The sequence below is a fragment of the Pseudomonas sp. SJZ077 genome (assembly GCF_007993905.1).
In the GTDB taxonomy this organism is placed as follows: domain Bacteria; phylum Pseudomonadota; class Gammaproteobacteria; order Pseudomonadales; family Pseudomonadaceae; genus Aquipseudomonas; species Aquipseudomonas mandelii.
Genome location: NZ_VIUJ01000014.1, coordinates 115343 through 170284, shown reverse-complemented (window position 1 = coordinate 170284; position 54942 = coordinate 115343). Strand labels below are relative to the sequence as shown.

Here is a 54942-nt window from a genome sequence, read left to right as displayed (position 1 = left end):
CCCTGGATGCCGGCAGCTGGTTCAACGCCGCGTACCCGGATCGCGCACGTCCGTCCTTCGTCGGCCTGAAGATCCTGACCCTCGACGAAATCATCGACATCGCCCAGGGCAATCCGCTGCACAAGCCCGGCCTGTACATTGAAACCAAAGAACCAAAGCAATTCCCCGGCCTCGAACGCGACCTCAAGGACAAATTGCAGGATCGCGGCTGGCTGAGCCCGGCCGGTTCCAAACTGGCGAAAAGCAATCTGGCGGTCGGCCAGGGCAAGGGCAAGGTCGTGCTGCAAACCTTCGAGAAGAGCAGCCTCGAACTGCTTGAGAAGGAAATGCCACAAGTGCCGAAGATCCTGCTGCTGTGGGTCGGCGAAGGCAGTATCGAGCCTAAGTCCAAAGTGACGTTTGCCGAGTCCGGCGACAAGGACAAGGCCACCTACTACGCCAAACAGGAACCGAAAGACAAAGCCGAATTCCAGCAATGGGTCGAGTACGCCAAGGCCCAGGGTGCGATCGGCACCGGTCCTTCGGCCGCGTTGACCAAGGGTGGCGATCAGAGCTATTCGGACCTGGTGAAACCGTGGATGAACCAGTACACCCACGATCAAGGCCTGCTGGTGCACGTCTACACCATCGACGAAGCGGTTGATTACCAGAAAGTCATGGACGCCGGCGTCGATGGCATCTTCACCAACCGCGCCAGTGAATTGCTGAAGTTCTACAAGCGCCCGGCCGCCGGGACGGTGGCGCAGTTGCTGCAGAACAACGGGTACTGATCGCCAGCTGACACGACACCGCGTCGTCTTCTTCGCGGGCAATCCGATTTGCTCGCGAAATCTTCCAAACGACACGGTGATTGGAATTAAGGGTGAATTAAGTTGCCACAGTTAATCTGGACTCACTTAAACAGATCACCCCAAGGAATGAACCCATGAAAACCCTGACTGCCCTGTTCACCGCTGCTGCCCTGACCCTCACCGCTGGCCTGGCTCAGGCTGACGTTCGTGTCGACCAGATCCCTGAGCTGGTCAAGAGCGGCAAGATCAAGCCACTGGAAGAAATGAACCAGGAGGCTCTGAAACGGCACCCAGGCTCGACCATCACCGACACGGATCTGGACAACCACTTCAACAACTACGAGTACGAAGTGGAACTGAAAACCGCTGACGGCAAAGAATTCGACGTGGACTTCGATGCCACCACCGGCAAAGTCCTGAGCGACAAACAAGACACCTGATACCCGTATCAAACAAAGCCGCACGATCTTCGGATCGTGCGGCTTTTTTGCATGCCGGATTCGCATAATCAACACGCGCCAACTCGGCGGTAGCCCGCTAGAATCCCTCAACGGTGATTACACAGAGATGGATTGAGATGGGGCAAACAGCGGCAGCAGACATCGCCACGATCGGCCGGATCAGCGCGGTGCCGGCGATTCTCCAGGTGATCCGTGAATTGACGGGGCTGCGCTTCGCTGCGGTGGCGCGTGTCACTGAAGACTCATGGACCGCTTGCGCCGTACTCGATCAGCTGGACTTCGGCTTGCAGGTCGGCGGCGAGCTGGAGGTGGTCACCACCTTGTGCCACGAAATTCGCCAGGCGCATCAGTCGGTGGTGATCGACAAGGCCAGTGAAGACCCGCTTTACCGCGATCACCACACGCCTCGCCTCTATCAATTCGAAAGCTATATTTCGGTGCCGATCTTTCGCCCCGACGGACGCTTTTTCGGCACCATCTGCGCCCTTGATCCCAATCCTGCATTGCTCAAATCCAGCACGATCCAGAGCACCATGGAATCCTTTGCGCGAATGCTGGCGTTGCAGATCGAGGCGGAAGAGAACCTGCAAAAAACCGAAGCGGCATTGATGGCGGAACGCAAAAACACCGCGTTGCGCGAACAGTTCATCGCCGTGCTCGGCCATGACCTGCGCAACCCGTTGTTCGCGATCAGCGCCGGCGCCGAAATGCTCTTGCGCAAGCTTCCCGACCCGGCGAATCAGCGACGGGCCCGGCACATTCTGACCAGTGCCCGGCGCGCGACCCGACTGGTCGATGATGTGCTGGATTTCGCTCGTGGTTCGTTGGGCAGTGGCATTCCGGTGGACATCGCACCGTGCCCGGACCTGGGCGATGCCTTGCGGCACGTGATTTCAGAAGTCCAGAACATCTATCCCCTACGCACCCTTCGCATGTCCATTGGCGAGTTGCACGGTATTCAGTGCGATCGCGAGCGGGTCGCGCAGTTGCTTTCCAATCTGGTGGCGAACGCCGTTGCCCACGGCGACCCCGAGGGCTCGGTAGACGTGAGCGCGCAGATCCACGACGGGCAGTTCGTGCTGAGCGTGACGAATCAGGGGCTCATCGCCGAGGACGCGTTGCCCCATCTGTTTCGCCCCTACGCGCGACCGGCCCGCGGAACACCGCAGACCGGCCTCGGGTTGGGGTTGTACATCGCCAGTCAGATTGCGCAGTCCCATGGTGGAAAGCTGGAAGTGCGCTCGACGACGAAGGAAGGCACGCAGTTTGTTTTCAGCTTTCCGGTGCAGACAGTTCCGGGAAAAGCTTAAGTCGCAGCAATGACGTTGAAGTTAGAAACGGGCGATACAGCGACATTTCCAGAGTCGTCGGCTAGCGAGTAATTCGCCTTCACGGGACCAAGCTTAATGAACTGTTTTTCAATGTAAAAGTGCACACCTGCCACCTCTTCAACCACCGTGATTGTATGCGTGAACACCGACACGTCATTCCAGATCACTTCAAGCTTGTCCCCTTTTTTGTAGTTCTGGTTGCCTTCGACTAGCGCCCGCAAACCATTTTCGCCTACCGGTTCGGTGAGTTCGCCATCGTCAACCCCTTCTACTTTCAAACGACTTAATTGCAGATCCATAGACATAAAAACGCTCCTTGTGAATACAGCAGCGCCGCTGCGCTGACAGCGCTATCAAACGCTCGTGCACGGCAATCGTCTACTGTCAGAACTAACAGGTGCACCGTAAAACCGAACCAAAATGCCAGGCGCCCGACCAGCGGCGTAACCCTTATGGATCCGAGAGCGACGGGCGTACCGACTCGGTAACCGACCTGATACGCCGCCGTTTCCGTTACGCGCTCAGACGCGCCGTCACTTCATTCAACTGCCCCGACAACCCATGCAAATGACGGCCAGCCGCTTCGGTGCGCTGCACGTTGTCCAGGTTGGTGCTGGCGATGCTGGTGATTTCAGTGAGGTTGCGTGAAATGTCCTCGGCCACCGAGGTCTGTTCTTCGGCGGCGGTGGCGATCTGGCGGTTCATGTCGCGGATGGCTTCCACGGCATGGGTGATCCGCTCCAGCATGGCGCCGGCCTGGGTCACTTGCTCGACGCTTTCTTCGCTGCGCGACTGGCCGCTTTCAATCGCCTGAGCCGCGTCCACCGCACCGGTTTGCACGGTCTGGATGATCTGGTTGATCTCGATGATCGACGCCGCCGTGCGCTGGGCCAGGCTGCGCACTTCATCGGCCACCACCGCAAAACCGCGTCCGGCTTCACCGGCACGGGCCGCTTCGATGGCCGCGTTGAGCGCCAGCAGGTTGGTTTGTTCGGCGATACCGCGAATCACTTCGAGCACCTTGCCGATGCGTCCGCTGTCCGTTTCCAGTTGGCGGATGACCGTGGCGGTGTTGGCGATTTCGCCGCGCATCCGGGTGATGGTGTGAATGGTGCCCTGCATGACTTTTTCGCCGTGCTGGGCAGACTGGTCGGCATCGTCGGCGGCGCGTGCGGCATCGGCGGCGTGACGGGCGACTTCCTGTGCGGTGGCCGACATTTCGTTCATCGCCGTGGCCACCTGATCGGTGCGGTTGAACTGCTCATTGGTGCCGCTGGTCATGAGGCTGGCGATCGAGTTCAGCTCACTGCTGGCGCTGTCCAGGTCCTTGGCGCTGCGCTGCAAACGGCTGAACGTTTCGGCGAGGAAATCACGCAAAGTGTTGGCCGCAACCGCCAATTTACCCAGCTCATCCTGACGGGTGCTGGCCACGCGGTCGGCAAACTTGCCCTGGCTGAGTTGCGCGACGTACTCGATCAGTTTGCGAATCGGTTCAATCAGGTTGCGGTTGACCAGCCACAGGCTCAAGAGCCCGATCAACAGCCCCGAGACGAGCATCACAATGAGCCCCAGCAACACGGTGCGATCGGCTTCGGCGCTGATTTGCTTCGACTGCTCGACACCCTGCTTGCGCAATTCGCTGACCAACTCGGTCATCTGTTCACTGGTCGCACGGTCGACACCTTTGACCGCCGCGTCGCCTGCCGTCGGGTCGGCGCCCGCCGCCACGTAGGCGTCACGGCCCTTCTGATAGGCAGCGCCCAGCAAACGGTGTTCGTCACGCAGGCGTTCGATGCGGGTTTTCAGTTGCGGATCGATACCTTTTTGCACGGCCAGCTCACCGAGAATGCTCTGCACATCGCGCTGACGGTCTTCGAACTGTTTCCAATACTTGTCCAGGTCGGCCGGTTGCTTGCCACGCAGCAGGACGTTTTTCCATTCCTGGACCTGCACCTTGAATTGCAGGTTGGCTTCATCGATCAACTGCGAGGTGTGCAGCGGGCCTTCAATCAGGTTGGCGTAGCTCTGAACGCCGCCGGACAGAAAGTGAAAGCAAGCCAGGGCGATCAACAGTACCGCCAACAGGCTGCCGCTCAACAGGGCGAGAATTTGTGCTCTCAGGGATTTTTGCAGCATCGAGTGATACTCATGACAGGGGGTGAGACACGCGGCAAACACAGCGTGAAAGGTGTCCGGACATCCCTGTCTGAAACTTGGCTCATGGCCGAAGCCGCGCAAGGTAACTTAAGCAAGATCGGCGGGCCAGAGCGGTTCTTGAATCCATTCCGACCACCGGCAATGCAATCGTTTGCGGTTATTTTTTCGTCACAAAAACGTCATCCACAGTTGCGATGATGCGGCTCAAGTGAACCTGTAAAAACCCGCGACAGGCGCCTCCCCTTGAGAGCCCCAATGAACCACAGCATCGACCAAAGCCATCGCGACCCGGACCTGTTCGGTCTGCTCTACGGTTTCAGCTTTCGCCCCGGTGAGCGGGGTCGGGAGATTGATTCGGCGAAAGCGCTGCAATACCTGCAACAGCCGGACGAGAGCGATGAATTCCTGTGGCTGCACCTGAACCTGGCGCATGCCGCTTGCGAGCGCTGGATGAAAAGCCACCTGGCATTGCCGGACGAGTTTTTCGAAGCCTTGCACGAAGGGTCTCGATCCACGCGCATCGAGCATGTGGATTCGGCGTTGCTGGCGGTGGTCAACGATGTGGTGTTCAACCTCAGCAGCATGGTGTCGTCGGATGTGTCGACGCTGTGGGTGTGCGCCCGCAGCCGGCTGATCATCAGCGCCCGCCTGCAACCGCTGCACTCGGTGGACAAGTTGCGCTCGTCGGTGAAGGCCGGCGAGTGCTTTCGTTCACCGCTGGAATTGCTGGTGCATTTGCTGCGCGATCAGGGCGAGGTACTGACCCAGATCGTGCGCAAGACCAGCCTCAGTGTCGATCAGATCGAAGATGAATTGCTGTCCTCGCGGCTGTCGACCAACCGTGCGGAACTGGGTGCCAATCGCCGGGTGCTGGTGCGCCTGCAACGGCTGCTGGCGCTGGAGCCGGGTTCGTTGTTGCGATTGCTCAACCGGCCGCCGCATTGGTTGCAGAAGGAAGACGTGAAGGAGTTGCGCAAGTCCACCGAGGAATTTGCGCTGATCATCAACGACCTCACGGCGCTGGGTGAGCGGATCAAGCTGTTGCAGGAAGAGATCGCGGCCAACCTGAACGAGCAGAGCAACCGCACGCTGTTCACCCTGACCGTGGTGACGGTGCTGGCGCTGCCGATCAACATCATTGCCGGTTTTTTTGGCATGAATGTGGGTGGGGTGCCGTTGTCGGGGGATCCGGAGGGGTTCTGGATTCTGGTGGCACTGGTGGCGACGTTTACCGTGATTGCGGGGCGTTGGGCGTTTCGCAAGCGCCAGGATTATTGAGCCTTCACCCCATCCCCTGTAGGAACGAGGCTTGCCCGCGAAGGCGTTTTACCTGATACACCGCTTTCGCGAGCAAGCCTCGCGCCTACAGGGACCGGGTGAATTCTGATTAACGGATCAGCAAAAAAACCAAACCCTGATCTAGGGCAGTTTCCCTGTAACATTTGGCAACGATCATGACAGACACTCCTTCCTTCCTCAGGATTGTCTGTCATGGCTACGCCCTCCTACACCGCCCAAACCCAGGCTCCCGCCCGCAGTGCCAGGCCTCAACTCGATAAAAAACCCAGCCTGCTCACCCTCGTGGTGTTTTTCGGAGTGCTGGCCAGCGGGTTGTTGTTCACCGCCTACAGCCTGATGCACGACATGAGCGAACTCGGCACGGAGGTCACCACCTGGACGCCGTTTCTGCTGTTGGGCGTGGCGCTGCTGATCGCCCTGGGCTTTGAGTTCGTCAACGGTTTCCACGACACCGCCAACGCCGTGGCCACGGTGATTTACACCAACTCGATGCCGCCGAATTTCGCGGTGGCCTGGTCCGGGTTCTTCAACTTCCTCGGGGTGCTGCTGTCGAGTGGCGCGGTGGCGTTCGGCATCATCGCCCTGTTGCCCGTGGAACTGATTCTGCAAGTCGGGTCCTCCGCCGGTTTCGCGATGATCTTCGCCCTGTTGATCGCGGCGATCCTGTGGAACCTCGGCACGTGGTGGCTGGGCTTGCCGGCCTCGTCGTCGCACACCTTGATCGGTTCGATCATCGGCGTCGGCGTGGCCAATGCCCTGATGCACGGCCACGACGGCACCAGCGGCGTGGACTGGGCTCAAGCGACCAAGATCGGCTATGCGTTACTGTTGTCGCCGCTGGTCGGCTTCGGTTTTGCCGCGCTGTTGCTGCTGGCCTTGCGTGCGTTCGTCAAGAACCGCGCGCTGTACAAGGCGCCCGTCGGCAACACGCCACCGCCGTGGTGGATTCGCGGCATGTTGATTGTGACCTGCACTGGGGTCTCGTTCGCCCACGGTTCCAACGACGGCCAAAAAGGCATGGGTCTGATTATGCTGATTCTGGTCGGCACGCTGCCGATGGCCTATGCGCTGAACCGCACCATGCCGGCCGATCAGGCGCTGCAGTTCGCCGCCGTCGCCGAAGTCACCCAGCAAGCGCTGGTCAAAAGCGTGCCGATGCCGGCCCCCGCCGATCCGCGCCCGATCCTCTCTGAATACGTGCGCAGCAAGGAAGCCACACCGCAACTGATCCCGGCCCTCGCCGCCCTTACGGGCAGTATCGGCGCAGAGGTCAAGGGTTATGGCTCGCTGTCCAAAGTACCGGCCGAAGCCGTGGGCAACGTGCGTAACGACATGTACCTGACCAGCGAAACCATTCGCCTGATGGACAAGAACAAAGTCGGCCACTTCGACGCCGACACCACCGGCAAGCTGCAACTGTTCAAGCAACAGATCGACAACTCGACGCGCTTTATTCCGCTGTGGGTGAAGATCGCGGTGGCGATTGCGCTCGGGCTGGGCACCATGGTCGGCTGGAAGCGCATCGTGGTGACGGTCGGCGAAAAGATCGGCAAGACCCACCTGACCTACGCGCAAGGCGCCTCGGCGGAAACCGTGGCCATGCTGACCATCGGCGCAGCGGACATGTTCGGCTTGCCGGTGTCGACCACTCACGTGTTGTCCTCGGGCGTGGCCGGGAGCATGGTCGCCAACGGCGGTGGCTTGCAGATGAAGACCATCCGCAACCTGCTGATGGCGTGGGTGCTGACCTTGCCGGCGGCGATTGTGCTGTCAGGCAGCCTGTATTGGCTGTTCACCCAATTCTTCTAGCCCCAACACATAACCCTGTAGGCGCGAGTGGTGCGGCAATCCGACTTGCCCACGAAGAGCGATAACCCGGTCATTCGGTCAGACCGCGTTATCGTTCTTCGCGGGCAAGCCTCGCTCCTACAAGGGCGGTTAGGTTGTGGACTGGATGACATTGGCCAGCCAGTCCATGAACGCCCTCACCCGCAGCGGCAAATGCCGTTGCCGGGCGTAGAGCAGCGAGACCTCCATCGAGGGTGCGCTGAACTGCGGCAGCACCGCCACCAGATCACCACTGCTCAAGTGCGATTGCATGCCATTGACCGGCGCCTGAATCAGTCCGAATCCCCCCACGCACGCCAGCTCATAAGCATCGGTACTGTTGACCGTCACGCTGCCCGCCATCGGCAGTTGCCGGGGCTTGCCTTCCACCTCGTACAGAAACCCGTCCGACCGCGAACCCAATACGCCGACGTAATGCACCATCCGGTGCTGCGCCAGGTCTTCGAGTGTTTCGGGAATCCCGTAGCGCGCCAAGTACGCCGGGCTCGCGCAGTTGACCATGGCGAAATCACACACGCGACGAGCGACCACCGACTGGTCCGGCTGCGACCCCACGCGCAACACGCAATCAAAACCCTCCCGAAGCAGATCGACTCGCCGGTCAGTGGTGCTGATTTCCAGTTCCAGGTGGGGGTGGCGCGCCATGAACTCCGGCAGTTGCGGCATCACCACCTGGCGGGCCAGAAAGTTCGGCATGTCGATGCGAATCCGCCCGACCAACGAGGCCGGGTCCTGGCGAAACAGGCCCTCGATGTCGTCCATGTGCGACAACAAATCCTTGCTGCGTTCGTACAGCACCAGCCCGTCCTGAGTCGCCTGGACCCGGCGCGTAGTGCGTTGAAGCAAGCGTGTCCCCAGCAGCGTTTCCAGCGCTTGAACGTGATCGGACACCGTGGACCGGGGCAGGCCCAGGCTTTCCCCCGCCAGAGTAAAACTCGACATCTCGCTGACGCGAACGAAGGTGCGCAGCAGTTCCAGCTTGTTCATGAGCCGCCCCTGTATTGTTCGGATTAACCGACCAGTGATTCCGATTTCATCCTGTTTATCACTTCAGGGCGGATAAATAAACTTCCTCCACACCGTCACTCACCACCTTTGAGGAAGTCCCATGAACCGTAAAATCGCACTGATCACTGGCGCCAGCCGCGGCCTCGGCAAAAACGCAGCCCTGCATCTGGCCGCCCAAGGCGTCGACATTATCGGCACCTACAACAGCAAGGCCGATGAGGCGCAAGAACTGGTCGCCGACATCGAACGCCTCGGCGCTCGGGCGGTGATGCTGCAACTCGATGTGAGCCAAAGCGAACGCTTCGAAGCCTTCGCCACCCAGGTCGCCGATGTGTTGCACAGCCGTTTTGATCGCCAGCACTTCGACTTCTTGCTCAACAACGCCGGCATTGGCCTGACCGCGAACTTCGTCGACACCACCGTCGCCCAGTTCGATCTGCTGATGAACATCCACCTGAAAGGGCCGTTCTTCCTCACCCAGAACCTGCTGCCGCTGATGGCGGACGGTGGGCGCATCCTCAACGTATCCAGCGGTCTGACCCGTTTCAGTTTGCCGGGTTACGGTGCTTACGCAGCGATGAAAGGCGCGATGGAAGTGCTGACCCGCTATCAGGCCAAGGAACTCGGTGCCCGCGGCATTTCCGTGAACACCCTGGCACCGGGCGCCATCGAAACCGATTTCGGCGGTGGCACCGTGCGCGATAACAGCGACGTGAACAGCTACATTGCCGGTAATACCGCGTTGGGTCGGGTGGGTCAGCCGGATGACATCGGCGCTGCGATTGCTTTACTGCTGGCGCCGGGCAGCCAGTGGATCAACGGCCAGCGCGTTGAAGCATCCGGCGGGATGTTCCTGTAACCCCTGAACCTGTGGCGAGGGAGCTCGCTCCCGCTGGGTTGCGAAGCAGCCCAAAATCTCGGTAACTGTCGAAGATTTTGCGAGGCGCTTCGCATTCGAGCGGGACGGTGCGGCGATCCGACAAGCTCCCTCGCCACAAAAACGGTTCACTCTGGATTAGCGAGCAGTAGACACCATCAACATGCGCTCACGCACCACGTCATACGCCCAGTGATACATGTAGGTGTATGGCAGGAAAAACAGCAACACGCCGATATCCAGCAGGAACGCCTGCCACAGGCTGACGTTCAGCCACCACGCAATCAGCGGCACCCCCATCGCCACCAGCCCGCCTTCGAACAACAGCGCATGGACAACCCTTACCCAGGCGTTGTGCACGATGCCATAGCGTTTGAGCAAACGGTCGAACAGCCCGTTGAAGACCACGTTCCAGGCCAGCGCCAGGGCGGCGATGACCAACGTGACGACACCCATCTCGAGCATCGGTTTGTCCATGATCCACGCCAGGAGCGGCGTACAGATCAGGATGGCCAGCACTTCGAAAGCGATGGCCTGGAAAATACGTTCAGTGATGGATTTGTTGACGCTCATGATCAGGAATCTCTGAGTGACTGTGGTTGCCATCATCCAGCCCTACGTCGATACTTCCTAACCAATAACCATCGACAAAGGCGATAGTTCATGGCTTCTCAGGAAGTGTTGCAAGCGTTTGTCCAAGCGGCGACGCAAGGTTCGTTTTCTGCGGCAGCACGCAAACTCGGCCGCAGCCAGTCGACCATCAGTGCAGCGGTTGCCAGCCTTGAAATCGATCTGAACCTGGTCCTGTTCGACCGCAGCAGCCGCAAGCCGAGCCTGACCCCGGCCGGGCACGTGATGCTGCAGCGGGCCGAGGAGATCCTGGCCGCCACCAGCCGCCTGGCAATGACCGCCAGTCTGCTGTCCCAAGGGGTTGAGCCGAAGTTGACGGTGGCGATTTCCGACACTTATCAGTCCGACCGTTTCGAAGCGGCGTTGAGCGCGTTCGATCAGCGTTATCCGGACCTTGAACTCGAATGCCTGATCGCTGAATGCGATGACCTAGTGGCCTTGGTGCAAAGCGGCCGGGCGCATGTGGCCTTTGCCGAAAAACAGGACAGTTACCCACCGGACCTGGTCAGCTCGACCGTGGATGAACGCACGGAGATTGCCCTGTTCGTGTCCCGCGAGCATCCATTGGCAGCGCTGGGCCTCGTCGATCAAGACGTGTTGCAAAAGCATCGGGAGTTGCGACTGGCGACGATCGTCAATCCGTATGAAAGCCGTGCGAAGGGACGTGTCTGGTCGGCGCCGAGTTACCTGATGCTGCTGGAAATGGCCCAGGGCGGGTTTGGCTGGGCACCGTTGCCGCGATGGCTGGTGGAGCGGTTTGGTCCGGGGACATTGCAGGAGCTGGACGTGCGGGGCTGGCCGAAACCGGTGTTTGTCGATGCCTTGTGGTCGCGGCTGCATCCGCCGGGGCCGGCAGGGAGCTGGTTGCTCGGCAAGCTGCTGGAATGAAAGTCCTGCGGACCTTATCGCGAGCAGGCTCGCTCCCACAGTGGATCGCGGTGATCACAAAATTTGTGTACGCCCCCCCGTAGGAGAAAGCCTGCTCGCGATGGGGCCCGTCGGTTCACATCACCTCAGCGCCTTGATCCGCGCCTCGATAAACCGCCGCTCCGGTACCTGCTGCGTCAATTCCAGCGCCCGTTCATACGCCGCCCGCGCCTCTTCACGCCTCCCCAACTGCCGACAAAACTCCGCCCGCGCCGAATGCGCCAAGTGGTAATCCAGCAGATCACCCCGACCCAGAATCCCGTCCACCAACACCAGCCCCGCCAACGGTCCGTCTCGCCTGGAGATCGCCGCTGCACGGTTCAACTCAATCACCGGTGAAGGCACCGCCGCCAGCAGCACGTCATACAAACCCACAATCTGCTGCCAGTCGGTCTCCCCCGCCGTGGGCGCTTCGGCGTGCACCGCCGCAATCGCCGCTTGCAGGCAATAAGGCCCGAACCGTCCGGTGGTCAGCGCCGCCTCCACCAGCGCGCAACCTTCGGCAATCATCCCGGCATCCCACAACGAGCGGTCCTGTTCATCCAGCACAATCAGTTCACCGCTCGCCGACGTGCGGGCCGGGCGTCGTGATTCATGCAACAGCATCAACGCCAGCAGCCCTATCACTTCCGATTCCGGCAGCAACTCCATCAACAGCCGCCCGAGCCGGATCGCTTCGCGGGTCAGGTCCTCGCGGGTCAGTTCGGCGCCGACCGACGCCGAGTAACCTTCGTTGAACACCAGGTAAATCACCCTCAACACGCTGTCGAGACGCTCGGGCAGTTCCGCCAGTGTCGGCACTTGATAAGGGATTTTCGCGTCACGGATTTTCGCTTTGGCGCGCACGATGCGCTGGGCGATGGTCGCCGGTGCCGAGAGAAAGGCGCGGGCAATTTCCTCCGTGGTCAGGTCGCACACTTCGCGCAGGGTCAACGGCACCTGGGCATCCGACGCGAGGGCCGGGTGACAACAGGTGAAGATCAACCGCAAACGATCGTCTTCCACGTCTTCATCACTCCAGTCGGCCTGTTCCAGCTCCTCCAGTTGAGCAATCAACATCGGCCGGGACGCGGCAAAACGCGCGCGCCGACGCAACACATCAATGGCCTTGAAGCGCCCGGTGGACACCAGCCACGTGCGCGGGTTATCCGGCACGCCGTCACGCTGCCAACGCTCGACCGCGACGAAAAATGCCTCGTGCAGGGCCTCTTCGGCGAGGTCGAAATCGCCAAGCAGACGGATCAGCGTCGCCAGAATCCGCCGCGACTCTTCGCGGTAGACCTGCTCGACCCGAGCCGTGACCGAAGCGTCAGTCATCAGTCCGGCATGCCTTCAGTCACCAGCATCACCAAGCGATCGAGGCTTTGTCCCCAGCCATCGTAAAACCCCATGGCCTCGTGGGCCTGGCGATCTTCTTCGGACCAGTGCATGGCCCGGGCGGTGTAGAGGGTTTTGCCGTCCTTGTCTTCGAGGGTCACTTCGGCCGACATGAAGGGTTTGCCCGAAGGAATCCACCCGGGAGTGAACGCGTCGGTGAACACCAGGCGTTCAGGCGCGACGATTTCCAGGAAGACTCCCATGGTCGGATACTCAGTCCCGTCCGGTGCGCGCATCAGGGTGCGAAACTGGCCGCCGACCCACAGATCCATTTCGCACTCCGGCGTGGTCATGCCATGCGGTCCCCACCATTGAGTGAGCAAGGCCGGCTCGGTCCAGGCGCGGAAGAGCTTGCGACGCGGCGCGTCGATCAGACGACTGATGGACAGCTCGAATTCGGCAGGCTGATGCTTATAGGGTTGCGGGCTCATGGGGATCTCCTGTCTTGTGCTTGTTATTCAGGGATTCAACTGGCGAACGGGCCGCACCTCGACGCTGCCGACCCGGGCCGCCGGGATGTTGCCGGCGACCTGGATCGCTTCATTGAGGTCTTTGGCATCGATCAGGTAGAAGCCGGCCAACTGCTCCTTGGTTTCGGCGAACGGGCCATCGGTGATCGACATCTTGCCGTTGCGCATGCGCACGGTGGTCGCGGTCTGCACCGATTCCAGCGCCTCGGCCGCGATCATCCGGCCGCTGCCCTGGATCGCCTCGGCGTAGGCCATGCACTCGGCGTCATGGGGACTGTCGGGCAGCGAGTGCAACTCCTGTTCGTTGCTGTAGACCAGGCATAGGTACTTCATGTGGGCTCTCCCGGATCGAACTGATCAACTATGGCTGCTGATTGGCGTTTTGGCGCTGCTTCCCGATAAACAGCCCGGTGATCAGGGTTCAAGGTTGAACAGCGCCGTGCCGCTGGTCATGTCGAACGGGGCCGACCAGTGTTCATGGACGATGCGCCATTGCCCGGCATCGCGCCGATAGCAGGCGGTCACACGCATCCAGCAGGCCTGGGTTTCACCTTGTTCGTTGGTGCCGCCGCAATGGGCCAGCCAGTGAGCGAAGGCTATGTGCTCGTCCGCGACGATGTTCAAGTGGGCGAAGTCGAACGTGTGCGCGCCCTGGCACATTTCCATGCACTCTTCCCAATGCGCGCGGTAAGCCGCCTTGCCGCGAAACTGCAAGGCCTTGACCGCGTCGTAGGAGACGATGTCGTCGGCATACAGCTGCATGAGTTCTTTGACGTCCTTGGCGATGACCGCCTCACGATAGGTGTCGATCAGGGCCTGGATTTCTTGGGTTGCGTTCATGGTGGTTCTCCGTGGTTTTTGTTGTGAAGACACCCTTAGTCGTCTGGCGCACCGCCAAATCGACAGTCGAAATAAAAATAATCCATGAATGCAAACTCGTTAGAATCCAACGCCTATTTTGTTGGAAAAAGGACACTCCAGTGACAACCCGACTCGTGCCTTACGAAAGCCTGAACGCGCGCCAGCGCCAGCAGATCGAGGCCATCGAAGTGCATAAAGAGCAGATTAAATTCTCCGGCGACATCCACGGTGCATTGCACACCTTGCTGTCCAAACCCGGTCCCGGCGTCAAGGGATTTGCGCTACTGGCCGAGGAGGTTCCCGTGGCCTTCCTGCTGCTCAAACGCCCGCCCGTGTTGCCGGCCTGGGCCGATGAACACAGTGCGACCTTGCATGCGTTGCAAGTCGATCACCGCGCTCAAGGCAAAGGTTATGGGAAGGCTTGCCTGCAAGCTTTGCCCGACGTGGCTCGTCAGGCGTTTCCGGAAATCAAAGCGCTGGAGTTGTCGGTGGACGCGGACAATGAGGCCGCCATTGCGCTCTATGCAAAATTTGGCTGGGTCGACAGCGGCGAGGCGTACAAGGGCCGGATCGGTTATGAACGGCGCATGAGTCTGGTTTTCTGAGGTGGTTATGCTCGACAGTATCGAAGCACTGGAAGCGATCTACGGCCAACCCCACGACCGCGCCGTGCGCAAACAGATTGCCTTTCTGAACGAGGACTATCAGGCCATGGTCCGCGCCTCGCCGCTGGTCATCATCAGCTCGGCCGGGCCTGATGGCCTGGACGGTTCGCCTCGTGGCGACACGCCGGGATTCGTGCGGATCATCGACCCGAAGACCCTGGCGATCCCGGACCGTCCGGGCAACAACCGCATCGACACGCTGCGCAATGTGGTGCTCGATTCGCGGGTGTCGCTGCTGTTCATCATCCCCGGCATCGGCGAGACGTTACGGGTCAACGGCACGGCGCAGATCAGCGCGGAACCGACATTGCTGGAGAGCTTTGCGGTGAACGGCAAACCGGCGCGCACAGTGATGCTGGTGACCGTGGACGCGGCATACTTCCATTGCTCGAAAGCGATTGTGCGTTCGGATTTGTGGAACCCCGAGAAGCATCTGGAGCGCTCGGCATTGCCAACGGCGGGGGCTTTTCACAAGCGCTTGAATGACGGGCAGTTCGATGCCGAAACATATGACCGGGAAGCGCCGGCGCGGGTGCGGGACAGTCTTTACTGACACGCCCCCTAACCAATGTGGGAGCGAGCCTGCTCGCGATGACGGCATAACATTCAACAGAAGTGTCGACTGTCAGACCGCCATCGCGAGCAGGCTCACTCCCTCAGGGGATCTTCGGTGCTTGATATACGTTGGTTACAGCGCCAGAACCATCTCATGCCACGCCATTCCGCCGTGGTCGGAGGCCGACGGCTTGATGTAGGCAAAGCCGAATCCGGCGTACAGCGGAATATGCCGTTCCTTGCACATCAGATGGATGTGGGTCTTGCCCATCGCCCGCATGCGCTCGATGAATTCGCCCATCAAACGCTTCGCCAGCCCCTGCCCCTGAAAATCCGGGTGCACCACCACCGACATGATCACGACGTGCGGCCCGGCCGGGTCGTGGCCAATCAGCTCCTTGAACGCTTCGTCTGACATTTCCACCTGAAACGCCGCACCGGAATTGATGAAACCGGCTACAACGCCGTCCACTTCGGCGACGATGAAACCCTCCGGCCAGGTGGCAATGCGCGTGGCGATTTTTTCCCGTGTGGCGGCTTCGTCGCCTTCGTAGGCAACGGTTTCGATGGCGAAGCAGCGGTCCAGGTCGGCGGGAGTGACGTGGCGGATGACGGTGTTCATGGCAGCTCGGATTCAGCGTGGGAAAGGCTGGGGATCATAAATTAATAAGGTGTTCATATCGATCACTGCTGATGTCGTAAAGCCTTCGTATAGGCGCTTTCATTGCCGATCGGATCGGATTATTGGTGTTGCCTGTCTCTGATCATCGATAGGGGGAACACACCATGAGCAGCGTTCAGATCGGACTTCTCTTGCTGTTGGGCATCAGCACGTTTGGCTTTGTGACGTTGTCGATTGACGTGATGCGGTCGCGGCGGATGAAGCGGAGCAAGTAACGATCAAGAGGCGGACGTGGGTCCGCCTCTTGATGCGGTCATTTGTCTTTTAGCGGCAGCCAGATTTCCAGCACGCCGGTGTTGAGCTTCGGGTTGAAGTCTTCGCTGTAGCGTTCGAACTCTGGCGCGTCCGCCGCCTGATGGCCGGACTGCGGCAGCCAGGTTTTCCAGATGTACTGAAAGGTCGCGGGCAACTGGTCCAGTGTGCCTTTGTGCTCGAACACCGCGTAATGCTGGGGTAGAACCTCGACCCAGCGGTACTTCTCGGGCAGGTCGTCGAGTTTGGCGATTTCGACGCCGGCGATGTACTCAAACCCGCCTTTGCCATCGGGATTGCAGCAAATACCGTAGGTCACTTCACCTTTTTGGCCGGGTATCTTGCCCATCTCGGGAATGAATTTTTCCCAGAGTTCGGGAATGCCTTGTGTGGTCTGCTGGGTAAATCGACCACCCAGCCCTGCAATGAGCAGAAAATGCCCATGTTCGAAGCGTGGCTCGGCCGGTTTCACGCCTGTTTGCTCATCCATGACTCAACTCCTTGCTGCAAAAAAAAATGGGTTCGGCTGGGAGTATAGAAGCCAAACCCGATTCGCCTAATTACAGGGCGTGCAACTGCTCGACGGCGCCCGCACCAACAAACTCGTTATAGCCCGATAGAATCACGTACACCGCGAAATAGCAGAAGATCGCCGCCGATGCCATGTAGGAGTAACGCAGCAGTTTGTCGCCCAGCAACTTGCCGCCGTGGCTCGCGGCGAAGCACAACGCGACGCACCAGAACACTCCGGCGCACAGAAAACCGCCGAGAAACAGCGCCGAACTGACGGCGTCACCGCCACCGGAGCCCGCGATGAGCGTACCGCCCACGGCCGCAAACCAGAGAATGGCGCTGGGTGACGACATGGCCAGGAAAATCCCGCGGAAAAACTCCTTGCGGTGAGAGTTCTGCCCCACCTCGGCGGCCTGCGCCAACACCGCTTCATGGTGAATCGCCGAATAGATCATCTTCGCCGCGAAATACACCAGCAACGCTGAACCGCCGATCCACAGCACCCAACGCACGGTTTCGTATTGCAGCAAAACGGTCATGCCCGCCAACGCCAGCACCGCGTAAATCAGGTCACCGACGCAAGTGCCCAAGCCCAAGGCAAAGCCTTGAAAATAGCCGCGCTGCATGGCCAGGGTGATCATCGCGATGTTGGCCACGCCGATATCCAGGCACAGCGAAAGGCTCAGCAGAAAGCCGCTGGTAAATTCCATCAACCGGGTTCCTTCGGACAAATTTGTTTACAGAGTCGCTGGACAGTGTGCCACAACAGCCCTTACATTCCGCCACAGGCCACCGCAGTGGCCAGCGTCGCTCGGACGGTTCCGGGCGCTCACGTTACCGAGGCAACAATGGCTAACCCAGGTTCGCCGCGCCGCTTTGCGCGCATAGATCGACTCCCCCCTTACGTATTCAACATCACTGCCGAGCTGAAGATGGCCGCCCGTCGTCGTGGCGAAGACATCATCGACTTCAGCATGGGCAACCCTGATGGCCCTACTCCGCCACACATCGTCGAAAAACTGGTCACCGTCGCCCAGCGCGAAGACACCCATGGCTACTCGACGTCCAAGGGTATCCCGCGTCTGCGCCGGGCCATTTCCAATTGGTACAAGGATCGCTACGAGGTCGATATCGACCCGGAAACCGAAGCCATTGTCACCATCGGCTCCAAGGAGGGCCTGGCGCATCTGATGCTGGCCACCCTCGACCAGGGCGACACCGTGCTGGTGCCGAACCCCAGCTATCCGATTCACATCTACGGTGCCGTGATTGCCGGCGCCCAGGTGCGTTCAGTGCCGCTGATCCCGGGCGTGGACTTCTTCGCTGAACTGGAAAGCGCGATTCGCGGCTCGATCCCGAAACCGAAAATGATGATTCTCGGCTTCCCGTCGAACCCCACCGCCCAATGCGTGGAACTGGACTTCTTCGAGCGGGTGATCGCCCTCGCCAAGCAGTATGACGTTTTGGTGGTGCACGACCTCGCTTACGCCGACATCGTCTATGACGGCTGGAAAGCCCCGTCGATCATGCAGGTGCCGGGCGCCAAGGACATCGCGGTGGAATTTTTCACCCTGTCCAAGAGCTACAACATGGCGGGCTGGCGCATCGGCTTCATGGTTGGCAACGCTGAACTGGTCAACGCCCTGGCGCGGATCAAGAGTTACCACGACTACGGCACCTTCACCCCTCTGCAGGTCGCGGCGATTGCGGCGCTGGAAGGCGATCAGCAGTGCGTCAAGGACATCGCCGAGCAGTATCGGCAGCGTCGCAACGTGCTGGTCAAAGGCCTGCACGAACTGGGCTGGATGGTCGAGAATCCGAAAGCGGCGATGTATGTCTGGGCCAAGATTCCCGAAGCCTATGCGCACTTGGGCTCGCTGGAGTTCGCCAAGAAATTGCTCGCCGAGGCCAAGGTCTGCGTCTCGCCAGGCGTCGGGTTTGGTGAGTATGGGGATGATCATGTGCGCTTTGCGCTGATCGAAAACCAGGACCGGATTCGTCAGGCAGTGCGCGGGATTCGCGGGATGTTTCGGGCGGATGGCCTGGCCCCGAAATCCGCCGGCTAACACTTAACCTGTAGGAGTGAGCCTGCTCGCGATGAGGCCATCACATCCAATTGAAGTGTCAACTGCCCCACCGCTATCGCGAGCAGGCTCACTCCTACAAGGGTGATGTGTTGAGCCATGAAATCATCACCCACAAAAAAACCGCATTGCTGCGGTTTTTTTGTGCCTGCGCCTTGCTTAAACAAAGAGCCGCTTAAACGAACATCGACAGCAACAGGATAAAGCCCAGCGCAACGATGGACAGGATGGTTTCCATCGCGGTCCAGGTCTTGAAGGTTTCCGCCACGGTCATGTTGAAATACTGCTTCACCAGCCAGAAACCCGCGTCGTTGACGTGAGACAGGATCAACGAACCGGCACCGGTGGCCAGCACCAGCAGCTCACGGTTCACACCCGGAATCATCCCCACCACCGGCACCACGATGCCTGCGCCAGTAATGGTCGCCACGGTTGCAGAACCGGTTGCCACACGAATCACCGCCGCCACCAGCCAGGCCAGCAGGATCGGCGAGATCTGCGCTTCCACCGCCATGTGGCCGATCACGTCACCCACACCGCTGGTGACCAGCATCTGCTTGAAGCCACCACCGGCACCGATGATCAGAATGATCGCGGCGGTTGGCGCAAGGCTGGCATCCAGCCATTTGAGCATCTGGTTGGAGCCAATGCCCTGCTTGTAACCGAAGGTATATAGCGACAGCAGCAACGCCAGCAGGAGAGCCGAGATAGGGTGACCGATCAGGTCCATGAAGGTGCGGAAGAAGTTACCGTCCGGCAGCACCACATCGGCAAAGGTCTTGAGCAACATCAGGAAAACCGGCGACAGCACGGTGATCAAGGTGATGGAGAAACTCGGGAGATCGGCAGAGTCGTTTTCACGTGCCAGTTGATCCACCAGTTCCTGGTTAGGATGGCCGGGGATGTATTTGGCGATGAACGTGCCGTAGATCGGACCGGCAATGATGGCCGTCGGCAGCGCAACGATCAGACCGTAAAGAATGGTTTTACCGATGTCAGCGCCAAACACGCCGATGGCCAGCAACGGACCCGGGTGCGGCGGAACCAGGCCGTGCACGGCGGACAGACCGGCCAGCAGCGGGATACCGATCTTGATGATCGACACGCCGGTACGTCGGGCGACGATGAACACCAGCGGGATCAGCAGCACGAAGCCGATTTCGAAGAACAGCGGAATGCCGACCAGGAACGCGGCGAACATCATCGCCCACTGCACCTTGTCCTTGCCGAACGCACGAATCAGGGTCTGGGCAATCTGATCCGCCCCGCCCGACTCGGCCATCATTTTGCCGAGCATGGTGCCCAGCGCGAGGATGATCCCGACAAAACCGAGCACCCCACCGAAGCCGTCCTGGAACGCCTTGATGATGGTGCCGATCGGCATGCCGGAGGTCAGCCCGAGAAAGGCTGCGGCGATGATCAGGGCAATGAACGGGTGGAACTTGAACTTGGTGATCAGGACGATAAGCCCGATCACCGTGACCACTGCATCGAGCAGCAGGAACGTCTCGTGGGACATGCCAAACATTAGGGGTGTCTCCTGGTTGTTGTTGTTATTAAAGCGGGTAACTCGCACGCCATCAGGACAGCGCTATCTCTTCGGAAAAAACTCATACGGCCTGTTTCAGGCCATGGGCCTGCCACCAGACATGCGCTTGCTTCGCCAGTTGCTCGACGCTGTGGTTCGAAGCGTCCAGCGCCAGGGTCAAGGGCTCGCCAACGGGGGATTCAAGGGTGGCGAACTGACTGTCGATCAGGGTCGAAGGCATGAAGTGGCCCGGCCGGTGGGAGACACGATCAGCGGCGACTTCAGGGGTCAGCTCAAGGAACACGAAGCCCAGGCCCGGCAAGGCGCTGCGCAGACGTTCGCGGTAACTGTGTTTGAGAGCCGAGCAGGTCAGCACCGGGCGCTGGCCTTGAGCGTCGACGCGGCGCAATTCATCGCACAGGCTGTCGAGCCAGCCGGCACGGTCTTCGTCGTTCAGGGGGATGCCCGCGCTCATCTTTTCGATATTGGCGGCAGGGTGGAAAGTGTCGCCTTCAATGGCGGTCGCGCCGCTGAGTTGGCACAAGGCCTCGCTGACGCAAGTCTTGCCGCAACCGGCAACGCCCATGATGACCAGGGCGGTGATGGAATGATTCATGTAACACCTCAGCGCGCAGACAGCGCTACCTTTGCCAGTTATGACGCTTGAGCAAAAGCAGAAGTTGCCGACGCCTTCTTGTCATTTTTGTGGGTTGCAGCATGTTCGTTCCCAATGCCAAAAAGCGGGGATCAGGCAAACCCCGCTCACGCATTTGCAGCTGCATCGAGACAGCGCTACCTTAGTGCCTCGAATTTTGTTTGGCAAGCCGTCCGATGATCTCCACTAAAAACGATAAGAATACGCGCACCACTGGCCGCCCTACCCTGAACGAAGTGGCACGCCTGGCCGGTGTCAGCCCGATCACCGCCTCCCGCGCCTTGCGCGGCGTCAGCACGGTGGCCACCGAACTGGTGGAAAAAGTGCAGAAAGCGGCCCTTGAACTCAACTACGTGGTCAACCCTGCCGCCCGCGCCTTAGCCTCGGCCCAGAGCCATTCGGTGGTGGTTTTGGTGCCTTCGCTGTCCAACCTGCTGTTCATCGATACGCTGGAAGCCATTCATCAGGTTTTGCGCCCCAAGGGCTTCGAAGTGCTCATCGGCAACTTCCATTATTCGCGCGATGAAGAAGAAAACCTGCTGCGCAATTACATGGCGTATCAGCCTCGCGGTTTGCTGCTGACCGGTTTCGACCGCACCGAAAGTTCGCGACGGATGATCGAGGCGAGCAACATTCCGTGCGTGTACATGATGGAACTGGACAGCGCCGCCGGGCTCAATTGCGTGGGTTTCTCGCAACTCGCGGCGGGTGAAACGGCGGCGCACCATTTGCTGTCACGTGGGCGCAAGCGCCTGGCCTACATCGGCGCGCAGCTGGATCAACGCACCTTGCTGCGCGGCGAAGGTTTCCGCAAAGCCCTGCAAAAGGCCGGTTTGTATGACCCGGACCTGGAAGTGCTGACGCCGCGCGCCTCCTCCGTCGGTCTGGGGGGCGAACTGTTCCTGCAACTGCTCGCCAATCATCCTGATGTCGATGCCATTTTCTTCGGCAACGACGACCTGGCCCAGGGCGCCCTGCTTGAAGCGATGCGTTGCGGGATCAAAATCCCCGAACAAGTGGCGATCCTCGGTTTCAACGACCTGCCCGCCTCGGCGCACATGGTCCCGCGCCTGAGCAGCATCAGTACCCCGCGCGAGGCGATTGGCCGACGTTCGGCGGAGTTGATGTTGACCTTGCTGGCGGGCAACACCGTGGCGAAACCGGTGCAGGACATGGGGTTTGAGTTGAAGGTGCGCGAAAGTACCTGACCCAGGTTGGCACGAGCCTGCTCGCGATGGCGGTGGGTCAGTCACCATCAATGTTGACCGTCAGGTCCTCATCGCGAGCAGGCTCACTCCCACAAGGGATTGCCTCAGCGACCCATCAGTTCGACGAACGCCATTGCGCCTTTCTGCAACGGCTGGCTCTTGAGCCATACCGCGTGCACCGGCAGCACCAGACCGTTCTCGATGTTGCGGAAACTCAGGCGCTTGAGTCTTCCGGCATCGAGCAACGGTTGGACCACCGACAACGGAAAATTGCCCCAGCCCAACCCGGCTTCGACCATTTCCAGCGCCATGGCGAGGGTGTCGGTGCGCCAATAGGATTCGCCCACCAAAGGCCGGGTTTCGCTGATCGGCAGGTCGCGACTGGCAACGATGATTTGCCGCACGTGAACCAGATCCTCCAGAAACAAATCCTCGCCCTGAAACAGCGGATTGTCCGCTGCCAGCGTGGCGATCACGCGCTCGGTGCCGACGAACTGGAATCGCTCCAGTACGTTCATGCTCAACCCCGCGAAGGCCAGGCAAACGCTGACGCGACCGCTGTGGAGCATCGCCAGCACATCGTCCTGGGGCGCGCTGAGCAGTTCTATTTCCAGGAGCGGATGACGCTGGGCGATGACCTTGATCGCGGCCAGCAAATGGCGCTTGTCGAGGTCTGCCACGACGCCAATGGACAACTTGCTTTCCAGCCCCAGCGACAGCTCGATCGCATGCACCTGCAGCTGCTTGAGCTGTTCGGCGATCAACCGCGCGTGCGGCACCAACGCACTGGCCATCGCCGTCGGCACCGGTTCGCGATGGCTGCGATCGAACAGCGGATATCCGAGCTCGGCTTCCAGGTTGGCAATGCCCATGCTCACCGCCGACGGCACTTTGCCCAGCGCACGCGCCGCCGCCGAAAACGAACCGCGCTCGATCACGGCCAGGAACAACTCGATGCTGTCGCTGTTGAAATTCATTCCTCGTCCTATCAATAAAATTGAAAGCTTCTGACTTTTTCTGTCAGCACTATTGAAGCTATCTTTCGTCGCCTTCGCCAGTGCTGCTGGCTTCAAGTTCGCGAGAAAGAGGCAAAACTCCATGCAAGGCGTTAAACGAAAACTGGTCTACGTGTCGCTGTTCGAAGTCTTTGGCATGACCTTCTCGACGCTGGGCCTGGCATTGCTGTCCGGCACCTCACCCGGCAGCACCGGGCCGTTGGCCGTCATCATCACCACCATCGCAGTGACCTGGAATTTCATCTACACCACAGTGTTCGAGCGCTGGGAACGTCGTCAGCCATCGCGCACCCGCACCGTTAAACGGCGCATCGCCCATGCCGTAGGATTTCAACTAACCTTGATAGTGTTTCTCATCCCGCTGATCGCCTGGTGGATGAACATCAGCCTGGTGCAGGCTTTCCTGCTGGACTTGGCGCTGATCATTTTCATCCCGTGCTACACCTTCGCGTTCAACTGGCTGTTTGATCGCACATTTGGTTTGCCCGCCTCGGCGTTGCCGGATCCGGTTTGAAAACCGCGCAATGTCTGTCAGATTCCTGAAGCGTCGAATCGCTAACGGAGTAGCTCAATGGAACATGCACTGAAGATTTTGGGTAAGGCGTCGTCCATCAATGTCAGAAAGGTCCTGTGGACCTGTGAAGAACTGGGCGTTGCCTACGAACGCGAGGATTGGGGTAGCGGTTATGCCTCAACCCACACACCGGAGTTTCTGCGGCTCAATCCCAACGCGCTGGTGCCGGTGATCATCGACGACGCTGGAGTGCTGTGGGAGTCCAACACCATCTGCCGTTATCTGGCCGGCAAACACCAGAACACCGATCTGCTCCCCCACGAACCGGCCGCGCGCGCTCGGGTCGAGCAATGGATGGATTGGCAAGCCACTGAACTCAATGCCTCATGGAGCTATGCGTTCACGGCATTGGTGCGCAAAGATCCGGAGTTCCAGGACCCGCATCACATTGCTGCCGGTGTACGTGGCTGGAACCAGAAGATGGGCATCCTCGAACACCAGCTCGCGGCGACCAAAGCTTACGTCGCCGGGCCACGCTTCACCCTCGCCGACATTGTCATCGGGCTGTCCGTCAACCGCTGGCTGATGACCCCGATGGAGCGGCCCGATTACCCGGCCATCGACGAGTATTTTCAGCGACTGGCACAACGTCCGGGGTTCCTCAAGTTCGGCTGCAATGGCCTGCCTTGATGCCCTGCCTTGTTTGCCGCCAAGCGGCAAAGACTAACCGCAGAACCCACGTCACCCCCTCGACCAGCACTCACTAACTGGTTGATTTATAGTGGTTTTTGCTTATAGGCATACTATTTGCTCAAAGCACCGCACCACAACTACCTGCAAGGTCTATTCATCATGTTGGTCAGTGCCAAACAACAAACGTTAATGATCCCGCTCTCCAAGAAGCCCGGCGATGATCCTGCGGCTGAAGCCGCTGCCGGCCTTCAGGGGGCGATGCTGCAAACGTTGCAAAGCAACGTTCAGGCGCAAACCGCGCAGGTGCAGACTTCCGCCACCCGGGACGCCACCCGGCAAGTCAGCGAGGCGAGCAAAATCAGCGACAACGTGGATGAAGCGTTCGCCAAAACCCGCGTGCAATTGCAAGCGCTCGAGTCTTTCCAACTGCCGGCCGATGTTAAAGCCAGGGTCACGGACAGCGCCGCCATGAGCGACTTCAAGGACTACATGAGCAAAACGCCGGAGCAGCGCCTGCGCGACAGCATTCTGCAAGAGATGGGGCTGACTGAAGAAGAAGTACAAGCCATGCCACCGGAGAAACAACAGGCGATCGCCAAAGAGATCGCCGAGCGCACGGAGGACAAGGTCAAACTGGCGCAGGTCGAGAAAGAAAACGCCAACAGTGAGAAAGGCAGTAGCCAAGTGGTCGACAAGTTCCTCGCTTCGCTTTAACGGCAGGGAGCCCTGCACTTCATGCAGCAACCGGCACAGCCGGCTGCTACAAGAGACGCGACGCGATCAGTCAGTTCAACTGCAACGTTTCGTTGAACTGACTGATCGCATCCACCACATGCCGCGATCCCTGCTGAATCTCCAGGATCACCTCCCCCGCCTCGTTCGCCAGTTCCACCCCAAGTCCGGTTCTGCTCAAGCTCGACTGCATGCTGGTCACCGCGCTCAACGACAGGTCATGGTTCTTGCGCACCACATCGACGATCTCCAGCGTCGCCTGACTCGTGCGTGCCGCGAGGCTGCGTACTTCATCGGCGACCACCGCAAAACCCCGCCCATGCTCGCCGGCCCGGGCTGCTTCGATGGCTGCATTGAGCGCCAGCAAGTTGGTCTGGTCGGCAATGCCGCGAATCGTCTGCACGATGGTGCCGATGATGTCGGACTGTTTGCTGACGGCATCAATACTGAGCGCGGCTTCGTTCAAATCCCGGGAAATGTCCTGGATGATCTGCACCGTTTGCTGCACCACCTGAGAACCTTTCTGTGCACAAGCGTCGTTTTGCACCGACGTGCTGTGCGCCGACTCCGCAGCGGTTTGCAACGTGGCGATTTGCCGGGTGATGTCGCTGGCAAACTTCACCACTTTGTAGAGCCGGCCCTTGGCGTCGAACAAAGGGTTGTAGGACGCTTCGAGAAACACGGTATGGCCGTGTTTATCTTTGCGTTCAAAACGATGAGAGTGATACTCGCCGCGATTGAGTGATGCCCAGAACGCTTTGTAAGCCGACGACTCGGATTCGGCGCGGTGGCAAAACAGGCTGTGGTGTTTCCCCACCACTTCGTTGAGCGAGTAATGCATCGTCTTCAGAAAGTTATCGTTGGCCGTGATGACGTTGCCCTCGGGGGTGAACTCGATCACCGCCATGGAACGACCTATGGCGGCGAGCATGCTTTCTTCTTCGTGTTCCTTGTAAACCCTGGCGGAGATGTCAGTGGCAACTTTAATCACGCTTTTAACCTGACGGTCGGGACCGAGCACCGGCATGTAACTGGCTTCGAGCCAGACCTCCTTGCCGCGCTTGTTCAAGCGCAAGAAGCTCCCGCCCACCGGTTCGCCACGGGCCAGGTCGCGCCACAACTTCGCGTAAGCCTCGCTGCGATAAAAAGCTTCCTCGCAAAAGATCCGATGATGTTTGCCGCGCACTTCGTCGGCGCTGTACCCCATGACACTGCAAAAGTTGTCGTTGGCATCCAGCACGATGCCGTCCGGCGTGAACTCGATCATCGCCATTGATCGACTGACCGCCGCCAACTTGGCGTTGGCTTCGCTCAACGCGCAGCTATAGCGCTCGATTTCCAGCAGGTCAGCCTTGTGATGTAGGTTAAACATGGTCGTATCACCTTCAGCGCGTTCTTTTGATTGATGAAAGGTCTTTGGTCTTTCAACGGATCCACCACAACGTTCTATGGAACAGGCACACGCGTTCCTCCACGGGAGGAAGTGTCAGGTGATCAATGATGTTCAATCGGAGTGTCCATGCAGCAACGCACTCATCAAGACATCCTTCTCTTGATAGCCCGGGACCGGGCCAGCCCTAACTGTTTCATAAGTAATTCCCTTTACCGGCCAGCTCCTTGTTACTCCCTGTCGGCGCCTTGGGTTGGGCACTCTTGCTGCGCCATCTTTCATATGGCGAGCGACATGGGTAGTTAGAAGTCAGCGTAGACAGTCGATAGAGGGGCGCAAGGCCACTAGTCGGCCAGTATTGAGGACAAAATCGGTTCAGCGAGGAAAATCAGGAATGCCTGTAGCGCTGCAGCGCATCAAACGAACTCGCAATGTCTGCCCGTGGGCGGCATCGAAGTAATGGGGCATGGCGTTGCTCAGATCGGGGACCGGTCCCCCTCTGTGCAATGGCGCAGGGAAATCTTGCGGATTATTGGGTTACTTCTTTAGGCATGCAGCAGGAGCCCGAAGACCGGGCTCCCTTGTGGCGAGATCAATGACCGAACACATCCACCTTCTTGGCCTTCTTGTCTGCACGCTTTTCATCGGCGGTTTTCGCCGGTTTCTTCTTTGCCGCTTTTTTTGAATCCATGCCTTTGGCCATGATACGTACTCCACTCATACGGGATGTGAGATCAGGTATACACCTATCGCCGGCCGCGCGTTCTTTTATAATCACCCGCTTTGCGCACCGACAGATCGAACCCATGCCCGACACCCAGTACACCCTGCTCGCCGAGCCGTTATGGCCGCTGATGAACAAGTTTTATCGCGCCCACCAATCGCCGATGAAAGCGGTTCGCGACGCTCAGCTGTGGGTCGCCAGAAGCGAGGAGATCATTGGCGCGCTGTGTTTGCGGCCGGTCTCGGGCGGGCATTGGTTGACGGGGTTGTTCGTCGATCCGGCCTGTCGCGAACAGGGCATCGCGGCGGCGTTGATCGCCGAAGCGGTGCGCGGTCTCGACCAACCGGTCTGGCTGTTCTGCCACCCGGACTTGCGGGGCTTTTATGAACGCCGAGGGTTTTCCTTCGATCCGCCAATGCCCTACGCCATGACCGAACGCCTGAGCCGTTATGCCCGCAGCAAACCGATGATTGCCATGGGCCTGGAACCGTCTGTGAATTCGACATGTAGGAGCGAGCCTGCTCGCGAAGGCGGCGTGTCATTCGACATCATCGGTGAATGACCCGCCGCCTTCGCGCGCAGGCTCGCTCCCACCGTGGTTTGTGGTGTTTTCGCCTCAGTCGTCGGCGTCAGGGTCGAGGTCCGGGAACATCACTTCGGTGAACCCGAATTGGCTGAAGTCGGTAATCCGTGACGGGTACAACCGGCCGATCAGGTGATCGCATTCATGCTGCACCACCCGCGCATGGAATCCCTCGGCGATCCGCAAGATAGGCTGGCCCTTGGGATCGAAGCCTTCGTAGCGAATCTGCTGATAACGGTCTACCGCGCCGCGCAGGCCGGGCACTGACAGGCAACCTTCAAAGCCCTCTTCCATCAGCGAGTTCAAAGGTGTGATCAGCGGGTTGATCAGAATGGTCTGCGGCACCGCTTCAGCGTCCGGGTAGCGTTCGCTGTGTTCGAACCCAAAGATCACCAGTTGCAGATCGACGCCGATCTGCGGCGCAGCCAGGCCGACGCCACCGACGCTTTCCATGGTCTGGAACATGTCGTCGATCAGTTGCCACAACTCAGGGCTGTCGAACATCTCGGCCGGCACCGGCGGAGCAATGCGCAGCAGGCGTTCATCGCCCATTTTCAGGATTTCACGGATCATTTTATGGTTTCGTCAGTGTGCGGCTTGATCGAGTGATCCCGACCCAGTCCGGAAACGTGGTGTTTGGGTTCGTGATCGAGCTCACCGGGGACTTTTTCACCGTCATTCTTGCCTTCGGTCGACATGTGCTCGATCACTGCATTCATCTCCGCGCCCAGCAACAGCACCGCGGCGGAAATATAAAAATAGAGCAGCAACACGATGATCGCGCCGATACTGCCATACATGGCGTTGTAGTTGGCGAACTCCTTGACGTACAGGCCAAAGCCCACGGAGGCAAGGATCCACACCACCACCGCCAGCACCGAACCTGGGGTGATAAAACGAAACTCTTGTTTAACGTCCGGCATGACGTAATAAATCAGCGCCACGGCCACCATCAGCAAAATCACCACCACGGGCCAGCGCACGATGGTCCACAGGGTCACGATGAAGTCTTCCATGCCGACTTGCGCGGCAATCCAGCCCATCAGTTGCGGCCCGAGCACCATCAACGCGGCGGCGATCAACAGCATGCCGGCGATGCCAACGGTGTAGATGATCGACAGCGGAAAACGCTTCCACGCGGGCCGGCCTTCGACCACGTCGTAGGCGGCGTTCATCGCGCTCATCATCAGCCGCACGCCGGCGGATGCGGTCCACAGGGCAATCACGATACCAATCGACAGCAAGCCACCCTTGGACTGCTGGAGTTGGTCGATCACCGGGTTCACCTGCTCCAGCGCCTGAGGCGGCAGGACCAGTTCCGATTGCAGACGCAGCCACGAGAAGAAGTCCGGCAGGTGCAGGAAACCGATCAGAGCGATCAGGAACAGGATGAAGGGAAATAGCGAAAACAGCATTTGATAGGCCAGCGCCGAGGCATAGGTCGACATCTCATCGTCGACGAACTCGGTGACCGTGCGCATCATGACACGGTGCAGGCGCAGGCCTTTCATGTGGGGGAAAAACATTAGCGTCTCCTTTCGCCGCAGGTTGGGTTGAAGTCGAGGCGACTCAGGGGCCGTTTTCTACATCAAAGTAGCCTACTTGGCGACTTTGAAACAATTTCCGTGCGCAAGTTCAGGCTGACACAAAAACGGCCATCCGTGGATGGCCGTTCATGTTGTTCATCAAAGGCCGAATCAAGCCTTGTCGACGCCTTTCTTGATCGCGTCCTTGGCTTTGCCGACCGCTTGCTGGGCCTCGCCTTTTCTTTCCTGCACGACGCCTTCGGCGCGCATTTTGTCATTACCGGTGGCCTTGCCGACGCCTTGCTTGACGTTGCCGGCGGCTTCGTTGGCCATGCCTTTTACTTTATCGCCAGTGCTGCTCATGGTGTTTCTCCTGTGAACAATTCAACGGAAAAAGTCGTTACACAAAGATTGACCGGGGGCATTTGCGTGGAGTTTCATTTATTTCACGGCGACATTTCATCGTTCAATGCAGGTTGGGCTTTATGTTTGCCGACCAACCCCCGAGAATGCGCAACGTATTCAGGCCATGGCGCTGAAGATCCAATCCCGTAGGAATGTTATGAAACTCGATAAAAAGCAGGCCATTGCCCGCAGAAACCAGGAACTCGGCGGTGCTGTGCTTGGCGTCAACAACTGCCATTTCACCGAACTGAACCGCAACCGCAACATCTGGTGGTTCGATATCCCGGTGGCGCGCCTGGCCATTGGTCAGTACGAATGGGTTCACCTGCTGATGCACACGCCGGAAACCGACGAACTGCTGCACTTGAAAGTGCCGACGGTATTCCTGCGCGAGAAGCTTGAAGGCCTGGTGGTGCGCAACGAAGGCAAGCGCAAGGCCGCCTTGAGCCTGGAACTGAGCGCCGACAAGGACTCGTACCTGCAGGACATGCGTCCGGCGGGCACCAACGTCAATTTCGCGCCGTTTCGCCTGTAACTTTACACATCCCCTGTGGCGAGGGAGCTTGCTCCCGCTGGGCCGCGAAGCGACCCCAAATCAGACGCTGCGGTATTTTTGGTGTATCTCCATCGACTGGGTGACGACTGCTGCGCAGTCGAGCGGGAGCAAGCTCCCTCGCCACAAAAGCGGTCCTGATAGCGTTAAAAAAAAGCCCCGCATCTGCGGGGCTTCTTGTTTGTTACGCGCCGACTTTCCTGGCGTTGAGCTTCTTCAGCTCTTCGTCGCGCAATTCGCGGCGCAGGATCTTGCCGACGTTGGTGGTCGGCAGCGCATCGCGGAACTCCACGGCGCGTGGGACCTTGTAACCGGTGACGTTCGCACGCATGTGCTCCATCACCTGCTCCTTGGTCAACGTCACGCCCGGTTTGGCGACGATGAAGATCTTGATCGCCTCGCCCGACTTCTCGTCCGGCACGCCGATGGCCGCGCATTGCAGCACGCCCGGCAGGGTCGCCAGCACATCTTCCAGCTCGTTCGGGTAAACGTTGAAACCGGAGACCAGAATCATGTCTTTCTTGCGATCGACAATTCGCATGTAGCCGTCCGGCTGGATCAGCGCGATGTCACCGGTCTTCAACCAGCCTTCGCTGTCGAGCATTTCATCGGTGGCGTCCTGACGCTGCCAGTAGCCCTTCATCACTTGCGGACCTTTCACACACAGTTCGCCGATTTCGCCCAACGGCTGTTCAACGCCGGCATCGTCGATGACCTTGCACACGGTCGATGGAACCGGAATACCGATGGTGCCGATCTGGATGTGCTGGATCGGGTTCACCGTGGCGACCGGGCTGGTTTCGGTCATCCCGTAACCTTCGCAGATGGCGCAACCGGTGACCGCTTTCCAGCGCTCGGCTGCCGCCAGTTGCAGGGCCATGCCGCCGGACAGGGTGACTTTCAGCGCCGAGAAGTCCAGCTTGCGGAACGCTTCGTTGTTGCACAGCGCCACGAACAGGGTATTGAGGCCGACGAAGCCGCTGAACTTCCACTTCGACAGTTCTTTGACCATCGCCGTCAAATCGCGCGGGTTGCTGATCAGGATGTTGTGGTTGCCGATCAGCATCATCGCCATGCAATGAAAGGTGAAGGCATAGATGTGGTACAGCGGCAGCGGCGTGATCAGGATCTCGCAGCCTTCGTTGAGGTTGGAACCCATCAGCGCCTTGCACTGCAACATGTTCGCCACGAGGTTGCGATGGGTCAGCATCGCGCCCTTGGCTACGCCGGTGGTGCCGCCAGTGTATTGCAGGACGGCAACGTCGCTGCTGGCCGGGTTGGCTTCAGCCACTGGCTGGCCGTGGCCCTTGCTCAGCACGTCGTTGAACTTGATCGCCTTGGGCAAGTGATACGCCGGGACCATCTTCTTCACGTACTTGATGACGCTATTGACCAGCAGGCGCTTGAGCGGTGGCAGCAGGTCGGCCACTTCGGTGACGATCACGTGCTTGACGCCGGTTTTCGGCACGACGATTTCGGCCAGATGCGCCATGTTGGCCAGGCAGACCAGGGCTTTGGCACCGGAATCGTTGAATTGGTGTTCCATTTCCCGCGCGGTGTACAGCGGGTTGGTGTTGACCACGATCAGCCCGGCGCGAATGGCACCGAACACGGCGACCGGGTACTGCAACACGTTGGGCAGTTGCACGGCGATTCGATCGCCCGGCTGCAAGTCGGTATGCTGTTGCAGGTAAGCGGCAAAGGCACCGGACAATTCGTACAGTTCACCGTAGGTGATTGTCTTGCCCAGGTTGCTGAATGCCGGTTTGTCGGCGAAGCGCTGGCAGGAACGTTTCAACACTGCCTGAATATTCGGATACTCGTCTGGATTGATCTCGGCAGCAATCCCGGCAGGGTACTTATCCTTCCAAAAGTCTTCGTTCATGGAAGCCCACTCCTCAGCAACGCGAATTCAGCACCGCATTTGATGCGATTATTATTGGTGTGTGTTTGTCGGTGAATCTAGCGCTTTCATAAGCCCGAGACGTCACAAAGCGCGCCGAGAGTAGCAGCTTTGCCAAGGGTCGACTAGAGCCAAAAGCGGCCTCTACGGTCACAATTATGACTCAAGAATTGCTAGCGGTCATTTTAGAGCAAAAATTCTATACACCCCTGAAAAGCCTGTGAAACCGGGGGCTTCAGATGTTTAAAAGCTTCGCGGGCAAGCCTCGTTCCTGCAGGCTCGCATCGTTCGCTGACGTAATGAACGACACGAACCTGCAGGAACGAGGCTTGCCCGCGAACGCGCGAAGCGCGGCCATTCACCGACTACGCGATATCCCGCAACTCCCGCCGCAGGATCTTGCCCACCGGCGTCATCGGCAACGACTCCCGCAACACAATGTGCTTGGGCACTTTGTACGCCGTGAAATTTTCCTTGCAGTACGCCTTCAGCTCTTCAAGGCTGACCCCTGATTCGCGGGCCACCACAAACAGCTTCACCGCCTCCCCCGAACGCTCGTCCGGCACGCCGATCACCGCGCAGTTGGCGACTTTCGGGTGAGCCATCACGATGTCTTCGATCTCGTTCGGGTACACGTTGAAGCCCGAGACGATGATCATGTCTTTCTTGCGATCGACGATGCGCACAAAACCGTCCGGATCGATCACCGCGATATCGCCGGACTTGAACCAGCCTTCGGCATCCAGCACCTCGGCGGTGGCTTCCGGTTTCTGCCAGTAGCCCTTCATGATCTGCGGGCCCTTGATGCACAGTTCGCCTCGCTCGCCCAGCGGCTGCTCGACGCCTTCATCGTTGATCACTTTCAGGGTGGTGCCCGGCACCGGCAGGCCGACCGTGCCGATCCGCGATTTGTCGCCGTAGGGGTTGGTGCAGGCCACCGGTGAGGTTTCGGTCAGGCCATAACCCTCGGTGATGCGGCAGCCGGTGAGCTGTTCCCAGCGCTCGGCGGTGGCCTTGACCAGCGCGGTGCCGCCGGAGTTGGTGAGTTTGAGGCTGGAGAAATCCAGGGTCTTGAAGTCTGGGTGATCCATCAATGCAACGAACAGCGTGTTAAGCCCCAGCAGTGCCGAGAACCGCCAGTTCTTCAGCTCCTTGATGAAGGCGCCAATGTCGCGTGGATTGGTGATCAGCACGTTGTGGTTGCCGGTCACCATCATGCACATGCAGTTCGCCGTGAAGGCATAGATGTGGTACAGCGGCAGCGGCGCGATCATCACTTCCTGACCTTCGCGCAGCAATGGCTGACCGTCGCTGCCGAACTGTCCGAGGCATGCCCGCGCCTGTTGCATGTTCGCCACCAGGTTGCCGTGGGTCAGCATCGCGCCCTTGGCCAGGCCGGTGGTGCCGCCGGTGTATTGCAACACCGCGATGTCGTCGAGGCTGACGTTCAGCGGCTTGATGCCCAGGCCCCGGCCCAGACGCAGCGCGCTCTTGAAGGAAATCGCCTGGGGCAAGGAATAGTCCGGGACCATTTTCTTGACCTTGCTCACCATCGTGTTGACCAGCCAACCCTTGGCGGCAGGCATCAGGTCGCCCATCTTCGCTTCGATCAGGTACTGGATGTCGGTGTCGGGCAGCACTTCCTGGACCTTGGCCCCGAACATGTTCAGGTACACCAACGCCCGGGCACCGGAGTCCTTGAACTGATGACGCATCTCCCGCGCGGTGTACAGCGGGTTGGTGTTGACCACGATCAGCCCGGCGCGCAAGGCACCGAACACGGCAATCGGGTAATGCAAAACGTTGGGCATCTGCACCGCGATGCGATCCCCCGGCACCAAGTCGGTGTGGGCTTGCAGGTAACCGGCGAACGCCAGGCTGTAGCGTTCCAGTTCGGCGTAGGTCAGGGTCACGCCCATGTTGCTGAAGGCGGGGCGATCAGCGAATTTCTTGCAGGAACGCTCGAACACCTCAAGCACCGACTTATAGGCCCCAAGGTCAATATCCAGGGGCACGCCGGCCGGGCGTTTGTCATTCCAGAAATCAGGTTGCATTGTTCTTGTCCTCTTTACCTGAGCCTATCCGGGCCGCTTTTCTGTCACTTTTGTAAAAGCGGGGCTTCACGGACACTAGCAGCTATGGCGAATCAGGCAAATATGCCAATGGGCGTCATTGACCGCGTGAATCTTGCTGCAGCGGCGTGGCCTGATCAGACGGCAAGCGCTGGATGCGCTATACAATGCATCGAGGCTATTTTCATACCCGGCAGCCCCATGCAAAGGAATCGCCATGATCCACGACACTTTCTGGCTGACCGCGAGTGACCGCAGCCGCCTCTTCGTCAACCAGTGGCTGCCCGATCCGCCTTTGAAAGCCGTGATTCTGCTGGCCCATGGCATGGCGGAACACAGCGGTCGCTACGCCCGCCTGGCGGAAAAACTCTGCGCGCAGGGTTACGGTGTCTACGCGCCGGACCTGCGGGGACATGGCAAAACTGCCGAAAACGGGACACTCGGCCATTTCGCCGATGACGATGGCTGGTGCAAAGTGGTTGGCGATCTGGCGAGCCTCAACCAGCACATCGGCCAGCAACATCCTGGGGTGCCGATCGTGCTACTCGGCCACAGCATGGGCAGCTACATCGCCCAGGCCTACCTGCTGCATCACAGCGCCAGCCTGCACGGTGCGGTGCTCAGCGGTTCGAACTTCCAGCCCATCGCGCTCTATCGCGCGGCACGTCAGATTGCCCGTGTCGAAAAACTGCGTCAGGGGCCCAAGGGCCGCAGTGCGCTGATCGAGTGGCTGTCGTTTGGCTCGTTCAACAAAAAATTCAAACCGGTGCGCACGCGTTTCGACTGGCTCAGCCGCGATCCGGCGGAAGTCGATCGGTACGCCAACGACCCGCTCTGCGGCTTTCGTTGCACCAATCAGCTGTGGATCGATTTGCTCGGTGGGTTGCAGCAAATCAGCAAAGCGTCCAATCTCGCTCAGATTGATCCGGGCCTGCCGTTGCTGGTGATTGGCGGTGAATGTGATCCGGTGAGCGAAGGTAAACGTCTGAAAGATCTGGCCGATGCACTACGCGCGGCTGGCAGCCAGAACCTGCAACTGACTATTTACCCGCAGGCACGGCATGAACTGTTCAACGAGAGCAACCGCGATGAAGTGATCAATGACGTGTTGAACTGGATCGCCCAGGCGCTGAGCCACCGCCGGCCACCCAGATCGGAATAGTTTTTTTGTGGATTTTTTATTCGTCACAGGAATTGAAACAGATGACCCAGGTTACCAACACCCCATACGAAGCCCTCGAAGTCGGCCAGACCGCCAGCTACAGCAAGACGGTCGAAGAGCGCGACATTCAGTTGTTCGCCGCGATGTCGGGTGATCACAACCCGGTGCACCTGGACGCGGAATTCGCCGCCGGCACCATGTTCAAGGAGCGCATCGCTCACGGCATGTTCAGCGGTGCGCTGATCAGCGCGGCCGTGGCTTGCGAGTTGCCTGGGCCGGGGACTATTTATATCGGTCAGCAGATGAGCTTTCAGAAGCCGGTGAAGATTGGCGACACCCTGACCGTGCGCCTGGAAATCCTCGAGAAACTGCCGAAGTTTCGTGTGCGGATCGCCACGCGGGTGTTTAACCAGCGCGATGAATTGGTAGTCGATGGCGAGGCCGAGATTCTGGCGCCGCGCAAGCAGCAGACGGTGACGCTGCCTACCCTGCCGGCGATCAGCATCGGCTGATTCATCTCTCACCTGTGGCGAGGGAGCTTGTCGGAACGCCACACCGTCCCGTTGGGGTGCGCAGCGCCCCCAAATCAGGCGCCGCGTTTGATCTGATCAACCGCGGCGTTAGTTTTTACGACTGCTTCGCAGCCGAGCGGGATGGTGCGGCGTTCCGACAAGCTCCCTCGCCACAATGATTGCGGCGCAGCGTATTTAGCGTTCGCTTACCTGCACACTCGCCGTCATCCCCGAACTCAGATTCATGCCCTCCGGCAATTTATCAATCTTGATCCGCACTGGAATCCGCTGTGCCAGCCTCACCCAGTTAAACGTCGGTTCTACCTCCGCCAACAACTGCCCATCTGGCGTGGTGTTGCGATCGGTAATCCCGCGGCTGATGCTTTCCACATGCCCGTCCAGCGCTTCTCCCGCGCTCATCAACCAGATCTTCACCGGATCGCCCACCCGAATCCGCGACAACTTGGTTTCCTCGAAATACGCCTGCACATAGAAGGTCGAATCATCGATCAATGCCATCACCGGCTGCCCGGCGTTCACATAATTGCCTTGGGCCAGGCGCAGGTTGGTGATGTGGCCGCTGCGAGGCGCATGGACCTGACTGCGCGCCAGATTGAGTTCGGCAACCTTGGCTTCCGCCTGAGCTTCACGCAATTCACCCCGGGCGATACCCGCGTTGATTTGTGCGTTCTCGCGCAGTTCGGCACTGATGGCTTGCGGCCCGAGGCTGGCGCGGCGACTGGCTTCGCGTTCGCGCAGATTGAGTTGTTGCTGGCGGGTCTGCACCACCGCCTGGGCTTTCTCCAGCGCCGCATCGAACCGGTCACGATCGATGCTCAGCAACAGGTCGCCCGCCTTGACCGGTTGGTTATCGAACGCCTTGAGCTCACTCACCCACCCCGAGACGTCCGGGGCGATGACCACCACGTCGGCGCGGATCCGCGCATCCCGGGTCCAGGGCGTAAGCATGTAGTACTGCCACAAATGGAAGCCGGCAAAGATCGCCACCGCCACCAGGCACAGGGTTACCGCGACACGTACGGGGGTACGCATGTTCAACTCCTTAATAAAGGTCCGAGGACGACGGTGATCAAGGTCAATACACAGACGTACAAGGCGCAATCAAACAGTGCTTCATGCCAGATCCAGCGGCCGACCGGTGTCAGGCGCAACAGCATGCGCAAGGCTCCGGTGACCAGCAGTGCCAGCAGCACGTAAATCAAAAACGGACTGAGCAGCACGCCGCCCACCGACCACTCACGCAAGCCCATGGCTTTGCTCCTGCTGACGGCACCAGGCGCGCCAACTGCTCTGCAGTTGCAGCACCGCGCCCTGAGCCAGTTTCACCGCGTCGCTGGGTGGCAACGCGTACAAGGTCTTCAAGAAATCTGCGCTGGGTCGTTCGAGCGCATCGGCGCAGTTGCCCGCAGGGCCCTGCTCAAGGACTTTTTCCAACTGCTCGAGATAACGCCGCTGCGGTGCGCTGACCGGCACTTGCGCTACCGCCAGGCTCAACCGCAGATGCAACAATTCATCGCCGATATCGAGGCCGAGCAAGCCGTCATCCCAGCGACTGCGCGCCGGTTCCGGCAACTCGGGATAGTGCCGCGCCAGTTGCAGCAAGCGGTCGGCCATGCGTCCGCCAAACCAGCTTTCGGCACCCCGCAGGTTACGTCGGGTCAGCCGCACCAGATCGTCGAGCGTCGCTGCCAGCAAGCGGCGGCCATGCCACGCCGGGTTACGCAGGATCAGCAAATGAAACGCCAGCACCGCCGCGCCGACACCGACCACCATCGCCTGGGCGCTGTTGAAGAACGTGGCGACGTCGAATTTCATCGCGTTCAGCGGCGACACCAGCACGATGAAATGCAGACAGAACGAAGTCGCCGTGGCCCCAATCTGCGGCTTGGCCATGCCCAGCGCACCGAAAAACAACGGCACGCCCATGCCCATGCAAAGCAAGGCAAATCCGCTCCATTGCGGCAGCAGAATCTGCCCGACGAAAAACGCCGCGGGAATCGCCAGGAAAATGCCCCGCATAAAACTCATGCCGATCTGCGCACCGTTCTCGCGACTGGCGAACAGGCTGCACACCACGCACGTCAGCACCAGGGCGCCCGACGCGGCGGGCCAGGCCGTCGCCAGCCAGAAGCACGACACCACCAGAAACGCCAGGGCACTACGCGCGCCAAACACAAGTGCCAATGACAGGTCGCGGTGCGGCGCCAGGGTGCGTGGCGGATCGACCGTTTCGCGCCCCTCCTCCACCGCTTTCATCGCCGCAGTGGCCGCCATCGCGGTATCGAGCAACAAGGTGAAACGGGCCAGGCAGTAACTTTGCGCCGAGCTGATGTGCGGATCATGGGACGCATCGAGCAACCTCGGCCGCAACGCTTGCAGGGTCGCCGTATCGTCGCCGCTGAGCGCAACCTGAACCTCGGTCATCCACGGCAACAGTTGCTCGGCTTCCTGTGGTTCCAGTTGTTTCCACTGACGGCGCACCGAACGGGCAATGCGCAGCAGCATCAAGAGCTTCTGGCTCAAGCCGCTGATGGCTCGTGCCCGCTGCCGACCCAGGCCACCTTCAAACCAGGCATGTTCGCGCTGGGCATCGACCGCGACGATTCGCCCGAGGATTTCCAGCAACCCCTTACGGGCCTGAGCATCGCCGGCCAGCGTTGCACGCGCAGCATTCATCCCGCTGTTCCAGGCGGCTCGCGCCTGATCCGCCAGTTGTCGCTCGACGCGCATCGGCCACAGCAACGCGCTGGCCGCCGTGGCGCACAGGATGCCCAGACAGATTTCCGTGCAGCGCGCCACGGCCTGGTCGAACACCGTCAGCGGATGGGTAATGGCCGGCAACGCGATGATCGCTACCGTGTAACCGGCCAGCACAAATGAATAGGACCAGGCACTGCGCAGCAACGTTGAACTCGCCGTACACAACCCGAGCCACAACGCCAAGGCCAGCAAAAACAGCCAAGGCGTCTGGGCGAACAAGCCCATGAATACCACCGACATAATCGTGCCGACCAGCGTGCCCAGCAGCCGTGCCAGCCCCTTCTGCACCACCATTCCAGACAATGGCTGAGCGACGATGAACGCCGTCATCAATGCCCAGGCGGGTTGCTCAAGCCCCCAGCGCAATGCCAGCCACAGGGCCAGACCACCACCGATCAAGGTTTTGATTGCGAACTGTAGGGCGCGGCGGTCAGGCGCAAACAAAGCCTGCAAAGTGATAGGCACGTAAAAGTCTCTTGAAAGGACGTTTTTAACGATAGTCGGGTTCACTGAAGTCACTTGAAAAACAAATTATTAGCGAGCTATCTATATTCCGTCCAGCGTTAAATCCCAGACACAAAAAAACGCCAGGCTGGCTGGCGTTTTTGACAGGCTACGAACGCTTAAGAGCGTGCGCGAGCCTGGTTGCGCAGGGCTTTTACCTGATCGTGATTGCGTTGCACCCCGTGGTACTGACGTTCAACCAGGTCACGAATGCCCACCAGATTGTGCTTGTTGATTTTTTCGAGGGCTTCTTTGTAAGCCTTCAGTGCATGGTCTTCACCGCGTTCGGCTTCGTTCAGCACGGCTTCTTCATCCTTGCCGGTGAACATCGCTTTGACGTCGACCCAACGACGGTGCAGATCACCGCTGACGCTGGTGGACGTTTCCGGATCGCCGCCCATCGAACGCACGGCACTCTGAAGTTCGGCAGCGGCGGTGGCGCAGTCGGCGGAGCGTTGCACGAACAGGGTTTTGAGTTCAGGGTGTTTGATGTCTTCAGCGCAAGTCTTGAACCCTTCCTGACCGTCTTTGCTGGTTTCAATCAGGTCGTTGAGTACAGAGATCGCTTCTTTATTCATGTCGGTCATTTTTCAATTCCTTGCGGGTTGATGAAAGATGCAATAGCTATTGCACCCTGCATGCCAGCTTCGAACCGAGAATTTATGCGTTATATTTCAACAAGTTAGTTATAGCGACCAAATCTGTATCCGCTTTTTTTGCATGAACTGTCAATTGGCCTGCATGCAGAATGCCTGTATTTTCCAGCCTGATGAATCAAGACGACCGATAGATGAACCCTGAAAAGCTCGAACTGTTGATCACCCGTGAAATGCCCTTCGGCAAATACAAGGGTCGCATCATTGCCGACCTGCCCGGCCAATACCTGAACTGGTTCGCCCGTGAAGGATTCCCGCACGGTGAGCTGGGCGGATTGCTGGCCCTGATGCAGGAGATCGACCACAACGGTCTGTCGGACCTGCTCGAACCGCTGCGCGCCAAATACGGCAAACCTGCCCCGCGCCACTGACATCGTCATCAAAAAAGCCGAGTAGCTCATGCCCGATAACACCCGTCGCGCCCGTGATGAACATTTCTGGAAAACCTTTGCCGACCGCTACGCGGTCGAACCCGGGCCCATCAACCTTGAAAACGGTTACTTCGGACGGATGTCGCGCACCGTGGTCGAGGAGTACGAGCGCAATATCGAGCTGATCAACCGCAGCAACTCGGTGCATGTACGCCAGCGTTTCGAACAGATCGAAAGTCTCGAGATCCGGGCGCAGCTCGCCCGCCTGATCGACGTTCCAGTCGACACCGTGGCCCTCACCCGTAGCGCGTCGGACGGCCTGCAATCGTTGATCCGCAATTACAATCGCCTTCAGCCGGGCGATCAGGTGCTGATTTGCGATCTGGAGTACGACACGGTCAAAGGCGCGATGCGTTGGCTGGCGCGGCATCGCGGCGTGGAAGTGATCGAAATCGACCACGCGCACCCCGCAACGTTTGACAGCTTGCTGGCGACTTATCGCGACGCTTTCGCGAGTTATCCAAAGCTCAAATTGATGGCCCTGACCCATGTCACCCATCGCACCGGATTGGTCATGCCCGTGCAGGCCATTGCTGCTGCCGCCAAAGAATACGGCATCGACGTGATCCTTGACGGCGCGCACGCCCTCGGCCAGATCGAGTTCAATCTGGATGAGCTGGGCGTTTCTTTCGCCGGCTTCAACCTGCACAAGTGGATTGGCGCGCCCCTGACGCTGGGCTTTATCTATATAGACCCCGAGCGTTTGGCCGACATCGACCCGGACATGGGCGAGATGCACTTCCCGGTCACCGATATTCGCGCCCGCACGCCCTACAGCACACCGAACATCCCGGCCCTGCTGACGCTGCCGCTGGTGTTCGAGGAGCATCTAGCCATGGGCGGGGCCGCTGCCAAGAGCACACGGCTCAATTACCTGCGCAACCGGTGGGTCAATGCAGTTCGCGAGTTACCGGGGATCGAGATCATGACACCCGATGACCCGCGACTGTACTGCGGCATTACCTCGATGCGCTTTACCCGGCATACCGATCAACAGGCGATGGTCGAGCGGCTGCTCAGCGACTACAACCTGTTCACCGTGGTCCGCAGTGGCGCGGCGAGCGGGCCCTGCATTCGCATTACACCAGGGCTCACCACAACCGCTGCCGACATGGATCTGCTGGCCAGGGCGCTGAGCGAGTTGCGCTGACGTCAGACCGTGTATTTGTCGAAGTCCTCCGGCTTGATTTGCGTCGAAGCGGCGAACGTATCGATACCGATGGTCGTATGCCCGAAAAAGCCATCCTCGTTCGAGTCTCGACCGAGGGTGTGGACCGTCAATGTCGAAGCCTCGCCGCCCTGCTCGCGGTAATAAGTGTCTTCATTGTTGCTCAACGGCGAGACCGATCGGCCGCTGTAGTCCCGGGCGTTTAGCACCGAACGTGAAGCGGGTTCGGGGAAGTAGAGCTGACCGACCCAGGCGACGTGTCGTTCGTCGAGGTAATTGTTGCCGGACGTAATGCGCACGGCGACATGAATGTGCAAGGTACGGCCGGCATAGAACCCCGGGTAGATGGTGGTAAACCGCACAATGCCCTTTTTGTCGGTGAATTGTCCGCCACGCAGATAGGTGTCGTCGTCGGTGCGCGGGATGGAGCCGATGTCCCCGACATCGACTTCCTGGTCCGGATTGACCTTGCTCCAGCCCGAATACGCACCGCGCGCATTGCAATGCCAGATATCGACCAGGGCTCCGGTCACCGGCTCCCCCGTCATGGCATCGACAATCGACAGTCGCAGCACCAGGGGAATGCCATCGGCGCTCTCGCTGATGTTGCGCCTGATCAGTTTCGGATTGCGGAAATACGGGCCGGCAATTTGCTCGGGAGACAGCAGGTAAACGGAGGGTGCGGGTGTTGCGGAGGTGGTGTCGTCCATGACGTTCTCTCTTCCATAAGATGAACGCAGGTTAACGCTGGATGGGCGGCGAGAGGCGGTAACTATGTATCGCATCATTTCCCTTGCAGGAGGGGTATTTCATCAGGCAAAAAAAAACGGTGCACCGACCAAGCGCACCGTAAAGCCGTAGAACACACAACGAAGTGTTTGGTAAAAGCCGATCAGTCCAGCAGCGCCAAGGCCTCGGCGGTGCATTCCTGAATGCGGGCCCAGTCGCCGTTCTTGATCCACTCGGGATCCAGCATCCAGCTACCGCCCACGCACATCACGTTTTTCAACGCCATATAGCTCTTGATGTTGGCCGGGCTGACGCCACCGGTCGGGCAGAATTTCACTTCACCGAACGGGCCGCCAAGGGCCTTGATGGCAGCAACGCCACCGCTGACTTCCGCCGGGAACAGCTTGAAGCGGCGATAACCCAGCCCATAGCCTTCCATGATGCCGGAAGCGTTGCTGATGCCTGGCAACAGCGGGATCGGGCTATCAACACTGGCTTCGAGCAGGTCACGGGTGATACCCGGGGTGACGATGAACTGCGAGCCGGCCGCTTCGGCAGCGGCGAGCATCGTGCGATCCAGCACAGTACCCGCACCGGTCACCAGCTCCGGACGCTGCTCACGCAGAATCTGGATGGCCTTGAGGCCGAACTGCGAACGCAGGGTCACTTCCAGGGCAGTCAGGCCACCGGCGGCCAGGGCATCGGCCAGCGGCAGGACGTCCTGTTCGCGGGCGATGGTGATCACCGGCAGGATCCGCGCCTTGGCGCAGAGGCTGTCGATCAGGGCAATTTTGTCCGCCATGGAAACGGTCGGGGATGTGATTGTCATAGCGGCTGATCCTTGGCTCATGGGCACCAGTAAATCTCTAACGTAGGTTGCAGAAACGCGCGAATCGGCATGGCGGCGACATCGTCACCGGCCAATGCGGCACTCAAAGTGGTCAGTTTGGACTGACCGGAAATCGATAGAACGGTGGTCTTGGCCGAGGCCAGCAGCGCGCGGCTCATGGTCAGTCGCTGATGCGGCACGGTCGGCGCCAGCATCGGATAGCACCGACGGGTGCCGTCGACTTTCAAGGCATCGGCCAGGTTCGGGCTGTTGGGGAACAGCGAAGCGGTGTGACCGTCATCGCCCATGCCGAGGATCAACACGTCGATCGGCGGCAATTCGGCGAGCAAACGGTCGGCCTGCTCGGCGGCCAGTTCAAGGTTCGCGGTGGCGCTGTAGAGGCTCAGAAACTGAGCCTTGGCTGCCGGGCCTTGCAACAGGTAACGCTTGAGCAGACCGGCATTGCTGTCGGCATGCTCGACCGGCACCCAACGCTCGTCGGCCAGGGTGACGACCACCTTGGACCAGTCGAGTTTCTGCTTCGCCAGGTTCTGGAAGAACGCCACCGGGCTGCGGCCACCGGACACCACCAGCGTCGCGCTGCCGCGAGCGTCGATGGCATCACTCAGTTGCTTGGCCACAATCAGCGCCAGACCATCGGCCAGCAACACCGGGCTTTTGAACTCATGGGCGCTGACGCCCTGAGGCAGTTTCAATTCAGATATCGCCATACCACGACCTCCCATCCCGCGTGATCAGAGCAATGGAGCTCATCGGTCCCCAGGACCCGGCCGCATACGGCTTGGGCGCATCACCGGATTTTTTCCACCCGGCGATCAACTGGTCACACCACTTCCACGCGGCTTCGATTTCATCTTTACGGACAAACAGGTTCTGATTGCCGCGCATCACTTCCAGCAACAACCGCTCGTAGGCATCGGGAATCCGTGCGCTGCGATAAGTGTCGGAAAAATTCAGCTGCAACGGACCGCTGCGCAACTGCATACCCTTGTCCAGGCCTTGTTCTTTGGTCATCACACGCAAGGAAATGCCTTCATCCGGTTGCAGGCGGATAATCAGCTTGTTGCTGATTTGCAGGCGCTGCTCGGGGGCGAAGATGTAGTGCGACGGTTCCTTGAAGTGGATGACGATCTGCGACAGCTTCTGCGGCATGCGCTTGCCGGTGCGCAGGTAAAACGGCACGCCGGCCCAGCGCCAGTTGCGGATGTCCGCACGCAGGGCGACGAAGGTTTCGGTGTCGCTCTGGGTGTTCGAATTCGGTTCTTCCAGATACCCCGGAACCGGTTTGCCTTCGCTGTACCCGGCGATGTACTGGCCGCGCACCACTTGTGTAGTCAGGCCTTCCGGGCTGATAGGCGCCAGGGCCTTGAGCACTTTGACTTTCTCGTCACGGATGCTGTCGGCGGACAGGTCGGCCGGCGGGTCCATGGCGATCAGGCAGAGCAGTTGCAGCAGGTGATTCTGGATCATGTCCCGCAGCTGACCAGCCTTGTCGAAGTAACCCCAGCGGCCTTCGATGCCGACCTTCTCGGCCACGGTGATTTCCACGTGGGAGATATAATTTTGGTTCCACTGGGTTTCGAACAGGCTGTTGGCGAAACGCAGGGCGATCAGGTTCTGGACGGTCTCTTTGCCCAGGTAGTGATCGATGCGGTAGGTGCGGTTCTCCGGGAAGAACTGCGCCACGGCGTCGTTGACCTTGCGCGAGGATTCCAGGTCCGAACCGATGGGCTTTTCCAGCACCACGCGGGTGTTTTCAGTCAGGCCGACCTTCGACAGGTTCTCGCAGATCGCACCGTAAACGGCGGCCGGCGTGGCGAAGTAGGCAATCACACGCTGGGCGCTGCCGGCCATTTCGGCCAGGGCGACGTAATCGTCGGCCTTGAGGAAGTCGACATGCAGGTAGCTCAAACGGGCCAGGAAGCGTTCGACCACAGCTTCGTCCAGCTCTTTGGCGCCTACATAACGGCGCAGTTCGGAGGCGATGAACGCCAGGTGTTCCTGCTCGCTGCCTGGCTCACGGGCCAGCGCGATAATCCGCGTTTCCTCGTGCAGCAGGCCTGCGCCATCGAGTTGATAAAGGGCAGGAAACAGTTTGCGCAGGGCCAAGTCACCGAGGGCGCCGAACAAGGCAAAGGTGCACGGTTCAACCGTAATCGAAGGCATGATGTTTGTTCTTTTATCAAGTTAAGCTACAAATACCTTTTTTCAAGGCATCACTCAAGGGAAAATGTAGTAATAACCACAACATTTTCGCAAAATACAGATTCCGAGTGGTGGTCGGTCGGAGCCATCAGTAGGATAGGCCACCGTGACGGGCCCGATCAAAGTCCCAATTTGCATAGCCGGGGCCCTTATTTGCATTGCTCTCTTGTTTGCGGAGCTAAGGAACATATATGGACCGCGTGCGAAATTTACTGGAACAGATCCAGAATCGCCTTGAAGACCTGAACAAGGCGGAACGCAAAGTCGCCGAAGTGATCCTGCTCAACCCTGAGCTGGCCACCCGGTTCAGCATTGCCGCGCTCGCCCAGGCCTCGAAGGTCAGCGAGCCGACGGTCAACCGTTTCTGCCGTTCGTTCGGCGTCAGTGGCTACCCGGAGCTCAAGCTTCAACTGGCCCAAAGCCTGGCCAGCGGCGCGGCGTATGTCAGCCGTGCAGTCGAGGCCGATGACAATCCCGAGGCGTACACCAAGAAGATTTTCGGCAGCGCCATTGCGTCGCTGGACAGTGCCTTGCAGGCACTGGACCCGAACCTGATCAGCCGCGCCGTCGACCTGTTGATCCAGGCCCGGCAGATCCACTTCTTCGGCCTTGGTGCCTCGGCCCCGGTGGCGCTGGACGCGCAGCACAAGTTCTTCCGCTTCAACCTGGCGGTCACCGCCCATGCCGACGTGCTGATGCAGCGCATGATTGCGTCGGTGGCGCATACCGGCGAGTTGTTCGTGATCATTTCCTACACCGGCCGCACCCGCGAACTGGTGGAAGTGGCGCGTATCGCCCGGGAGAACGGCGCTTCAGTGCTGGGGCTGACGGCCGAGGGGTCGCCTTTGGCCAAGGCCAGCACCTTGAGCCTGAACATTCCGTTGCCGGAAGACACCGACATCTATATGCCGATGACGTCGCGGATCATCCAGCTGACCGTGCTGGATGTACTGGCCACCGGCATGACCTTGCGCCGCGGCGTGGACTTCCAGCCGCATTTGCGCAAGATCAAAGAGAGCCTCAATGCCAGTCGGTATCCGGTTGGGGATGAGTTTAACTAGGTCAATATCTTCATTGCCTGTCCTGGCCTCATCGCGAGCAGGCTCGCTCCCACATTAGATCTTCGGTGGACACTGTATTTGTATTCAAAGCAGGTCCACTGTGGAAGCGAGCCTGCTCGCGAAAGGGCCAGCCCAGGCGCAAAGATTCTGGAACTAAACCCCCACCCGCGCCTGCAAACTCAAATGCGCTTTCTGCCCCGGCGCCAGGCTCAAACTGTCGGTCCCGCCACTCGCCGCCTCGACACACACAAATTCTGAAATCTCGTTCCAGCTCACTCCCAGCAACGGTCGCGCCCCCGGATGCCAGACCACCGTGTCCGCATGGTCACCGGTGTCGATGCACAACTCGCGCTGCCAGGCGTGGTCCTTGAGCTGCAATTCACCGTCATGCTGGAACACCCGCTGACACCCACCGTCAACTCTCAACTCGCCTTCCTGCTGGCAAACCTGGCGGTTCAACTGGTCGTAACCGTGGGCGCCATCGAGTCCGGACAGCGCTATCTCACCGACATCACCAATACGCCAATAGGCATGCAACGCCTGGCTCAATTGGCACGGCAGGCTGTCCTGATGCTCGGTGCTCAGGCGCAGATCCATGCGTTCGCCCAAGTGTGCGTGCAGGTCCACTTGCCAGTCACACAGCTGAAGTTGCCAATGCAGGCGCACGCCATCGTCGTCATGGCTGCTGTCGAGCAGTTTCCAGTCGATCAACCGTGCCCAGCCATGGGAAGGCCAGGCGTTTTCGCTTGGATGACGGCCATACCACGGCCAGCATACCGGCACACCGCCACGAATCGCGCCGACTTGTGGCCACTTCGCCGCGCACCAGAGCCAGGGCTTCTGGCCCTTTGGCTGGAAGTGCAGCAACTGCGCGCCCTGCCGGCTGAACACCGCCTGACACAGCGGGTGATCAATCACCAGCACATCGCGCTTCTGATAGCGCTCCCACGCAAACACCGGACGTTCGCGCAAGGATTTGAAGAAGCGTTGTAGCGGATGCTCATGCATGTGCCACGGTCCTGAAAATCATCCGGGGTGCGCCGCCCCAAAAAAAAGCGGACAGCCAAGGCTGTCCGCAAAAATGCGCACATAGAGAGGAGCTTATCGCAACAGCGTTAGAACACCGACTGAATTTTCAGGCCGGCCACCAGCGCGTTGTCGACTTCATCCACACCGCCTGGGTGAGTGATGTATTGCAGGTTAGGACGCACGGTCAGCCAGTTGGTGACGTGGAAGCCGTAGTTGATCTCGTAGTTGTACTCAGTGTTACGCAGCGGCGCGAACAGCGGGTCCTGATAGTCAGTGACATTGTTGGAGGCGTTGACCAACTCTGAGTTTTTCTTAACGTCATCGTTGACATGGATACGGGCGGCACCGATACCGAAGTCATCCTTCGGCCGTGCATCGAACGGGCCTTTGTACACCAGCATCAGCGACTGGTAGTTATCGACGAAGTTGGTGTCCTTGTCGTGGAAGGTAGCGTTGGCAGCAATGTTCAGACCGCGGGAAGCGTCACCGTTGTGGGTGGTGAGTTGTTGCTGCGCCACGAACCAGTAGCCGGACTTGCTGCTGTGGCTGCGATAGGCGTTACCGCTGGTTGCGGCGTCATTACCGTTGTCGTCTTCACGAACGTCATCGGCCTTGGCCGTGCTTTTGTAGTAACCGACACGGTATTCGCCCGGCAGGTTGCCAGGGTTAGGCAACCAGACCAGTTCGACCGGCAACACGGTGCCCTTGGTACCACTGCCGCTGAGCTTGAAGCCGTTACCGTGCTCCAGTTGCGACGGGTTCTGGTTGTACGCGCCGATCTGCGCATACCACTCAGGCGAGATGTTGTACTTCACGCGAACCGCAGCCTGCATGACCGGCCAGTTGTACCAGATGTTGGTCGCCCAGTTACCCGCTTGGGAACCGCAGAACGCCAGGTTCTGGAACTCGCACGGGAAGGTGTTGAAATCTTCGCCTTCGCCGAAGTAACCGGCCTTGACGTCCAGTTTGCCATCGAGGAACTGGTGCTTGATCCACAGTTGGGTCAGGCGAACCATGTGGCCACGGCCGTAGACTTCCTGGGAGGAACTCAAGGTGCCGGCACGCGGATCGCCGACACGGTCATTGGAGATGTTCTCACCGTTACGGTTGGTGAGCTGGACCTTGGCCTGGGTGTTATCCCAGCCCCACAGCTTTTGCAGGTCCAGCGCCACGCCCAGGCCAAACTGGTCGGCGTAACGCGCGGTCTTGTCGTTGTTGTAGCCACCGTGAAGGTTGCCACCGACTTCACCGACGTAGTCCATCTTGATGTCGATGCCCCGCTCGATCAGCTTGGTCCGCTCGCCACCCCAATCGCCGGTCATCCATTCGGAATCGGCGCTGAACGCGTCAGCCGCGTGCACACTACCGGCCAGCATCATGGCCGCAACCGCGGACAACTGGCAGATAAGCTGAGCGTTGTTGTTCTTCTTCATCCCTACATCCTCGTTTTATTGTTATTAACTGTTTTTATTTAACGCGGTTACATCAGGTGCGGAGAGCGACAGGCCGCTCACCGCATATCCCCCCTGCAGGAGCCTGTTTTGCCGGCGAAGGCGACCCTGAAATCGCCTTCGTCGGCAAGCCTGGTTCCTACAGTTTTAATCTTCAGCGGCCTTTGAATTGGGCGACGTTGGCGCCGTGGCTCTCGGCTTTTGGTTGACCGGCCACCCCAAGGCGCTCCCCGGTCTTGGCATCGAACAACAGCACTTTCGATGGATCGAATTGCAGGGTCAGGGTCTCGCCCACGTTCGGCGCGACGTCCGGCGCCAGGCGGCAGCAGACTTTGGTGTCGTTGAGATTGACGAACACCAGGGTGTCGGGACCGGTCGGTTCGGTGACCTGGACTTCGGCGCGAATGGTCGGCAAACCGTTCGGCTCGCTGCCCGCCAGAACGATCTGCTCCGGGCGCAGGCCGAGGATCACTTCACGGTCTTCCAGACCGGCGTCCTGCATGCCCATCGGCAATTCGCAACGCGCCTGGCCGCTGTCGAGCAGCGCCACCAGACGACCGTCCTTGCGCTGCAAACGCAGCGGAATGAAGTTCATCGGCGGCGAGCCGATGAAGCTCGCCACGAACAGGTTGGCCGGGTTGTTGTAGATGTCCTTTGGCGTACCGAACTGCTGAATGATCCCGTCCTTCATCACCGCAACTTTATCGCCCAGGGTCATCGCTTCGATCTGGTCGTGGGTCACGTAGACCGTGGTGGTTTTCAGGCGCTGGTGCATCAGTTTCATTTCAGTGCGCATCTCGACGCGCAGCTTGGCGTCGAGGTTGGACAGCGGTTCGTCGAACAGATAAATCTTCGGACGACGCGCCAGGGCACGGCCCATGGCCACGCGCTGTTGCTGACCACCGGAGAGTTGACCGGGCTTGCGGTTGAGCAAGTGTTCGATCTGCAACAGCTTGGATACCCGCGCCACTTCCGCTTCGATGTCGGCGGCGGGCATTTTGCGGATCTTCAAGCCGAAAGCGATGTTCTCGCGCACGCTCATGGTCGGGTACAGCGCGTAGGACTGGAACACCATGGCGATGTCGCGGTCTTTCGGGCTCATGCCGCTGACGTCCTGATCACCGATCATGATCGCGCCGCCGGTGATGGTTTCCAGGCCGGCGATGCAATTCATCAGGGTCGATTTACCGCAACCCGAAGGTCCGACCAGGATCAGGAACTCACCGTCCTTGATCGACAGTTCGATGTTCTTGAGGGTGTCCGGCAGGCCGGGACCATAGGTCTTGTTTACATTGCGAAGTTCGAGCGTAGCCATGATTACCCCTTGACTGCGCCGGCCGTCAGCCCGCGCACGAAATACTTGCCTGCGACCACATAGACCAGCAGGGTCGGCAGCCCGGCGATCATCGCCGCCGCCATATCAACGTTGTATTCCTTGGCCCCGGTACTGGTGTTGACCAAGTTGTTCAACGCCACCGTAATGGGTTGCGAATCACCGCTGGAGAACACCACGCCGAACAGGAAGTCGTTCCAGATCTGGGTGAACTGCCAGATCAGGCAGACCATGATGATCGGGGTGGACATCGGCAGGATGATCAAGCGGAAGATGGTGAAGAAACCCGCGCCATCGAGCCGCGCCGCCTTCACCAGCGCATCGGGAACGCTGACGTAGTAGTTACGGAAGAACAGCGTGGTGAACGCCAGGCCGTAGACCACGTGCACAAACACCAGGCCGGTGGTGGTGCTGGCCAGGCCCATCTTGCCGAGGGTGAACGAGGCCGGCAGCAGGACGGTCTGGAACGGCAGGAAGCAACCGAACAGCAGCAGACCGAAGAACAGTTGCGAGCCACGAAAGCGCCACATCGACAGCACATAGCCGTTCAGTGCACCGATGGCGGTGGAGATCAGTACCGCCGGAACGGTGATCTTGATCGAGTTCCAGAAGTACCCGTCAACCGTGCCCCAGGCCTTGACCCAGCCAATGCCGCTGACCACGGTCGGCCAGCTCAGCAGGTTGCCGGAGTTGATGTCTTCCGGCGTCTTGAAACTGGTCAACAGCATGACCACCAGCGGTATCAGGTAAAGGAATACCGCCAGGATCAGCACGCCGTAGATGGCGATGCGACTCAGGCTGATGGATGGTTTGGCAGCGAAATTAGTCATGACGCTTGGTCCTCAGCTCGGAGTACAGGTAAGGCACGATGATTGCGAGAATCGCACCGAGCATCAGAATTGCACTGGCCGAGCCCATGCCCATCTGGCCGCGACTGAAGGTGAAGGAATACATGAACATCGCAGGCAGGTCAGAGGAATAACCCGGGCCACCGGCAGTCATTGCCGCCACCAGGTCGAAACTCTTGATCGCGATGTGGGCCAGGATCATGACCGCGCTGAAGAACACCGGACGCAGGCTCGGCAACACCACTTTCAGGTAAATGCGCGGCATGCTCGCGCCATCGATCTGGGCAGCACGGATGATCGATTGATCCACGCCACGCAGGCCGGCGAGGAACATCGCCATGATGAAGCCCGAGGCTTGCCAGACCGCCGCGATCACCAGGCAATACACGACGCGATCCGGGTCGATCAGCCAGTCCAGGCGAAAGCCTTCCCAACCCCAGTCACGCAGCATTTTGTCCAGGCCCATGCCCGGGTTGAGCAGCCACTTCCAGGCGGTACCGGTGACGATCATCGAGAGCGCCATCGGGTACAGGTAAATGGTGCGAATGAAACCTTCGCGACGAATGCGCTGGTCAAGAAACACCGCCAGCAGCACACCGATCACCAAGGTGATGCCGATGAACATGCCGCCGAACACCGCCAGGTTCTTGCTCGCTACCCACCAACGGTCGTTGTCGAACAGCCGCTGGTACTGCGCCAGGCCCGCCCATTTGTAAGTCGGCAGGAAAGTCGATGTGGTGAACGACAGGATGAACGTCCACAGGATATAGCCATAGAAGCCCACCAGGACGATGAACATGCTCGGCGCCAGCACCAGTTTGGGGAGCCAGCGCTGCAATGCATCGAACGGCGAGGCCTTGCTGAACACAGCAACAGAACTCATGGGAAGATCCCGTACGAGAGAAAATTTACGTTGGAAATGCTGACCCTTGCAGGCGTGAGACTGCTTGCGATAGCTGAGTGTCAGACTCTGGATGTATCAACTGATACACCGCTATCGCGAGCAGGCTCGCTCCTACAGGGGCCAAGCATTACTTGGCAGCTTTGACGGCCGTGCCCAATTGCTTGGCGGCAGTCGCCGGATCGGCTTTCGGGTCGTTGATGAAGTTGGTCACCACATCAAAGAACGCGCCCTGTACCGCCAGCGTGGTCGCCATGTTGTGCGCCATGCTCGGCTGCAGGCCGCCGGACTTGGCGTCCACCAGGAAGTCCTTGGCAGCGGTCTGGGCGCAGGAGTCGAAACCGTACTTGCCCATGTCGTTCAGCATGTCGATTCGAACCGGGATCGAGCCCTTGTTGATGCTGAAGACTTTCTGGAAGTTCTCACCCAGCACGACCTTGGCAATGTCCTGTTGAGCAGCAGCAGTGCCTTTGTCTTTCTGCTTGAACACAGCCAGGGAGTCGATGTTGTAGGTGAACGCCTTGTCGGTGCCCGGGAACGCTACGCACTCGTAGTCCTTGCCGGCGACTTTCTTGGCGGCAGTCCACTCGCTCTTGGCCCAGTCGCCCATAATCTGCATACCGGCCTTGCCGTTGATGACCTTGGCCGCTTCCAGGTTCCAGTCCTGGCCTTTGCCGTCGGCGTCCATGTAGGTCGCGACTTTCTTCAGCTCGGTCAGCGCCTTGACCATTTCAGGACCGGTCAGTGCTGCGTTGTCCAGGTCGACCAGGGCTTTCTTGTAGCCGTCGACGCCCATGACCGACAGGACCACCGCTTCGAACACGGTGCTGTCCTGCCAAGGCTGGCCGCCGTGAGCAAGCGCAATGAAGCCCGCTGCCTTGAGCTTGTCACCGGCGGCGTAGAATTCCTGAAGGGTGGTTGGCGCTTTTTCGATGCCGGCTTTCTTGAAGACTTCCGGGTTGATCCACAGCCAGTTGACGCGGTGAATGTTCACCGGCACGGCCACGTAGTCACCTTCGTACTTCACGGTATCGGAGACTTTCTTGTCGAGCAGACTGTCCCACTTCTCGGTTTTGGCCGCGTCTTTCAAGACGTCGGTGTCGAGCAGACCGGTAGACGCCCATTCCTGGATGTCCGGGCCTTTGATCTGTGCGACGCCAGGTGGGTTGCCTGCAACGGCGCGGCTCTTCAGCACGGTCATGGCGGTCGCACCGCCACCACCGGCAACGGCGCCGTCCTTCCAGGTGAAACCGTCTTTTTCGACCTGGGCCTTGAGGACATCAACGGCCGCTTTTTCGCCACCGGAGGTCCACCAGTGAACGACTTCTACCGAACCTTTGGAATCGGCGGCAAGCGCACTGACAGGGAATGCAGAGATAGGGAGCAATGAGGCAAGAGAAATGACAGTAGCGAGGCGAGAAATCGCATTCATCTAGAATTACCTTTCTTGTTGTTATGCATGCAAGTCTGGTGCTTGCGCTGCATAGGATTTTAAACAGGAGTTATCCCCTCGCAGGTAACGAAGGGACGCTTGAATGTCACCACATGGTTACACAGGAGCGCTCTGGGACAACTGCCCCAAGGCCGTGGCCATGCTCGGCGCCAGCGGCAGGCGCGGGATCAGGACGGCTTGCCAGGCGTGATACAGATCCGGTTTACCGGCCCAGATATCGGCACTTGGACGGTTTTGCGGGTCGAGCTCATGGTGCCAACTGCCATCGCAGCGGTCGATGAAATGACTGTCACAGAATTCCCAGAACAGCCGGTACCAGGTTTCGTATTGCGTATCCCCAGTGCGTTTAAGCAACGCGCTGGCGGCGGCACTGGCTTCGCAATGGGTCCAGTGCAAGCGATGGCGAACCACCGCGCGATTGTCCCAGTCGAGGGTGTAGACAATCCCGGGCAGCCCGTCGACATCCCAGCCGTGACGGCAGTTGTGATCGAAGAGTTTTTGCGCGTCGGTGGCCAGCCAACCCGGCGTGAGCATGCCGGCTTGCACGCGTGCCGCTTCGAGGTGCAGCAACAGCCGCGCCCATTCGAAACCGTGGCCCGGCGTGGTGCCGTAAGGGCGGAAACCGTCGGCCGGGTTGTCGTGGTTGTACTCGCGCAGCGGCTGCCAATCGCGATCGAAATGCTCGACCACCAGGTAGTCGTTGGCAGCGGCGTGACCATGAATGACGCGCTCGACGATGCGCTGAGCGCGGACCAGCCAGCGGTGGTCGTCGGTGACATCGGCCAGGGCGAGAAAGGCTTCGGTGGCGTGCATGTTGCTGTTGGCGCCGCGGTAGGCTTCTTCACCGCTCCAGTCGCGCTCGAAGGATTCGCGCATTGCGCCCTCCTCCTCGCTCCAGAAATGCGTGTCGATGATGTTGATAGCATCGTCGAGCAACGCCTGTGCACCGGGGCGCTGGGCGACGACCGCCGAACTGGCCGCGAGGGCCACGAAGGCATGCAGGTAAGCGGCCTTGCCGGTGTTGTCATCGTGATGATGGGCAGCGGCAAACCAGCCGCCGTGTTCGGCATCACGCAACGGGCCGCTGAGCGCCTGAATGCCGTGATCGACCAGCTCGGCAAACCCTGGCAAACCCTGAATATGCGCCATGGCGAAGCTGTGGGTCATGCGGGCGGTGTTCATGGTTTCGGCGTGGGCGTTGGCCGGGAGACGGCCCTTTTCATCGAGATTGCCGAAGCCTTCGGCAAGCTTTGAAGCCTTGGCAAATGCCAACAGGCGCAAGCCTTCGGCCGCGAGCCATTGCTGATGGGCAGGTGCGTTGAGCCAACTGCTGAATGCAGGTTGGAAGGTGTCCATGGGGTGCCTTTTTTTGTTGTTTTGACTGAGGGCAGTCTAAACAACGGGCGGGGGCGGGCTTGTAACGAAGGGGGCGAGTTATGTCACCGGTTTGTGACATTTAGCTTGAGAGATTTGTTTAATGGTCTGACGCCTTCGCGAGCAGGCTCGCTCCCACATTGTTTCTGCGGTGCACACAAATCCCCTGTGGGAGCGAGCCTGCTCGCGAAGAACGATAACGCG

At 59.5% G+C, this 54942-nt stretch carries 55 protein-coding genes and 2 pseudogenes (1 of these 57 running past the window's edge); 21 read left to right on the top strand and 36 right to left on the bottom strand.

All coding sequences use genetic code 11. The features are described 5' to 3' along the window. The 3 genes from FBY01_RS20915 to FBY01_RS20905 form a co-directional block, all read left to right on the top strand. Positions 1 to 770 carry the 3' portion of a glycerophosphodiester phosphodiesterase gene (locus tag FBY01_RS20915; protein WP_145309292.1) on the top strand. 358 nt of this gene lie to the left of the window's left edge, so the window shows 770 of its 1128 coding nt (coding positions 359-1128); its start codon lies beyond the left edge, outside the window; it ends in the stop codon at positions 768 to 770. A 155-nt stretch (positions 771 to 925) separates the two neighbouring features. Next, the gene (locus tag FBY01_RS20910; RefSeq protein WP_077748668.1) at positions 926 to 1231 is read left to right on the top strand and encodes a PepSY domain-containing protein; all 306 of its coding nucleotides are present in this window, start codon (positions 926 to 928) and stop codon (positions 1229 to 1231) included. Positions 1232 to 1368: 137 nt separating this feature from the next. Then, positions 1369 to 2562, top strand: a complete 1194-nt coding sequence (locus FBY01_RS20905) for a GAF domain-containing sensor histidine kinase (RefSeq protein ID WP_145309290.1) — start codon at positions 1369 to 1371, stop codon at positions 2560 to 2562. Here FBY01_RS20905 and FBY01_RS20900 read toward each other — a convergent pair. Then, positions 2559 to 2888, bottom strand: a complete 330-nt coding sequence (locus tag FBY01_RS20900) for a hypothetical protein (RefSeq protein ID WP_145309288.1) — start codon at positions 2886 to 2888, stop codon at positions 2559 to 2561. The two genes, FBY01_RS20905 and FBY01_RS20900, sit on opposite strands and share 4 nt — an antisense overlap. A 208-nt stretch (positions 2889 to 3096) precedes the next feature. Further along, a complete protein-coding gene (locus FBY01_RS20895; RefSeq protein WP_010457295.1) occupies positions 3097 to 4719 on the bottom strand; it encodes a methyl-accepting chemotaxis protein in 1623 nt (540 codons plus the stop codon). 276 nt (positions 4720 to 4995) lie between these two features. Here FBY01_RS20895 and FBY01_RS20890 point away from each other — a divergent pair, with 276 nt between their 5' ends. Both FBY01_RS20890 and FBY01_RS20885 read left to right on the top strand, forming a co-directional pair. After that, positions 4996 to 6018 (top strand): transporter, encoded by a 1023-nt coding sequence (locus FBY01_RS20890; RefSeq protein ID WP_010457297.1) that lies wholly within the window; start codon positions 4996 to 4998, stop codon positions 6016 to 6018. A gap of 213 nt (positions 6019 to 6231) precedes the next feature. After that, complete coding sequence (locus FBY01_RS20885) at positions 6232 to 7848, top strand: inorganic phosphate transporter (RefSeq protein WP_077748672.1); 1617 nt, start codon at positions 6232 to 6234, stop codon at positions 7846 to 7848. Positions 7849 to 7977: 129 nt separating this feature from the next. Here the strand turns inward: FBY01_RS20885 and FBY01_RS20880 are convergent, their stop codons facing one another. Beyond that, the gene (locus tag FBY01_RS20880; protein ID WP_145309286.1) at positions 7978 to 8874 is read right to left on the bottom strand and encodes a LysR family transcriptional regulator; all 897 of its coding nucleotides are present in this window, start codon (positions 8872 to 8874) and stop codon (positions 7978 to 7980) included. 121 nt (positions 8875 to 8995) lie between these two features. Here FBY01_RS20880 and FBY01_RS20875 point away from each other — a divergent pair, with 121 nt between their 5' ends. Continuing rightward, complete coding sequence (locus FBY01_RS20875) at positions 8996 to 9754, top strand: SDR family NAD(P)-dependent oxidoreductase (protein ID WP_010457302.1); 759 nt, start codon at positions 8996 to 8998, stop codon at positions 9752 to 9754. Positions 9755 to 9910: 156 nt separating this feature from the next. Here FBY01_RS20875 and FBY01_RS20870 read toward each other — a convergent pair whose 3' ends face one another. Next, positions 9911 to 10345: a multidrug/biocide efflux PACE transporter gene (locus FBY01_RS20870; protein ID WP_145309284.1), complete on the bottom strand. Its 435-nt coding sequence runs from the start codon at positions 10343 to 10345 to the stop codon at positions 9911 to 9913. Between the two features lie 90 nt (positions 10346 to 10435). On the opposite strand from FBY01_RS20870, the gene FBY01_RS20865 reads away from it, so the two are divergent. Next, the gene (locus FBY01_RS20865) at positions 10436 to 11290 is read left to right on the top strand and encodes a LysR family transcriptional regulator (protein WP_077748674.1); all 855 of its coding nucleotides are present in this window, start codon (positions 10436 to 10438) and stop codon (positions 11288 to 11290) included. A 120-nt stretch (positions 11291 to 11410) separates the two neighbouring features. Here FBY01_RS20865 and FBY01_RS20860 read toward each other — a convergent pair whose 3' ends face one another. The 4 genes from FBY01_RS20860 to FBY01_RS20845 form a co-directional block, all read right to left on the bottom strand. Continuing rightward, positions 11411 to 12646 (bottom strand): RNA polymerase sigma factor, encoded by a 1236-nt coding sequence (locus FBY01_RS20860; RefSeq protein WP_083375909.1) that lies wholly within the window; start codon positions 12644 to 12646, stop codon positions 11411 to 11413. Beyond that, complete coding sequence (locus FBY01_RS20855) at positions 12646 to 13137, bottom strand: SRPBCC family protein (RefSeq protein ID WP_010457306.1); 492 nt, start codon at positions 13135 to 13137, stop codon at positions 12646 to 12648. The genes FBY01_RS20860 and FBY01_RS20855 overlap by 1 nt, the downstream gene beginning before the upstream one ends. Positions 13138 to 13164: 27 nt before the next feature. Beyond that, positions 13165 to 13509: a YciI family protein gene (locus FBY01_RS20850; RefSeq protein WP_010457311.1), complete on the bottom strand. Its 345-nt coding sequence runs from the start codon at positions 13507 to 13509 to the stop codon at positions 13165 to 13167. An 81-nt stretch (positions 13510 to 13590) separates the two neighbouring features. Then, entirely contained in the window at positions 13591 to 14016 is a 426-nt protein-coding gene (locus FBY01_RS20845; RefSeq protein ID WP_145309282.1) for a nuclear transport factor 2 family protein, read from the bottom strand. A gap of 140 nt (positions 14017 to 14156) precedes the next feature. Between FBY01_RS20845 and FBY01_RS20840 the strand changes: the two genes are divergently transcribed. Next, positions 14157 to 14642, top strand: a complete 486-nt coding sequence (locus tag FBY01_RS20840) for an N-acetyltransferase (RefSeq protein ID WP_145309280.1) — start codon at positions 14157 to 14159, stop codon at positions 14640 to 14642. 7 nt (positions 14643 to 14649) lie between these two features. After that, on the top strand, positions 14650 to 15255 hold the full coding sequence (locus FBY01_RS20835; RefSeq protein WP_077748678.1) for a pyridoxamine 5'-phosphate oxidase family protein: 606 nt from the start codon (positions 14650 to 14652) through the stop codon (positions 15253 to 15255). Positions 15256 to 15390: 135 nt separating this feature from the next. Here FBY01_RS20835 and FBY01_RS20825 read toward each other — a convergent pair whose 3' ends face one another. From FBY01_RS20825 to FBY01_RS20815, 3 genes are all read right to left on the bottom strand, one after another. After that, positions 15391 to 15879: a GNAT family N-acetyltransferase gene (locus tag FBY01_RS20825; RefSeq protein WP_145309275.1), complete on the bottom strand. Its 489-nt coding sequence runs from the start codon at positions 15877 to 15879 to the stop codon at positions 15391 to 15393. Between the two features lie 313 nt (positions 15880 to 16192). Further along, a complete protein-coding gene (locus FBY01_RS20820; protein ID WP_010457321.1) occupies positions 16193 to 16681 on the bottom strand; it encodes a GyrI-like domain-containing protein in 489 nt (162 codons plus the stop codon). Between the two features lie 70 nt (positions 16682 to 16751). Continuing rightward, positions 16752 to 17414 (bottom strand): LysE family translocator, encoded by a 663-nt coding sequence (locus FBY01_RS20815; protein WP_145309273.1) that lies wholly within the window; start codon positions 17412 to 17414, stop codon positions 16752 to 16754. 138 nt (positions 17415 to 17552) lie between these two features. Between FBY01_RS20815 and alaC the strand changes: the two genes are divergently transcribed. Beyond that, positions 17553 to 18770 carry an alanine transaminase gene (alaC, locus tag FBY01_RS20810; RefSeq protein WP_083375904.1) on the top strand — a complete coding sequence of 406 codons (1218 nt, stop codon included), beginning with the start codon at positions 17553 to 17555 and terminating at the stop codon, positions 18768 to 18770. 193 nt (positions 18771 to 18963) lie between these two features. Here the strand turns inward: alaC and FBY01_RS20805 are convergent, their stop codons facing one another. Together FBY01_RS20805 and FBY01_RS20800 are read right to left on the bottom strand one after the other, a co-directional pair. Beyond that, complete coding sequence (locus FBY01_RS20805; protein WP_010457326.1) at positions 18964 to 20316, bottom strand: GntP family permease; 1353 nt, start codon at positions 20314 to 20316, stop codon at positions 18964 to 18966. 82 nt (positions 20317 to 20398) lie between these two features. Further along, positions 20399 to 20932: a gluconokinase gene (locus FBY01_RS20800; protein ID WP_010457327.1), complete on the bottom strand. Its 534-nt coding sequence runs from the start codon at positions 20930 to 20932 to the stop codon at positions 20399 to 20401. A gap of 215 nt (positions 20933 to 21147) precedes the next feature. Here FBY01_RS20800 and FBY01_RS20795 point away from each other — a divergent pair, with 215 nt between their 5' ends. Beyond that, entirely contained in the window at positions 21148 to 22179 is a 1032-nt protein-coding gene (locus FBY01_RS20795; protein WP_010457329.1) for a LacI family DNA-binding transcriptional regulator, read from the top strand. A gap of 104 nt (positions 22180 to 22283) precedes the next feature. Here FBY01_RS20795 and FBY01_RS20790 read toward each other — a convergent pair whose 3' ends face one another. Beyond that, positions 22284 to 23156 carry a LysR family transcriptional regulator gene (locus FBY01_RS20790; protein ID WP_077748683.1) on the bottom strand — a complete coding sequence of 291 codons (873 nt, stop codon included), beginning with the start codon at positions 23154 to 23156 and terminating at the stop codon, positions 22284 to 22286. 121 nt (positions 23157 to 23277) lie between these two features. Here FBY01_RS20790 and FBY01_RS20785 point away from each other — a divergent pair, with 121 nt between their 5' ends. From FBY01_RS20785 to FBY01_RS20775, 3 genes are all read left to right on the top strand, one after another. After that, positions 23278 to 23709, top strand: a complete 432-nt coding sequence (locus tag FBY01_RS20785; RefSeq protein ID WP_010457335.1) for a PACE efflux transporter — start codon at positions 23278 to 23280, stop codon at positions 23707 to 23709. Between the two features lie 57 nt (positions 23710 to 23766). Then, positions 23767 to 24399 (top strand): glutathione S-transferase family protein, encoded by a 633-nt coding sequence (locus FBY01_RS20780; RefSeq protein ID WP_010457337.1) that lies wholly within the window; start codon positions 23767 to 23769, stop codon positions 24397 to 24399. 162 nt (positions 24400 to 24561) lie between these two features. Next, a complete protein-coding gene (locus tag FBY01_RS20775; RefSeq protein ID WP_083377273.1) occupies positions 24562 to 25116 on the top strand; it encodes a hypothetical protein in 555 nt (184 codons plus the stop codon). A 70-nt stretch (positions 25117 to 25186) separates the two neighbouring features. Here FBY01_RS20775 and FBY01_RS32280 read toward each other — a convergent pair. Both FBY01_RS32280 and FBY01_RS32275 read right to left on the bottom strand, forming a co-directional pair. Continuing rightward, positions 25187 to 25612: pseudogene (locus FBY01_RS32280) on the bottom strand (methyl-accepting chemotaxis protein); the annotation flags it as partial. Between the two features lie 126 nt (positions 25613 to 25738). Then, positions 25739 to 26401: pseudogene (locus tag FBY01_RS32275) on the bottom strand (PAS domain-containing protein); the annotation flags it as partial. 929 nt (positions 26402 to 27330) lie between these two features. On the opposite strand from FBY01_RS32275, the gene FBY01_RS20760 reads away from it, so the two are divergent. Then, positions 27331 to 27810 (top strand): GNAT family N-acetyltransferase, encoded by a 480-nt coding sequence (locus FBY01_RS20760; RefSeq protein ID WP_102594223.1) that lies wholly within the window; start codon positions 27331 to 27333, stop codon positions 27808 to 27810. A 54-nt stretch (positions 27811 to 27864) separates the two neighbouring features. Here FBY01_RS20760 and def read toward each other — a convergent pair whose 3' ends face one another. The 3 genes from def to FBY01_RS20745 all read right to left on the bottom strand — a co-directional run bounded on the left by def (position 27865) and on the right by FBY01_RS20745 (position 29720). Continuing rightward, the gene (gene def, locus FBY01_RS20755) at positions 27865 to 28404 is read right to left on the bottom strand and encodes a peptide deformylase (RefSeq protein WP_010457345.1); all 540 of its coding nucleotides are present in this window, start codon (positions 28402 to 28404) and stop codon (positions 27865 to 27867) included. After that, the gene (locus FBY01_RS20750; protein WP_010457347.1) at positions 28401 to 29357 is read right to left on the bottom strand and encodes a YihY/virulence factor BrkB family protein; all 957 of its coding nucleotides are present in this window, start codon (positions 29355 to 29357) and stop codon (positions 28401 to 28403) included. The genes def and FBY01_RS20750 overlap by 4 nt, the downstream gene beginning before the upstream one ends. 171 nt (positions 29358 to 29528) lie before the next feature. Beyond that, positions 29529 to 29720 carry a CsbD family protein gene (locus tag FBY01_RS20745; RefSeq protein WP_010457349.1) on the bottom strand — a complete coding sequence of 64 codons (192 nt, stop codon included), beginning with the start codon at positions 29718 to 29720 and terminating at the stop codon, positions 29529 to 29531. Between the two features lie 199 nt (positions 29721 to 29919). Here FBY01_RS20745 and FBY01_RS20740 point away from each other — a divergent pair, with 199 nt between their 5' ends. Further along, positions 29920 to 30297 (top strand): hypothetical protein, encoded by a 378-nt coding sequence (locus FBY01_RS20740; protein WP_010457352.1) that lies wholly within the window; start codon positions 29920 to 29922, stop codon positions 30295 to 30297. A gap of 202 nt (positions 30298 to 30499) precedes the next feature. Here the strand turns inward: FBY01_RS20740 and fadD1 are convergent, their stop codons facing one another. Then, entirely contained in the window at positions 30500 to 32200 is a 1701-nt protein-coding gene (gene fadD1, locus FBY01_RS20735; protein WP_010457354.1) for a long-chain-fatty-acid--CoA ligase FadD1, read from the bottom strand. Positions 32201 to 32583: 383 nt separating this feature from the next. Beyond that, positions 32584 to 34272 (bottom strand): long-chain-fatty-acid--CoA ligase FadD2, encoded by a 1689-nt coding sequence (gene fadD2 / locus FBY01_RS20730; protein WP_010457356.1) that lies wholly within the window; start codon positions 34270 to 34272, stop codon positions 32584 to 32586. A gap of 235 nt (positions 34273 to 34507) precedes the next feature. Here fadD2 and FBY01_RS20725 point away from each other — a divergent pair, with 235 nt between their 5' ends. Both FBY01_RS20725 and FBY01_RS20720 read left to right on the top strand, forming a co-directional pair. Next, on the top strand, positions 34508 to 35452 hold the full coding sequence (locus FBY01_RS20725; protein ID WP_010457358.1) for an alpha/beta hydrolase: 945 nt from the start codon (positions 34508 to 34510) through the stop codon (positions 35450 to 35452). A 41-nt stretch (positions 35453 to 35493) separates the two neighbouring features. Further along, a complete protein-coding gene (locus FBY01_RS20720) occupies positions 35494 to 35964 on the top strand; it encodes a MaoC family dehydratase (protein ID WP_008151121.1) in 471 nt (156 codons plus the stop codon). A gap of 195 nt (positions 35965 to 36159) precedes the next feature. Here the strand turns inward: FBY01_RS20720 and FBY01_RS20715 are convergent, their stop codons facing one another. From FBY01_RS20715 to FBY01_RS20700, 4 genes are all read right to left on the bottom strand, one after another. Next, entirely contained in the window at positions 36160 to 37017 is an 858-nt protein-coding gene (locus FBY01_RS20715; RefSeq protein ID WP_145309269.1) for an HlyD family secretion protein, read from the bottom strand. 2 nt (positions 37018 to 37019) lie between these two features. After that, positions 37020 to 37235 (bottom strand): DUF1656 domain-containing protein, encoded by a 216-nt coding sequence (locus FBY01_RS20710; RefSeq protein WP_145309267.1) that lies wholly within the window; start codon positions 37233 to 37235, stop codon positions 37020 to 37022. Then, complete coding sequence (locus tag FBY01_RS20705; RefSeq protein ID WP_145309265.1) at positions 37222 to 39210, bottom strand: FUSC family protein; 1989 nt, start codon at positions 39208 to 39210, stop codon at positions 37222 to 37224. Before FBY01_RS20705 ends, FBY01_RS20710 begins: the two co-directional genes overlap by 14 nt. A gap of 158 nt (positions 39211 to 39368) precedes the next feature. After that, positions 39369 to 39836 carry a PA2169 family four-helix-bundle protein gene (locus tag FBY01_RS20700; protein WP_010457366.1) on the bottom strand — a complete coding sequence of 156 codons (468 nt, stop codon included), beginning with the start codon at positions 39834 to 39836 and terminating at the stop codon, positions 39369 to 39371. 203 nt (positions 39837 to 40039) lie between these two features. Between FBY01_RS20700 and FBY01_RS20695 the strand changes: the two genes are divergently transcribed. Then, a complete protein-coding gene (locus FBY01_RS20695; RefSeq protein ID WP_145309263.1) occupies positions 40040 to 40276 on the top strand; it encodes a DUF3820 family protein in 237 nt (78 codons plus the stop codon). A 28-nt stretch (positions 40277 to 40304) separates the two neighbouring features. Further along, on the top strand, positions 40305 to 41486 hold the full coding sequence (locus FBY01_RS20690) for an aminotransferase class V-fold PLP-dependent enzyme (protein WP_145309261.1): 1182 nt from the start codon (positions 40305 to 40307) through the stop codon (positions 41484 to 41486). Between the two features lie 2 nt (positions 41487 to 41488). Here FBY01_RS20690 and FBY01_RS20685 read toward each other — a convergent pair whose 3' ends face one another. From FBY01_RS20685 to zwf, 4 genes are all read right to left on the bottom strand, one after another. After that, the gene (locus FBY01_RS20685) at positions 41489 to 42214 is read right to left on the bottom strand and encodes an intradiol ring-cleavage dioxygenase (protein ID WP_010457372.1); all 726 of its coding nucleotides are present in this window, start codon (positions 42212 to 42214) and stop codon (positions 41489 to 41491) included. A 182-nt stretch (positions 42215 to 42396) separates the two neighbouring features. Continuing rightward, a complete protein-coding gene (locus FBY01_RS20680) occupies positions 42397 to 43062 on the bottom strand; it encodes a bifunctional 4-hydroxy-2-oxoglutarate aldolase/2-dehydro-3-deoxy-phosphogluconate aldolase (protein WP_010457374.1) in 666 nt (221 codons plus the stop codon). Between the two features lie 17 nt (positions 43063 to 43079). Then, a complete protein-coding gene (pgl, locus tag FBY01_RS20675; protein WP_145309258.1) occupies positions 43080 to 43793 on the bottom strand; it encodes a 6-phosphogluconolactonase in 714 nt (237 codons plus the stop codon). After that, positions 43780 to 45249 carry a glucose-6-phosphate dehydrogenase gene (zwf, locus tag FBY01_RS20670; RefSeq protein ID WP_010457378.1) on the bottom strand — a complete coding sequence of 490 codons (1470 nt, stop codon included), beginning with the start codon at positions 45247 to 45249 and terminating at the stop codon, positions 43780 to 43782. Before zwf ends, pgl begins: the two co-directional genes overlap by 14 nt. A 239-nt stretch (positions 45250 to 45488) precedes the next feature. Here zwf and FBY01_RS20665 point away from each other — a divergent pair, with 239 nt between their 5' ends. Continuing rightward, positions 45489 to 46349, top strand: coding sequence for a MurR/RpiR family transcriptional regulator (locus FBY01_RS20665; protein WP_169858048.1), 861 nt, complete (start codon positions 45489 to 45491; stop codon positions 46347 to 46349). A gap of 153 nt (positions 46350 to 46502) precedes the next feature. Here FBY01_RS20665 and FBY01_RS20660 read toward each other — a convergent pair whose 3' ends face one another. The 7 genes from FBY01_RS20660 to FBY01_RS20630 all read right to left on the bottom strand — a co-directional run bounded on the left by FBY01_RS20660 (position 46503) and on the right by FBY01_RS20630 (position 54720). Beyond that, positions 46503 to 47357 (bottom strand): D-hexose-6-phosphate mutarotase, encoded by an 855-nt coding sequence (locus FBY01_RS20660; RefSeq protein WP_010457382.1) that lies wholly within the window; start codon positions 47355 to 47357, stop codon positions 46503 to 46505. A 107-nt stretch (positions 47358 to 47464) separates the two neighbouring features. Beyond that, positions 47465 to 48811: a carbohydrate porin gene (locus FBY01_RS20655; protein WP_010457384.1), complete on the bottom strand. Its 1347-nt coding sequence runs from the start codon at positions 48809 to 48811 to the stop codon at positions 47465 to 47467. A 172-nt stretch (positions 48812 to 48983) separates the two neighbouring features. Then, the gene (locus tag FBY01_RS20650; protein WP_010457386.1) at positions 48984 to 50144 is read right to left on the bottom strand and encodes an ABC transporter ATP-binding protein; all 1161 of its coding nucleotides are present in this window, start codon (positions 50142 to 50144) and stop codon (positions 48984 to 48986) included. Positions 50145 to 50146: 2 nt separating this feature from the next. Continuing rightward, on the bottom strand, positions 50147 to 50992 hold the full coding sequence (locus FBY01_RS20645; RefSeq protein ID WP_077748691.1) for a carbohydrate ABC transporter permease: 846 nt from the start codon (positions 50990 to 50992) through the stop codon (positions 50147 to 50149). Beyond that, entirely contained in the window at positions 50985 to 51893 is a 909-nt protein-coding gene (locus FBY01_RS20640) for a carbohydrate ABC transporter permease (protein ID WP_145309255.1), read from the bottom strand. The genes FBY01_RS20645 and FBY01_RS20640 overlap by 8 nt, the downstream gene beginning before the upstream one ends. Positions 51894 to 52041: 148 nt before the next feature. Continuing rightward, positions 52042 to 53343 carry an ABC transporter substrate-binding protein gene (locus FBY01_RS20635; protein ID WP_010457391.1) on the bottom strand — a complete coding sequence of 434 codons (1302 nt, stop codon included), beginning with the start codon at positions 53341 to 53343 and terminating at the stop codon, positions 52042 to 52044. 117 nt (positions 53344 to 53460) lie between these two features. After that, positions 53461 to 54720 (bottom strand): AGE family epimerase/isomerase, encoded by a 1260-nt coding sequence (locus tag FBY01_RS20630; protein WP_145309253.1) that lies wholly within the window; start codon positions 54718 to 54720, stop codon positions 53461 to 53463. Positions 54721 to 54942: the final 222 nt, after the last annotated feature.

What these genes read in the sequence shown, in the direction of transcription:
- FBY01_RS20910 (WP_077748668.1), top strand. Translation starts at nt 926, where the DNA reads ATGAAAACCCTGACTGCCCTGTTCACCGCTGCTGCCCTGACCCTCACC.
- FBY01_RS20905 (WP_145309290.1), top strand. Translation starts at nt 1,369, where the DNA reads ATGGGGCAAACAGCGGCAGCAGACATCGCCACGATCGGCCGGATCAGC.
- FBY01_RS20900 (WP_145309288.1), bottom strand. Translation starts at nt 2,888, where the DNA reads ATGTCTATGGATCTGCAATTAAGTCGTTTGAAAGTAGAAGGGGTTGAC.
- FBY01_RS20895 (WP_010457295.1), bottom strand. Translation starts at nt 4,719, where the DNA reads ATGCTGCAAAAATCCCTGAGAGCACAAATTCTCGCCCTGTTGAGCGGC.
- FBY01_RS20890 (WP_010457297.1), top strand. Translation starts at nt 4,996, where the DNA reads ATGAACCACAGCATCGACCAAAGCCATCGCGACCCGGACCTGTTCGGT.
- FBY01_RS20885 (WP_077748672.1), top strand. Translation starts at nt 6,232, where the DNA reads ATGGCTACGCCCTCCTACACCGCCCAAACCCAGGCTCCCGCCCGCAGT.
- FBY01_RS20880 (WP_145309286.1), bottom strand. Translation starts at nt 8,874, where the DNA reads ATGAACAAGCTGGAACTGCTGCGCACCTTCGTTCGCGTCAGCGAGATG.
- FBY01_RS20875 (WP_010457302.1), top strand. Translation starts at nt 8,996, where the DNA reads ATGAACCGTAAAATCGCACTGATCACTGGCGCCAGCCGCGGCCTCGGC.
- FBY01_RS20870 (WP_145309284.1), bottom strand. Translation starts at nt 10,345, where the DNA reads ATGAGCGTCAACAAATCCATCACTGAACGTATTTTCCAGGCCATCGCT.
- FBY01_RS20865 (WP_077748674.1), top strand. Translation starts at nt 10,436, where the DNA reads ATGGCTTCTCAGGAAGTGTTGCAAGCGTTTGTCCAAGCGGCGACGCAA.
- FBY01_RS20860 (WP_083375909.1), bottom strand. Translation starts at nt 12,646, where the DNA reads ATGACTGACGCTTCGGTCACGGCTCGGGTCGAGCAGGTCTACCGCGAA.
- FBY01_RS20855 (WP_010457306.1), bottom strand. Translation starts at nt 13,137, where the DNA reads ATGAGCCCGCAACCCTATAAGCATCAGCCTGCCGAATTCGAGCTGTCC.
- FBY01_RS20850 (WP_010457311.1), bottom strand. Translation starts at nt 13,509, where the DNA reads ATGAAGTACCTATGCCTGGTCTACAGCAACGAACAGGAGTTGCACTCG.
- FBY01_RS20845 (WP_145309282.1), bottom strand. Translation starts at nt 14,016, where the DNA reads ATGAACGCAACCCAAGAAATCCAGGCCCTGATCGACACCTATCGTGAG.
- FBY01_RS20835 (WP_077748678.1), top strand. Translation starts at nt 14,650, where the DNA reads ATGCTCGACAGTATCGAAGCACTGGAAGCGATCTACGGCCAACCCCAC.
- FBY01_RS20825 (WP_145309275.1), bottom strand. Translation starts at nt 15,879, where the DNA reads ATGAACACCGTCATCCGCCACGTCACTCCCGCCGACCTGGACCGCTGC.
- FBY01_RS20820 (WP_010457321.1), bottom strand. Translation starts at nt 16,681, where the DNA reads ATGGATGAGCAAACAGGCGTGAAACCGGCCGAGCCACGCTTCGAACAT.
- FBY01_RS20815 (WP_145309273.1), bottom strand. Translation starts at nt 17,414, where the DNA reads ATGGAATTTACCAGCGGCTTTCTGCTGAGCCTTTCGCTGTGCCTGGAT.
- alaC (WP_083375904.1), top strand. Translation starts at nt 17,553, where the DNA reads ATGGCTAACCCAGGTTCGCCGCGCCGCTTTGCGCGCATAGATCGACTC.
- FBY01_RS20805 (WP_010457326.1), bottom strand. Translation starts at nt 20,316, where the DNA reads ATGTTTGGCATGTCCCACGAGACGTTCCTGCTGCTCGATGCAGTGGTC.
- FBY01_RS20800 (WP_010457327.1), bottom strand. Translation starts at nt 20,932, where the DNA reads ATGAATCATTCCATCACCGCCCTGGTCATCATGGGCGTTGCCGGTTGC.
- FBY01_RS20795 (WP_010457329.1), top strand. Translation starts at nt 21,148, where the DNA reads ATGATCTCCACTAAAAACGATAAGAATACGCGCACCACTGGCCGCCCT.
- FBY01_RS20790 (WP_077748683.1), bottom strand. Translation starts at nt 23,156, where the DNA reads ATGAATTTCAACAGCGACAGCATCGAGTTGTTCCTGGCCGTGATCGAG.
- FBY01_RS20785 (WP_010457335.1), top strand. Translation starts at nt 23,278, where the DNA reads ATGCAAGGCGTTAAACGAAAACTGGTCTACGTGTCGCTGTTCGAAGTC.
- FBY01_RS20780 (WP_010457337.1), top strand. Translation starts at nt 23,767, where the DNA reads ATGGAACATGCACTGAAGATTTTGGGTAAGGCGTCGTCCATCAATGTC.
- FBY01_RS20775 (WP_083377273.1), top strand. Translation starts at nt 24,562, where the DNA reads ATGTTGGTCAGTGCCAAACAACAAACGTTAATGATCCCGCTCTCCAAG.
- FBY01_RS20760 (WP_102594223.1), top strand. Translation starts at nt 27,331, where the DNA reads ATGCCCGACACCCAGTACACCCTGCTCGCCGAGCCGTTATGGCCGCTG.
- def (WP_010457345.1), bottom strand. Translation starts at nt 28,404, where the DNA reads ATGATCCGTGAAATCCTGAAAATGGGCGATGAACGCCTGCTGCGCATT.
- FBY01_RS20750 (WP_010457347.1), bottom strand. Translation starts at nt 29,357, where the DNA reads ATGTTTTTCCCCCACATGAAAGGCCTGCGCCTGCACCGTGTCATGATG.
- FBY01_RS20745 (WP_010457349.1), bottom strand. Translation starts at nt 29,720, where the DNA reads ATGAGCAGCACTGGCGATAAAGTAAAAGGCATGGCCAACGAAGCCGCC.
- FBY01_RS20740 (WP_010457352.1), top strand. Translation starts at nt 29,920, where the DNA reads ATGAAACTCGATAAAAAGCAGGCCATTGCCCGCAGAAACCAGGAACTC.
- fadD1 (WP_010457354.1), bottom strand. Translation starts at nt 32,200, where the DNA reads ATGAACGAAGACTTTTGGAAGGATAAGTACCCTGCCGGGATTGCTGCC.
- fadD2 (WP_010457356.1), bottom strand. Translation starts at nt 34,272, where the DNA reads ATGCAACCTGATTTCTGGAATGACAAACGCCCGGCCGGCGTGCCCCTG.
- FBY01_RS20725 (WP_010457358.1), top strand. Translation starts at nt 34,508, where the DNA reads ATGATCCACGACACTTTCTGGCTGACCGCGAGTGACCGCAGCCGCCTC.
- FBY01_RS20720 (WP_008151121.1), top strand. Translation starts at nt 35,494, where the DNA reads ATGACCCAGGTTACCAACACCCCATACGAAGCCCTCGAAGTCGGCCAG.
- FBY01_RS20715 (WP_145309269.1), bottom strand. Translation starts at nt 37,017, where the DNA reads ATGCGTACCCCCGTACGTGTCGCGGTAACCCTGTGCCTGGTGGCGGTG.
- FBY01_RS20710 (WP_145309267.1), bottom strand. Translation starts at nt 37,235, where the DNA reads ATGGGCTTGCGTGAGTGGTCGGTGGGCGGCGTGCTGCTCAGTCCGTTT.
- FBY01_RS20700 (WP_010457366.1), bottom strand. Translation starts at nt 39,836, where the DNA reads ATGACCGACATGAATAAAGAAGCGATCTCTGTACTCAACGACCTGATT.
- FBY01_RS20695 (WP_145309263.1), top strand. Translation starts at nt 40,040, where the DNA reads ATGAACCCTGAAAAGCTCGAACTGTTGATCACCCGTGAAATGCCCTTC.
- FBY01_RS20690 (WP_145309261.1), top strand. Translation starts at nt 40,305, where the DNA reads ATGCCCGATAACACCCGTCGCGCCCGTGATGAACATTTCTGGAAAACC.
- FBY01_RS20685 (WP_010457372.1), bottom strand. Translation starts at nt 42,214, where the DNA reads ATGGACGACACCACCTCCGCAACACCCGCACCCTCCGTTTACCTGCTG.
- FBY01_RS20680 (WP_010457374.1), bottom strand. Translation starts at nt 43,062, where the DNA reads ATGACAATCACATCCCCGACCGTTTCCATGGCGGACAAAATTGCCCTG.
- pgl (WP_145309258.1), bottom strand. Translation starts at nt 43,793, where the DNA reads ATGGCGATATCTGAATTGAAACTGCCTCAGGGCGTCAGCGCCCATGAG.
- zwf (WP_010457378.1), bottom strand. Translation starts at nt 45,249, where the DNA reads ATGCCTTCGATTACGGTTGAACCGTGCACCTTTGCCTTGTTCGGCGCC.
- FBY01_RS20660 (WP_010457382.1), bottom strand. Translation starts at nt 47,357, where the DNA reads ATGCATGAGCATCCGCTACAACGCTTCTTCAAATCCTTGCGCGAACGT.
- FBY01_RS20655 (WP_010457384.1), bottom strand. Translation starts at nt 48,811, where the DNA reads ATGAAGAAGAACAACAACGCTCAGCTTATCTGCCAGTTGTCCGCGGTT.
- FBY01_RS20650 (WP_010457386.1), bottom strand. Translation starts at nt 50,144, where the DNA reads ATGGCTACGCTCGAACTTCGCAATGTAAACAAGACCTATGGTCCCGGC.
- FBY01_RS20645 (WP_077748691.1), bottom strand. Translation starts at nt 50,992, where the DNA reads ATGACTAATTTCGCTGCCAAACCATCCATCAGCCTGAGTCGCATCGCC.
- FBY01_RS20640 (WP_145309255.1), bottom strand. Translation starts at nt 51,893, where the DNA reads ATGAGTTCTGTTGCTGTGTTCAGCAAGGCCTCGCCGTTCGATGCATTG.
- FBY01_RS20635 (WP_010457391.1), bottom strand. Translation starts at nt 53,343, where the DNA reads ATGAATGCGATTTCTCGCCTCGCTACTGTCATTTCTCTTGCCTCATTG.
- FBY01_RS20630 (WP_145309253.1), bottom strand. Translation starts at nt 54,720, where the DNA reads ATGGACACCTTCCAACCTGCATTCAGCAGTTGGCTCAACGCACCTGCC.